Genomic DNA, 56,258 nt, shown 5'->3' on the forward strand with positions numbered 1-56,258 from the left:
TCGGCGAGGATGCGGTCGAACGGCACGCGGTCCCACCAAGGATTCGGTTGCGCCGCATCGCCTTGGAGGACGTCGGCCGACAGGCCCAGCCGGGACAGGTTGTCCGCGACCCGCTCGAGCCGCGCCGCGTCGACGTCGAGCGCGGTCAAGCTCACGTCGGCGCTCTCCAGGATGTGACCGGTCTTGCCGCCCGGCGCGGCGCAGGCGTCGAGCACGCGCTGGCCGGCGGCGAGTTCCAGCCGCGCCGCCGCCTGCTGCGCGCCCCAGTCCTGCACCGACACCCGGCCCTCCACAAAGCCCGGCAGCTCGCGCACATTGCACGGTTTGGCCAGCCGGACCGCGGTATCGTCGAGCGCCTCGGCGCTCACCCCTTGTTCGGCCAGGTGGGCGACGTAAGCCGCCGCGTCGCCGTGGCGGCGGTTGACGCGCAGCGTCATCGGCGGGTGGTTATTGTCGGCGGCGACGATGCCCGACCAGTCGGCCGGGTACGCCGCCTTCAGGCGCTCGATCCACCAGCGCGGATGATTGGTGCTGGCCTCCTGGTCGCGCTCCGACTCGGCGAGCAATGCGTCCTGCTGACGCTGGAAATTGCGCAGCACGCCGTTGACCAGACCCTTGAACTTGCCGTTGGCGAGCTTTTCGGCCTCGCGCACCGCGTTGTCGACCACCGCGTAGGCGGCGGCGCGGGTGTGCGCCAGCTGGTAGAGCGCGACCAACAGCAGCCGTTCGACCGCCGGTTCGGGCAAGGGCCGCGGCACCAGCTTGCGCAGCCAGAACTTCAGTTCGGCGAGACGCCGCACGCTGCCGTAGGCGATGTCCTGCAGCGCGCCGCGGTTGCTCGGCGACAAGTCGCCGGCGCGGCGGAAGGCGGCGTCGAGCGCCTCGGTCAGGGTGCGTCCCTCGTCGATGCGGCCGAGGATGTCGGCGGCCAGCGACTGAATGCTTGGCATGATGGTCTCGCTAGAAATGCGCCGGCCACAGTCCGCATGGCGCCGACTGTGGCCGGTGGTTCAAAAGGATCGGCCGCATCATAAGGCTAGAACCCGGCGCCTGACAAAGACAGCTGCACAGCACCGCTAAAAAAATCCCATGGCGGTGTTATGCCGCCTTGCCGTGCTCCTCGTACTGTCCGCAGCAGCACGCCTAGCGGCCGCTGCGCTGAATTTTTAGCGGCTCTTATCCGACGCCGCGCGCGATGTCCTGCAAGCGGGCGATCCGTTCGGCGGTTTCCGGGTGGGTGCGGAACAGGCCGGCCATGCCGCCGGCGCCGGACAGCGGGTTGATGATCATCATCTGCGCGGTTTCCGGGTGCGCCTCGGCGGCCGGCATCGCGATGCCCTGCGCGTAGTACTCGATCTTCTGCAAGGCACTGGCGAGCGCCAGCGGGTCGCCGGATATCGCCGCGCCGCCGCGGTCGGCCTCGAACTCGCGGGAGCGCGAGATCGCCATCTGGATCAGGCTGGCGGCGAGCGGCGCCAGCAGCGCCACCGCCAGCCGCGGCAACAGGCCGATAGGCTGGCCGTTCTCGTCGCGCCCGCCGAAGAACATCGCGAAGTTCGCCAGCGCCGAGATCGCGCCGGCCATCGTCGCCGACACGGTCGACAACAGGGTGTCGCGGTGCTGCACATGCGCCAGCTCGTGCGCCATCACGCCGCGCAGCTCACGGTAATCGAGCAGGCGCATGATGCCGGTGGTCGCCGCCACCGCGGCGTGCTGCGGGTCGCGGCCGGTGGCGAAGGCGTTCGGCTGCTCCTCGTGGATCACGTAGACGCGCGGCATCGGCAAGCCGGCGCGCTGCGCGAGCTCGGCGACCAGGCCGTAGAACTCCGGCGCCGACTGCGCGTCGACCGGCTGCGCGTTGTACATGCGCAACACCATCTGGTCGGAATTCCACCACGCCCAGACGTTCATCGCACCGCCGAACAGCAGTGCCAGCAGCATGCCGCTCTTACCGCCGATCATCCCGCCGATCACCATGAACAGCGCGACGATCGCCGCCATCAGCACGCTAGTCTTCAGCCAGTTATCCATCACGACTCATCCTTCCGATTGGCCCTGCCCCGCTACGGGCTGCCGAACACTCAAGCACCCAGCGTCTCGCCGCTCAGCGCCGGCCGGCCGGCGACGAAGTCGCGTGCCGCCAGCCGCTTGCCGCCGGCCGCCTGCAGCTCGGTGACGCGCACCGCGCCGCTGCCTGCGGCCACCACCAGCCCGTCACCGCCGGCCGCCAGCACCGTGCCCGGCGCTCCCTGCCCGTCCACCGCTTCGGCCAACCACAGCTTCAGCGGTTCGCCTCCAAGCGTGGTCACCGCACCCGGCACCGGGTTGAACGCGCGGATGCGCCGTGCCAGCTCCACCGCCGGCCGGCCCCAGTCGAGCTGCGCCTCGGCCTTGCTGAGCTTCTGCGCGTAGGTGACGCCGTCCTCCGGCTGCTTGACCGGACTCAGACTGTCGAGTTTCGCCAGCGTGTCGACGATCGCGGCGGCACCGGTTTCGGCCAACTTGTCGTGCAGGCTGGCGCCGGTCTCGTCGGCGGCGATCGCCACCGGGTGGATCGAGAGCATGTCGCCGGTGTCGAGGCCGACGTCCATCAGCATGATGGTGATGCCGGTCTCGGCGTCGCCCGCCTCGATCGCGCGCTGGATCGGCGCGGCGCCGCGCCAGCGGGGCAGCAAGGACGCATGAATGTTCAGGCAGCCGCGCGCCGGGATTTCCAGCACCGCGCGCGGCAGGATCAGCCCGTAGGCGGCCACCACCATCAGCTCGGCGCCGATCTCCGCGAGCATCGCCTGCGCCTCGTCGGTCTTCAGGGTCAGCGGCTGCTCGACGCGCAGGCCGTGCTCGAGCGCCAGCGCCTTCACCGGGCTGGGTTTGAGCTTCATGCCGCGGCCGGCCGGGCGGTCCGGCTGGGTCAGCACCAGCGCGATCTCGTGACCGGCGGCGAGCAGCGCGGCCATCGCCTGGGCGGCAAATTCGGGGGTGCCGGCAAAAATCAGCTTCATGGGGTCCCTTCAAAGAGCCGGGGGCAGCGCGCGGCATGCCCCCGGGGGTTCGGCCAAGTCGGACGCAGCGGCGACGCGCTAAGCGCCGCCCGCCCGACTCAGAGGTTGTTTCTCTCGTGCTTCTTCAGCTTGGTCTTGATGCGGTCCTGCTTGAGTTTCGACAGGTACTCGACGAACACCTTGCCGTTGAGGTGGTCGATCTCGTGCTGGATGCAGACCGCCAACAGGCCGTGCGCCTCCACTTCGAACGGCTGACCGTCGCGGCCCTGCGCGCGCACTTTGACGTGCTCGGCGCGGGTCACCTTGTCGTAGATGCCGGGCACCGACAGGCAACCTTCCTCGTAGACGATCTCACCGTCCTTCTCGACGATTTCCGGATTGACGAACGCGGTGAGCTCGTTGTGCTCCTCGGACAGGTCGATCACCACCACGCGCTCGTGCACATTGACCTGCGTCGCCGCCAGGCCGATGCCGCGCGCGGCGTACATGGTCTCGGCCATGTCGTCGATCAGCGTGCGGATACGCTCGTCCACCGCGGCGACCGGCTTGGCCACCTTGTGCAGGCGTTCATCGGGATATTGCAAAATGTTCAGCAGGGCCATGCGCCGTATCGCTCCAGTTGTTGTCGTTTGCCCCCAGGCACACCGATAATCATGATATTTGAATAATAAGACCATTCGGCCGGCGCCGCAGTCGTTCGGCGCTTGTCGTTTATATTGGGGCAGCTTTCGTGCACAAAAGTATTATAACGCTCCTTTTCGCGTTGATCCTCGCCGTACCGACGCCGATCTTCGCGCTGACGCCGCGCCCGGACGCGCCGACGCGCTACGTGGTGCAACGCGGCGACACGCTGTGGGGCATCGCCGGCCGCTACCTCGACCGCCCCTGGCAATGGCCGGCGCTGTGGCAGATGAACCGCCGCGACGTCGCCCGGCCGCACTGGATCTACCCCGGCGACGTGCTGCTGCTCGACCGCAGCGGCGGCCAGCCGCGTCTGAGCCTGGCCGAAACCAGCCGGCGCGAAGTACGGCTGAGCCCGCAGCTGCGCAGCCTTGAGAGCGACCCGCCGGTGCCGAGCCTCCCGGCGCGCCGGCTCGAACCGTTCCTGAAGCGGCCGCTGGTGATCGAGCAGGCCGAGTTCGAGCGCGCGCCGCGGCTGGTCGCCGGCCCCGAGGAGCGGGTGGTGCTGTCGCTCGGCGATGCCGCCTACGCGATGGGCGTCACCGCCACCGGCGACTACCAGGCCTACCGTCCGGGCCGGCCGCTGCTCGACCCGGACACCGGCCAACCGCTCGGCTACGAGGTCGCCTACGGCGGCGACCTGCGCGTACGCCGGCTCGATCAACCGGTGCAGACGCTGCAGGTGACGCGCAGCGTCGAGGAAATCCAGGTCGGCGACCGGCTGTTGGCCGCGCCGCGCGACTACTTCGTCAACTACGTGCCGCACCCGGTCGACGCGGGCTTTGCCGCCCGGATCGTCGCCTCGTACGGCGCCGGCGACGAGGTCGCGCAGCACGCCAGCGTGGTGCTCAACCGCGGCCGCGCCGACGGCGTCGAGCCGGGCCAGGTCGCGGTCGCCTACAAGCAGGGCCAGCCGGTCACGGTGAACGCCCCGGACCAGCGCCCGGTCACTGTGCGGCTGCCGACCGAAGCGGCCGGTACGCTGTTCGTCTACCGGGTGTTCGAACACGTCGCGTACGCGCTAGTGCTCGACAGCCACCGCCCGCTCACTATCGGCGACCCGGTCGGCGCGCCAACGGAGGATCGATGACCATCCCGCACGACTGGCTGAACCTGGCACTGACCCCCGGGGTCGGCCCGGTCGGCTTCCTGAAGCTGATCGAGGCGTTCGGCTCGGCGACCACCGCCTGCGGCGCCAGCCGCAACCAGCTCGAGCCGTTGATCGGCCGCGAGGCCGCCGACGCGCTGAAGAGCGACGCCGCCGCCGAGTCGGTCGCGGCCGCGCTCGCCTGGGCCGAGCAGCCCGGCTGCAGCCTGATGACCTTGCTCGATGACGACTACCCGCCCGCCTTGGCCGACAGTCACGGCCCGCCGCCCTTGCTGTTCCTGCGCGGCCGCCGCGACTTGCTGGCCCGGCCGATGCTGGCGGTGGTCGGCAGCCGCCATGCCACCCCGCAGGGCTGCCGCGACGCCGAGGCATTTGCCAGCGGGCTCGCCGCCGCCGGTTACACTATCGCCTCGGGTCTGGCCGCCGGCGTCGACGCCGCCGCGCACCGCGGCGCATTGGTCCATCCGGCCTGCACCGTGGCGGTGATCGGCACCGGCATCGACCGCATCTACCCGGCCGGCAACAAGGCGCTGGCGCAGCAGATCGCCGAACAGGGGCTGATCGTCTCCGAGTTCGCGCTCGGCATCCGCCCACTCGCCGGCAACTTCCCGCGCCGCAACCGCATCATCGCCGCCTTGTCGCGCGGCTGCCTGGTGGTCGAGGCGAGCGTCGATTCCGGCTCGCTGATCACTGCTCGGCTCGCCGCCGAGGCCGGCCGCGAGGTGCTGGCGATCCCCGGCTCGATCCACAACCCGCAGGCGCGCGGCTGCCACCGCTTGTTAAAGGATGGGGCGAAACTGGTCGAGACGGTGGACGACGTACTCGACGAGGTGGGACGACCGGCCGCGCCGGTAACGAAGCCGACGAGGCGAGCCGCCGTGGCGCCCGAACCGGAACACGCCGAGGAGACACCGCTATTGGCGGCGCTCGGCTTCGAGCCGGTCGACGCCGACACGCTCGCCGGGCGGCTCGGGTTGACGACCCAGCAGGTTTACGCGATGCTGCTTGAGCAGGAACTGGCCGGCCGCGTGGCGAGTCTACCCGGCAGCCGCTTCCAGCGCCTTGGCTGAAACCGGCCATCATTTCCCGCTGTGAGATTCAATGTTTGACGTATTAGTTTTCCTCCTCGAAGAGTACCAGGACCTCGAAACCTGCCCGGAGCGGGAGGCCCTGTCGCGCCATCTGTCGGCCGCCGGTTTCGAAGAAGAGGAAATCGACGATGCCCTCAACTGGCTCGACTCGCTGTCCGAACTCGGCGAAGAAGCCTTCGCCGGTGCCAACGAAGGCGCCAGCCTGCGCATCTACGCCGATGCCGAGATGAAGCGCCTGCCGACCGAGGTGCGCGGCCTGCTGCAGTTCCTCGAAGAAGAAGGCGGCCTGACCCCGGCGCAGCGCGAACTGACCATCGACCGCCTGTTGGCGCTGCCCGACGACGAGATCAGCGTCGAGGCGACCAAGCTGGTCGCGCTGATGGTGCTGTGGAGCCAGAAGGCCGAGCTGCCGTTCCTGCTCGGCGAGGACCTTTTGGCGGTGATCCACGGCGAGCCGACCATGCAGTAAGGGCCGCCAAGCCGAGCCCGCGACCGAACGATTGCAATATCTCGTTACGACCCCAAGCTTGCAGGGGGGCGGTGGCTGCTCTACCATCCCGCCCCATCTGGCGCTAAGTGCCAACGAACAACCCCCGACAAGAGCGCCGACTTGCGCTCTTGTTTTCTTTGACGGATACAGGATGTGTCAGCCTGCGCCACCCGCGCAGGTTCAATGGTGCACGCGGACATGCCTTCAAGCCTCTTGATTGTCGAATCGCCCTCCAAGGCGAAAACGCTGAAAAAATACTTGGGCGCGGACTTTGAAGTCCTCGCCTCCTACGGTCACGTGCGCGATCTGGTGCCGAAAAACGGCGCCGTCGATCCGGACAAAGACTTTGCGATGAAGTACCAGCTGATCGCGCGCAACAGCAAGCACGTCGACGCGATCGTCAGCGCGGTGCGCGAGGTCGACCATGTCTATCTCGCGACTGACCCGGACCGCGAAGGCGAGGCGATTTCCTGGCACCTGGTGCAGATCCTCAACGGCAAGAAGCTGTTGAAGGACAAGACCGCGCAGCGCGTGGTGTTCCACGAGATCACCAAGAACGCGGTGCTCGAGGCGATCCAGAACCCGCGCGAGATCGCGCAGGACCTGGTCGACGCCCAGCAGGCGCGCCGGGCGCTCGACTACCTGGTCGGCTTCAACCTGTCGCCGCTGCTGTGGAAGAAGATCCGTCGCGGCCTCTCCGCCGGTCGGGTGCAGAGCCCGGCACTGCGGCTGATCTGCGAGCGCGAGAACGAGATTCGCGCCTTCGTCGAGCAGGAATACTGGTCGGTGCACCTCGATAGCCACAAGAGCCGCACCAAGTTCTCGGCCAAGCTGACCCAGCTGGCCGGCAAGAAACTCGAGCAGTTCGACATCCCGAACGAGGCCGAGCAGGCCGCGGTGCTGGCCCGCCTGGCCGGCCAGAGCGCCACCGTCGCCGCGATCGAGAAGAAGAAAAAGACCCGCAACCCGGCCGCACCGTTCACTACCTCGACGCTGCAGCAGGAGGCCGTGCGCAAGCTCGGCATGACCACCGACCGGGCGATGCGCACCGCGCAGCAGCTCTACGAGGGTATCGACGTCGGCCAGGGCACGGTCGGCCTGATCACCTATATGCGTACCGACTCGGTGGCGCTGGCGGCCGAAGCGGTCACCGAGATCCGCCACTACATCGAGAACAAGTTCGAGCCGGCCTTCCTGCCCAAGAGCCCGGTCGCGTTCAAGAACAAGTCGAAGAACGCCCAGGAAGCGCACGAGGCGGTTCGGCCGACCTCGGTGTACCGCACGCCGGACGCGGTGAAGCCGTTCCTGACCTCCGACCAGTTCAAGCTCTACGAGATGATCTGGAAGCGCACGCTGGCCTGCCAGATGGCGCCGGCCAAGTTCGACACCACCGGCATCGACATCGCGGTCGGCGAGGCGATGTTCCGCGCCTCCGGCCAGGTACTGGTGTTCGCCGGCTTCCTGGCGGTGTACGAGGAAGACGTCGACGACGCCGAGGATGAGGATAGCGCCAAGCTGCCGGTGCTGGAGGAAGGCGAGACGCTGCCGGTCGACAAGCTGTACGGCGAGCAGCACTTCACCCAGCCGCCGCCGCGCTTCACCGAAGCGTCCTTGGTGAAGGCGCTGGAAGAGTTCGGCATCGGCCGTCCGTCGACCTACGCCAGCATCATCTCGACGCTGAAGGACCGCGAGTATGTCACGCTCGACAAGAAGCGCTTCGAGCCGACCGACACCGGCGAGATCGTCAACAAGTTCCTGACCGAGCACTTCGCCCAGTACGTCGACTACAACTTCACCGCCAAGCTGGAGAACCAGCTCGACGAGATCGCCAGCGGCCAGCGCCAGTGGGTGCCGGTGATGGACAGCTTCTGGAAGGGCTTCAAGAAGCAGATCACCGAGAAGGAAAGCATCTCGCGCGCCGAGGTGACCACCGAGAACCTCGACGAGGCGTGTCCGAAGTGCCAGAAGCCGCTGATGATCCGCTTCGGCCGACGCGGCCGCTTCATCGGCTGCTCGGGCTACCCGGAGTGCGACTACACCCGCGACATGAACGAGACCGCGGAGAGCGCCGCCGCGGCGGCCGAGGAGCCGACCGTGGTCGAGGGACGCGACTGCCCGGACTGCGGCGGCCAGCTGTTGATCAAGAAGGGCAAGTACGGCAAGTTCATCGGCTGCGCCAACTACCCGAAGTGCAAGCACATCGAGCCGTTGGAAAAGCCGAAGGACACCGGCGTAGTGTGCCCGGAGTGCAAGACCGGCCACCTGATCGAGCGCAAGAGCCGCTACGGCAAGCTGTTCTACAGCTGCAACACCTACCCGAAGTGCAAGTACGCCACCTGGAATCCGCCGGTGGCCGAACCGTGCCCGCAGTGCGGCTGGCCGATCCTGACGATCAAGACCACCAAGCGGCGCGGCACCGAGAAGGTGTGCCCGCAGAAGGAATGCGGCTACGCCGTGCAGATCGCCCCGCCGGAAGGCAAGGAAGAGGCCGCCCCGGAAAGCAGCGCCGAATAAGGCGCCCGGTACTCACCCTACCCGATCCGGTTTGCCAAGCCCTTGTTTTTATTCAGCAAGGCGAGACAGCGCCGCTATACTGGGTTCATGGGGAGTGGTTGGCCCCTAGATGAAGGGTCAGGGTGATCCTGACCAGTACGGCGCCACGACGGGCCGGAATGCCTTCTTAGGCATATCAAACGCCGCCGCAAGGCGGCGTTTGCTATGGGTGCTCACCAACGGCGTGCGGTGTCCCAGATGAAGATCAACAGTCAATACCTGTTCAGCGGCGCAGCGATTCTCGCCGTCATTTTCTTCGCCACAGCAGCGTGGCCGTTGTTGGCCGTGGTCTTGCTGGTGGTGTTTTGCGGTCTGGTGGTGGCCGACCGCGAACAGCTGGCGGCGATCGCACGTGATGCTGACGCCGCCGCGATGTTCGTCGCACGTCACGACCAGCCGTTGCTGTCGCTCGACCACTTTCGTGGCCACGAGCTGATCGGCTACCGGTCCGGCTACCCGGTGTACCGCACTCTGGCAGCACGCGGTTCGCGCTGGGGGCTGGTCGGGCAGGAGGACGAGGTAGGCGAAATGCCGCGCGACGCAATTCGGGTATTTCCCGGTTTCGTCTATCGTCGTCTGGACGATTGAACGCTAGAGCAATACGGCGTTCGGTCAACCACCTCTCCCCCGGCTGCGGCCGGGGGTATCATTTGTGCCCATCGGCGGGCTAGGCTGCAAGCTGCATACCGCTCGGAGCCCCGGCCATGGCCGACTTTGCCAGCTTCTACCGCTACTACCTCGGCGAGCACGCCAACCCGATCTGCCGCCGCCTGCACTTCGCCGGCAGCACGCTGGTGCTGCTGATCCTGCTCGGCGCGCTGATCAGCCGCCAGGGGGCGCTGCTGTGGCTGGCGCCCGTGGCCGGCTACGGCTGCGCCTGGATCGGCCATTTCTTCTTCGAGCACAACCGCCCGGCGACCTTCCGCCATCCGTGGCTGAGCCTGGCCGCCGACTGGGTGCTGTACGGACAGATGCTGCGCGGCCGGCACTGGCGCTGAGCGGAAGCTCTAAAAACCTGCTGCGCGGCACGGATGCTTCGTTGGGCGGTGCTCGAAATCCTCATGGACATCTAGTCCACTCCGGTTTCTGCACTCCGTCCGCCTCGCCTGCGTGCCGCTCACGACGGTTTTTAGAGCTTCCTTGAGGCGTTAACTCGATCAGTTCAGCGCTGCTAACAATCTCTAGCTTCAAGGCAACAGCACCAGCGCCCACATCGCCACCAGGTTCACCAGACCGAGCAGCTGTGCCGCGCTGCCCATGTCCTTGGCGCGCTTGGCGAGCGGGTGGCGCTCCAGCGAGGTATGGTCGACCGCCGCCTCGATCGCCGAGTTGAACAGCTCGATCACCAGCGTCGCCAACGAACTCGCCACCAGCAGCGCCCGCTCGGTGCGACTCGCGTCGATCACGAACGCCAGCGGGATCAGGATTGCCGCCAGCAACAGCAGCTGGCGAAACGCCGCCTCGTGGCGCAGCGCGGCGGCCAGGCCGTCGATCGAATAACCGAGAGCGTTGAGGAGGCGCTTCACGCCGCTCTTGCCCTTGAACGGGCTGGCGGGGTCGGGAGTGGTCATCGTAGGCGGGCTCGGGTCGACAGAGGCGGCGGCGCTCGCAACGACGAGCGATTCCGGACAAGGATAGGTCAGGGTGTTGGCATCGCCAGCATGCGGCGCTGCTTCGGCGCCGCCGCCAGCCATTCGAGCCGCTTATTCAGCGCCGGGCTGACCCAAGCGGTGCCGGCGCCGTCGACCAGCAGCACATACGGGGTGCCGAAGCGCGCCGCGTAGCGGCCGGCGCCGGCCGGGCCGGCGAAGTAGATCGGCTTGCTCGCCACGTCGGAGCGGGTGCCGGCCTCGAGGCCGGCCGGCATCAGCACGGTGACCGCCTGCAGCTTGCAGTCGGTGTCGCCGTCGCGCGGATCGACCAGGTGGCAGTGGCGGCGGCCTTGATCGATGAAGTAGCGCTGGTAATCGCCCGAGGTGCCGACCGCCTCGCCGTCGGCGAGCGTCAGCATCGCCATCGCCTCGTTCTTGCGCGGGTGCTGGATGCCGACCTTCCACGGCGTGCCGTCCGGCTTCTTGCCGAGCGCGATCACATTGCCGCCGATATTGACCAAGGCCGAGCTAACGCCGGCCTGCTTGAGCTCCTGGCGCGCCCGATCGAGCGCCCAGCCCTTGGCGTAGCCGCCGAAGTCGAGCGCGAGGTCGCGGTTGTGGCTGGTGAGCAAGCCATCCTTGATGGTCAGGTCGGCGAGGCTCGGCCGGCTGTCGACGAGCTGGGCAAGCTCCGCCGGGTTCGGCGTCACCGGTACGAAGCTGTCGGCGTGAAAGCCCCATAGCGCGACCAACTTGCCGATGCCGGGCGCGAATAGCCCGTCCGACCAGGATTCGAAGCGGGCGCCGTCGCGGATCAACCCGGCGAGCTCCGCGTCGATGCGCACCGGCTGGCCGGCGCCGATCGCGTGATTGACCCGCGCCAACTCGCTGTCCGGCCGCCACGGGTGCAGCCTGACCTGCAGCCGGTCGAGATCGGCCAGCACGGTGCGCACCGCGTGCTCGGCCTGCTCTTCGGGCAGGCCGGCGACGGTCACCTCGACCCGGGTGCCGAACACGTACGCTTCCTGCTTGTACGGCGGCGGCGTCGCGCCGCAACCGGCCAGCAGCACCAGCGCGGCCAAGCAAGTTGGCCGAAACCGGCTCAGCCCTTGCCGCACGCGGCTTCCAGCGCGTCGATGAAGATCGCCGCCACCGGGGTGTCGCTCTGCTCCATGATTTCGCGGAAGCAGGTCGGGCTGGTGACGTTGACCTCGGTGAGGTAGTCGCCGATCACGTCGAGGCCGGCGAACAGGATGCCGCGCCGCACCAGCTCCGGGCCGAGCGCCTCGGCGATCTCGCGGTCGCGCGCCGAGATCGGCTGCGCCACCCCGGTGCCGCCGGCGGCGAGGTTGCCGCGCGTCTCGCCGGCCTTCGGGATCCGTGCCAGGCAGTAGTCGACCGGCTTGCCGGCGATCACGATCACCCGCTTGTCGCCCTGCTTGATCTCGGGGATGTAGCGCTGCGCCATCACGGTGCGCGCACCGCGACGGCTGATCGTTTCGAGGATCACCGCCAGGTTGGCGTCCTGCGGGGTGACGCGGAAGATACTGTCGCCGCCCATGCTGTCGAGCGGCTTCAGGATCACGTCCTGGTGCAGGCGGATAAAGACACGGATCTTGTTGGTATCCGGCGACACCAGCGTCGGCGCGACATAGTCGGGGAACTGCAGGATCGCGAGCTTCTCGTTGAAGTCGCGCATCGCCTGGCCGCTGTTGAACACCCGGGCGCCCTGCTGTTCGGCCATCGTCAACAGCTGGGTGGCGTACAGGTACTCGAGGTCGAACGGCGGGTCCTTGCGCATCAGCACCGCGTCGAAGGCGGACAGCGGCAGCCGTTCGACCTCGCCGAGCTTGTACCAGTGTTTCTGGTCACCTGAATGCTCGCCGGTCAGCGTCAGCTTGACGGTGTCGGCCAGCACCCGGCCGCCCTCGACCGCGACGTTGCGCGCCTCGCAGAACGCCAAGGCATGGCCGCGCCGGGCGGCCTCTTCCATCATGGCGAAGGTGGTGTCTTTGTAGATCTTGAAGTGATCGAGCGGGTCGGCAATGAACAGGATGCGCATGGCGATCTCCGGGGCGCGACAGGCGCCCCCGCAACGGGAAAGAGGTTGGCCGAACGCCTGCGGGTCCGGCCCCGGCAATCAGGCGTCGGCGTCCGGGTCGGTCGCCTCGAGTTCGAGCGACGCCGCCAGCAGCGCCAGCCGCGCGATCACGCCATAGGCGTAGAAGCGGTTCGGCGGGCAGTCCGGCGTGCCCTTCCTGTCCGGCAGGCAGGGCGACTCGAAGCTCAGCGGCACGAAGTGCATGCCCGGCGCGTTGAGGTTCTCGTCGATGCCGCGGCCGGTGTGGACGCGGTAGAAGCCGCCGATCACGAAGCGGTCGAGCATGTACACCACCGGTTCGGCGACCGCCTCGTTGACGGTTTCGAAGGTGTAGACGCCTTCCTGGACGATCACCTCGGAGACCTCCAGGCCCTCCTTGACCACCGCCATCTTGTTGCGCGCCTTACGGTTCAGGCCGATCAGCTCCTCGCCCGACTTCACGCTCATCACGCCCATGCCGTAGGTGCCGGCGTCGGCCTTGACGATGACGAACGCTTCCTGCTCGATGCCGTACTCGGCGTACTTGGCGCGGATCTTGGCGAGCATCTCGTCGACCGCGCGCGCCATCTCTTCCTCGCCCTGACGCGACTGGAAGTCGAGACCGGACACCCGGGTGAAGTAGGGGTTGATCAGCCACGGGTCGATCGACAACAGCTGCGCGAATTCGGCGGCGACCTTGTCGTAGGCGGCGAAGTGGTTGGTCTTGCGGCGCACCGCCCAGCCGGCGTGCAGCGGCGGCAGCACGTTCTGCTCCAGCCCTTGCAGCGGCTCCGGGATGCCGGCCGACAGGTCGTTGTTGAGCAGCACCATGCACGGGCTGAAGCCATCTTCCAGCTTGATCCGGTTGCCGGCGCGGACGATAGGCTCGAGCGTGACGCTATCGCCGTGCGCGGTGGCAAAGCTGGTCGGCTCGGTGATTTCCGGGTTCAAGGTGCCGAGGCGAACTTTCAGGCCGGCCTGCTCGAGGATGTGCACCAGCGAGGCGACGTTCTGCAGATAATAGGTGTTGCGGGTGTGGTTTTCCGGGATCAGCAGGATGTTCTTCGCTTCCGGACAGACCTTCTCCACCGCGCTCATCGCCGCCTGTACCGCCAGCGGGGTGAAGTCGGTGTTGAGGTTGTTGAACCCACCGGGGAACAGATTCATGTCGACCGGCGCCAGCTTGAAACCGCTGTTGCGCAGGTCCACCGAGCCGTAGAACGGCGTGGTGTGGGCGTGCCACTGGCTGCGGAACCAGTGCTCGATGTTCGGCTGGGCAGCCAGGATGCGGCGTTCCAGCTCCAGGAGCGGTCCCTTCAGCGCGGTGGCCAGGTGCGGTACAGGCATGATTCCCCCGATTCATGTTGTGCGATCGAATCGTCTAATGGTGGGGCCTGGCCCGGCGATCTTCAACCCTGTGATTATGACGGGCGCCAAGGTTGGCCGAAACTCTTCCCGCTCAGCCGGGCCAGGCTTCGCCGTACGCCTGTTCGTACAGGCCGGCGATCTTGTCCCAGTCGAAGAAGTGGTTCTGCGGGCCTTGGCTGGCGACTTTCACCGCGCCGATCACGTTGGCGAGCCGGCCGGTCACCTGCCAGTCGAGGCCGTGCTTCAGGCCGTACAACAGGCCGGCGCGGTAGGCGTCGCCGCAGCCGGACGGGTCGACCGGCTTGTCGCTCATCTGTGCGCGCGGGATCCGGTGCACGCTGTCACCGGCATAGATCTCCGAGCCGTGGCTGCCGCGGGTGACGATCAGCGCGTCGACCTTGCGGCGCAGCGCCTCGATCGACAGGCCGGCGCGCTCGCGCATCAGCTCGCTCTCGTAGTCGTTCAGCACCACGTAGGTGGCCAGTTCGACCAACTGGTTCAATTCGTCGCGGCTGAACAGCGGCAGCTCCTGGCCCGGGTCGAAGATGAACGGCACGCCCATCTCGGCGAGCTCCCGGCAATGCTGCAGGCAGCCGGCACGGCCGGACGGCGCGACGATGGCGATCTCGATCGGCTCGGCGACGTCGCTCATGTGGTTGAGGGTGGCCTGCTCGAACGCACCGGGGTGGAACGCCATCAGCTGGTTGCCGTCGCAGTCGCTGATGATGAAGCACTGCGCGGTGAACTGGCCGGCCACGGTGGTGATGTGGTCGTCGCGCAAGCCGAGTCGCGTCAGGTGTGCGCGGTAGGGTGCGAAGTCCTCGCCGACGGTGGCCATCACCAGCGGCGATTCGCCGAGCATCGCCAGGTTGTAAGCGATATTGCCCGAGCAGCCGCCGAACTCGCGGCGCATCGACGGCACCAGGAAGGTGGTGGAAATCTTGTGCAACTGGTCGGGTAAGATCTGGGAGTCGAAGCGGTTGTTGAACGACAGCAGGGTGTCGTAAGCCAGCGACCCGCAAACTAGAATGGCCATGCGTACTCCGGGCGGACAGGACATCGGAAAAAAGCCGGCAAGTCTACCATGCCATTACAGCATGGCCCATCGCCAAACCCAAGCAAGTGCCTAATCGATAAGGGAAATCCGTGAACAAGACATTTTTCGCCGCCGCGGCCACGCGACGCCGCCTGCTGACGGGGCTGATCGCGCTGGGCCTGAGCCTGCTCGCCCCGCTCGCCAGCGCCGCGCCCGAGCTCGCCAGCAGCCGCTTCACCGACCTCGCCAGCGGCAAGCCGATCGGCATCGAGGCGACCCGCGGTAAGGTGACCGTGGTCAATTTCTGGGCCACCTGGTGCGCGCCGTGCCGTGAGGAGATGCCGATGCTCGCCAACGTCGGCCGGCAGCTGGCCGGCCGCGGCGTCGTAGTGGTCGGCATCGCGCTCGACAATAAGGTCGAGGTCAACAACTTCCGCAAGATGTTCCAGATCGACTACCCGATCTGGCTCGGCGACGCCGACACCGTCAACGTGATGCGCAGCCTCGGCAACCCGTCCGGCGGCCTGCCGTTCACCGTGGTGCTCGACCGCAGCGGCAAGCCGGTCGCGCGCCTGCTCGGCAAGCTGACCGAGCAGACGCTGCGCCAGGCAGTCGAGCCGCGGTTGTGAACTGGCTGCTGCCGTTGACGCTGCCGCTCGGTGCCAGCCTGTGGCTCGCGCTGTTCGGCCAACACTGGCTGGTGCTGGCCGGCTACGCGCTGTTCAGCCTGATCACCCTGCTGACCTACGCCCACGACAAGCGCCGCGCGATGCACGGCGGGTGGCGGGTGCCGGAGGCGACGTTGCACCTGCTGGAGCTGGCCGGCGGCTGGCCCGGCGCGCTCGCCGGCCAGCGCTGGCTACGCCACAAGACGCAGAAGCGCTCGTTCCGGGCGGTGTTCTGGTCGATCGTGCTGACGCACTGGCTGGCGTGGGGGCTGTGGCTGTGGTGGCGATCGGTACCGCGGCAGGGTTAGACGCCGCCAACGTTGACCGAAGCCGGCCATCCGCCATGAAAAACGCCACCGCTAACGGTGGCGTTGTGTTTTCCCGATTGGCCGGTTCGGCCAACGTGCCAGTATTTAAATCGCCAACGCCAGCCGCGTGCCCTGGTCGATCGCGCGCTTGGCGTCGAGCTCGACCGCGACGTCGGCGCCGCCGATCCGGTGCACGGTCTTGCCGAGCGCGGTCAGCGGCGCTTCCAGCTCGCGCAGCGGTTCCTGGCCGGCGCACAGCACCACGTTGTCGACCGGCAGCACCAACTCCTCGCCCTTGATCGTCACGTGCAGGCCGGCGTCGTCGATCCGGTTGTAGCTGACGCCGCCGAGCATCTCGACGCCCTTCATCTTCAGGCTCTGGCGGTGGATCCAGCCGGTGGTCTTGCCGAGGCCCTCGCCCGGCTTGCTGTTCTTACGCTGCAGCAGCCACACCTGGCGCGCGCTCGGCACCGGTTGCGGCCGGGTGACGCCGCCCGGCTGCGCGTAGCTCATGTCGACGCCCCACTCGCGCATGAATTCCTCGGTAAGCAGCGACGGCGAGTCGCCCTCTTGGGTCAGGAACTCGGCGGTGTCGAAGCCGATGCCGCCGGCGCCGATGATCGCCACCTTCGCCCCGACCGGCTTGCCGTGCCTCAACACGTCGAGGTAGCTGAGCACCTTCGGGTGGTCGATGCCGTCGATCGCCGGGGTGCGCGGCTTGATGCCGCTGGCGAGCACCACCTCGTCGAAGCCGGCTAGGGCGTCAGCGTCGACCCGCTCTCCGAGCCGCAGCGTCACGCCGGTCAGTTCGAGGCGGCGACGGAAGTAGCGCAGCGTCTCGTAGAACTCTTCCTTGCCGGGGATCTTCTTCGCCACGTTGAACTGGCCGCCGATCTCGGCGGCAGCGTCGAACAGCGTCACCGCGTGGCCGCGTTCGGCGGCGGTGGTGGCGAACGCCAGGCCCGCCGGGCCGGCGCCGACCACGGCGATGCGCTTGGCGACGCCGGTCGGCGTCAGCGCCAGCTCGGTCTCGCGGCAGGCGTAGGGGTTGACCAGGCAGGAGGTCAGCTTGCCCTGGAAGATGTGGTCGAGGCAGGCCTGGTTACAGCCGATACAGGTGTTGATCTCGTCGGCACGACCTTGCTCGGCCTTCAGCACGAACGCCGGGTCGGCCAGAAACGGCCGCGCCATCGACACCATGTCGGCGCAGCCGTCGGCCAGCACGCGCTCGGCCACCGCCGGGTCGTTGATGCGGTTGGTGGTGATCAGCGGGATGGCCACCTCGCCCTTCAGCCGGCGGGTCACCCAGGCGAAGCCGGCGCGCGGCACCATGGTGGCGATGGTCGGGATGCGCGCCTCGTGCCAGCCGATGCCGGTGTTGATGATGGTGGCGCCGGCCTTCTCGACCTCCTTGGCCAGCGCCACCACCTCGTCCCAGCTGCTGCCGTCGTGCACCAGATCGAGCATCGACAGCCGGTAGATGATGATGAATTCGGCGCCGACCGCGGCGCGCACCGCGCGCAGCACCTCGAGCGGGAAGCGGATGCGGTTCTCGAAGCTGCCGCCCCAGTCGTCGCTGCGCTTATTGGTGTGGCGCACGATGAACTGGTTGAGCAGATAGCCTTCCGAGCCCATCACCTCGACGCCGTCGTAGCCGGCCTGCTGCGCGAGCCTGGCACAGCGGGCGAAGTCGGCGATGGTGCGCCGGATGTCGTCCTCGCTCATCTCGCGCGGCCGGTAGAAGTTGACCGGCGCGATCAGCGGCGACGGCGCGACCAGCCCTTCCTGGTAGCTGTAACGGCCGGTGTGCAGGATCTGCATCGCGATCTTGCCGCCGGCCGCGTGCACCGCGTCGGTGACCAGGCGGTGGTGCGGCACCTCGGTTTCGTCGACCAGCACCGACGCGCCATCGGCCACCCGGCCCTCCTCGTTCGGGCCGACCCCGCCGGTGACGATCAGGCCGACGCCGCCGCGGGCGCGCTCGGCGTAGAACGCCGCCATCTTCTCGAAACCGTGCGGCGCCTCTTCCAGGCCGGTATGCATCGAGCCCATCAGCACGCGGTTCTTCAGGGTGGTGAAGCCCAGGTCGAGCGGGGCGAGCAGGTGCGGGTAAGCGATCATTGTGGTTCCTCGTGGTCGCGCAAGCGCTTGTTTTGTTATGGTAGATTGCTGTCCGACGACGATACTTACTAGTTAGTAAGGTGTCAACGGCATGAGACCGACCGGGAACGCCGTGCCGTCGGAAGCGGTCGCTTAACCACACCGACGCAATGCGTCGTTTACACTGTTTGCACCACGCAAGCCTTTCAACCCGGCCGGCTAGCCGGCCGTCCGTTCCAAGGAGATTCCCGTTTTGCCGACCACAGACACCCTCAACAGCTTTCTCAACCGGCTGAGCGACAACGTTGTTGCCAGCACGCTGGGCATCGGCGGCAACCTGGTATTGGCCCTGTTGATCGTCTGGCTCGGCTGGAAGATCAGCCGCCGTGTCGAGAGGACGCTCGACCGTACCCTAGCCACTTCGACCAAGGTCGACGACACGCTCAAACCGCTGCTCAAGAGCCTGGCGAGCTGGGCGCTGAAGATCGTCGCGCTGGCGCTGGCCTTGTCGCAGCTCGGCGTGCAGATGGCGACGATCGCCGCGATGCTCGGCGCCGCCGGCCTGGCGGTGGGTCTCGCGCTGCAGGGCACGCTGCAGAACATCGCCGCCGGCATCATGCTGGTGCTGCTGCGGCCGTTCAAAGTGGGCGAATACATCGAGTGCGGCGCGATCCAGGGCACCGTGCACGAGATCGCGCTGTTCAACACGCTGATAGAGCGCTTCGACGGCATCTACCAGTACGTGCCGAACAGCCAGCTGTGGTCGGGCACCATCCTCAACTACAGCCGCAACGACCAGCGCCGCCTCGACGTGCCGGTGAAGATCGACTTCCGCGCCGATGCGCAGCACGCGGCCCGGCTGCTCGACGCCTTCATCCGCCAGCATCCGCAGACCTTGGCCGAACCGGCGCCGCGGGTGATGGTGCTCGACATCAACGACGCGTTCACCACGCTGAATATCCGCGCCTGGGCCCGCAACGACGGTTACTGGGATTTCCGTTGGGACGTGTACGCGCGAGTGCGCCCGCTGCTCGAAGACGCCGGCATCGCGCTGGCGGTGCCGAGCTACAATGTGTTCGCGCAGGACGGGCAGCAAGTCCCAACCGAGCAGCCGCTGGCCGTTCCGAAGCGCGAGACGGTGTAAGCACGCCCACAACGACAAAGCCCGCCAAAAGGCGGGCTTTTTGCATGCTGGCGCGGCGTTCAGGCCGCCGCCGCGCCGGCCGGTGCCATCAGATGGCGGTCGAGCCAGGCCAGCAGGTCGCGCTCGAACTCGTCGCGGCGCGTGTCGTTGTGCATCTCGTGGCGGCCGCCCGGGTAGACGGTCATCGTCACGTCGGTAAGCCCCGCCGCGCGGTAGCGGCGCCGCAGCTGGCCGAGACCGAAGCGGCCCAGGCTGACCGGGTCGCGACTACCGGCCAACAGCCACACCGGACAGGCGGTGTTGAAGCCCTGGCCACGCGCCTCGACCTCTTCCAGCGCGACGATGCCGCCGAACAGGTCGCGCCACAGCCCGGCGCTGACGTCGAAGCCGCACAGCGGGTCGGCACGGTAGGCGTCCACCTCGTGCGGGTCGGGCGACAGCCAGTCGAAGCCGGTGCGCGCCGGGAAGAAGCCCAGGTTGAAGCTGCCGAACACCAGCCGCGCCAGCAGCCGGCTCGGCGTCGCCGCTCCGTGGCGGCGGACCTGCCAGGCGGCGACGCCGCCGAGCAGCTTGGCCAGCCAGCGCTGCCGGTAGCCGGTGGCCGACAGCACCAGGCCCGACAGCCGCGCGCCATAAGCGGCGAAGAACGCCCGGGCGATGAAGCTGCCCATGCTGTGGCCGAACAGCAAGAGCGGCAGGCCGGGGTGCCGCTCGGCCGCCCATTCCTGCACCACCCGCAGATCGTCGATCACGCGGGCCCAGCCGTCCGCGTCGGCGTAATGGCCGCGCACCGCCGGCGCCACGCCGTGGCCGCGGTGGTCGTGCGCCACCACCAGGTAGCCGGCGCCGGACAAGCGGGTCGCCAGCCGGTGGTAGCGCGCCGCGTACTCGCTCATGCCGTGCGAGATCAGCAGCAGCGCACGCGGCGGCCCGGCCGGCGACCACAGGCAGACGGCGATAGCCGCGCCGTCGGCGGCGGTCAGGGAAAAGGTCTGCATCGGCACAGCGCTCCACATCGGGGATGACTGGGGCATTTAGCCACGCCGCCAGCAAAAACGCCACGGCAAGCCGTGGCGTAGAAGGTTGGCCGAAGCCGCCGTACCTGGCGCTGTCAACGCGTCCCCTTGGCTAGGCGCGATGGCGGTGTTAGAGCCGGAAGAACTGCACGCTCTGCCCCAGCCCGGTCGCCACGCCGGCGATCTTCTGGCTGTTCTCGTCGATGTTCTGCATCGCCGCGGTGGTTTCCTCGGCCATCTGCGCCATCTTCTCCATATTGCGGGCGATGTCGGTACTGGCGGCCTTCTGCTCTTCCACCGACGCGGCGATGTTGTCGATGTCCTGGCCCGACTCGCTGACGCTGACGTCCGAGGCACTGAACAGCTCGGCCACCGAGCGCACCACGCCGCGGCTGGTTTCCAGCGAGGCCAGGCCCTGCTGCACCACCGCGTCGAGCGCCACCGACTTCACGCCGAGCTGCTGGTTGACGGTGTCGATCTCGGACGCCGAGCTCGACGACTTTTCGGCCAACTTGCGCACCTCGTCGGCCACCACCGCGAAGCCGCGGCCCTGTTCGCCGGCACGCGCCGCCTCGATCGCCGCGTTCAGCGCCAACAGATTGGTCTGGTCGGCGATGTCGCGCACCTCGCGGGTCATGCTGCTGATCGACTGGGTGCTCTGCACGAAGTCCTTCACCGCGCCGGCCAGGTTCTGGATCACCGCCTGCATCTGCTCCATCTCGGCCTGTAGCTGGGCGACGCTGCGGCTGCCGTCACGGCTGCTCTGCAGGTTGCCGGAGGCCTTCTGGCGCAGTTCGTCGGCCGCGTCGGCGACGCTGGCGATGCTCACCGTCAGCTGTTCGACCGCCGCCGCCGAGGCGCTGGCGGCCGACGCCTGGTGGATGCTGGCGCCGAGCACCTGGCCGGACGAGGACGTCAGCGCGTCGACCATCCGGCGCGACTCGTCGACCCCTTCGCGCACCAGCCGCACCGTCTTGCCGAGGTTGGCCACCATCCGTTGCAGCGCGCGCTGCAGCTGGCCGACCTCGTCGTCGCCGTCGACCTCGATCTGCGCGTTCAGCTGGCCGGACGCCACCGCGTCGGCCACCTCGACCGCGTCGGCGAGCGGACCGGTGATCGAGCGGGTGATCGCCACCGCCAGCAGCACGCCGATCAAGAGCGAGGCGGCACTCAGCGTCGCGATCAGTGTCTCGGCGAAGGCGATCTTCTGCGCGCCCTGCTGGGCGTCGTCCGCGTTCGAGGCGAACTCGGCCTCGAGGAAGGCCTTCAGCGTGCCCGCCAGCGCGTAATTGTCCGACGACAGCTCCGCGCCGATCAGGGTGCGCGCCTCGTTGATCTGCCCCCCCTCGTACAGCTGCACCACGCGGGCGAACTGCTTGTCGAGTGCGACGCGATTGGCCTCCAGCTGGGTGAGCAGCGTGCGCTCCTTGTCGATGCCGTCCGCCCCGTTGACCAGCGCCTTGAGCTTGTCGAACTCGGCACCGTACGCCTGGCGGCTCTCGCTCAGGCGCGCCTTGTTGGACGCGCGCTGCGCGTCGTCCTCGGCGAACACATAGTCGCCAGCGGCGCGGAACTCGGTCATCGTCGCGGTCTGCATCCGCGACAGGGCCTGGATGTTGGGGTTGGTGACCTGGGTGATGGTGCGGAACTTGTTGGCCAGACCGCTCATTTCCAGCCAGGCACCGGCCCCGATCGCCAGCATCAACACCAACAGGGCGGCAAACGCCAACGACAGGCGCTTGCCGATCGACATGCGCCGAAACAGACTGTTCATATTCACCCCCGAGTGCTTGAAGCCGATTAGGTTTTTTTAAATTCGGTGCTGATTATTGGAGATAAACCAGACCGCAACAAGCATTTGACATGAATTTTTGAGTCAGGTCGTCCCGCCGTCGTCGCGGCGGTGCCGGGCGAAGCGGCGCAGCGCCGCCGCCAGCGCCGGATCGCTCAAGGATTCGGCGGCCGATTCGAGCGCGGCAATGCCCTCGGCACCGACCGTCAGCCGGTTGTAGCGTGGCGGCGTTAAGCTAGGCAGCACCACCCGCACCCGTACCGTACGCGCCACATATCCCGCCTTGGCCAGCGCCGGCAGCAGCCCCGGCGCCATCAGCCGCAGCCGTGCCGCCACCGCGCCGTTGTCGGCGAACAGCACCAGCTCGCCGTCGCGGATCCGCACCGCGCGGCAATGCTCGGCCAGGTTGGCCGGCGCCAGCTTCTTGAAGCTGCGGTCGAGCGCCATCAGCGCCTGCGCCTGTTCGGTCAGACGGGCAAGCTGGCTGTCCTTGCGGACGATGTCGGCGGGGGTACGGCTGGCTCTCATGCGGGCACTCGCGGGCGGATCGGGACGAGCATTGTAGCGCGGCCGCGCCGGTCGGCCGGTGGTGCGCCAAGCGCCACCGACGAGCGGGACGTGCGGCCAATGCGACGGCCGGCGGCGAAATCTGGCGCCTGCGCTTGTGGAATCGCCAACATGCCCCCATCCGGGGGGGCAACGATGTGCTAAACTTTTGACCATTTTTTGGCTTTTGGCCTGGACAAATCCGAATGATTTCGACGCTACTCAAGAAAGTGTTCGGCAGCCGCAACGACCGGTTGCTGAAGCAATACCGCCAGACCGTGGCGCGTATCAATGGCCTGGAAGACGCGATGCAGGCGCTTTCCGACGAGGCGCTGGCCGGCAAGACCGCCGAATTCAAGGACCGTCTGGCCAAGGGCGAAACGCTCGACGCGCTGCTGCCCGAAGCGTTCGCGGTGTGCCGCGAAGCCGGCCGCCGCGTGCTCGGCATGCGCCACTTCGACGTGCAGCTGATCGGCGGCATGGTGCTGCACGACAACAAGATTGCCGAGATGCGCACCGGTGAAGGCAAGACGCTGGTCGCCACGCTGCCGGTGTACCTGAACGCGCTGACCGGCAAGGGCGCGCACGTGGTGACGGTGAACGACTACCTGGCCAGCCGCGACGCCGGCATCATGGCCAAGCTGTACAACTTCCTCGGCCTGTCGGTCGGCGTGAACCTGTCGCAGATGCCGCACGACGAGAAGCAGGACGCCTACGCCGCCGACATCACCTACGGCACCAACAACGAATTCGGCTTCGACTACCTGCGCGACAACATGGTGTTCTCGAGCGACGAGAAGGTGCAGCGCCCGCTCGCGTTCGCGGTGGTCGACGAGGTGGACTCGATCCTGATCGACGAGGCGCGCACCCCGCTGATCATCTCCGGCCCGGCCGAAGACAATATCGACATGTACCGCCAGATGAACGCGGTGCCGCCGCTGTTGAAACGCCAGGAAACCGAAGAAGGCGAAGGCGACTACTGGGTCGACGAGAAGGCGCACAGCGTGCTGTTGTCCGAGACCGGTCACGAGCACTGCGAACAGATCCTGGCCCAGATGGGCCTCTTGGTCGACGGCGACAGCCTGTACTCGGCCGCCAACATCACGCTGATGCACCACCTGATGGCCGCGCTGCGCGCACACGCGCTGTACCACAAGGACCAGCACTACGTGGTGCAGGACGGCGAGGTGATCATCGTCGACGAATTCACCGGCCGCCTGATGGCCGGCCGCCGCTGGAGCGAAGGCCTGCACCAGGCGGTCGAGGCCAAGGAAGGCGTCGAGATCAACCGCGAGAACCAGACGCTCGCGTCGATCACCTTCCAGAACTACTTCCGCCTGTACGGCAAGCTGTCGGGCATGACCGGTACCGCCGACACCGAGGCGTACGAATTCCAGGAGATCTACGGCCTCGAGACCGTGGTGATCCCGACCAACCGGCCGATGATCCGCGACGACTCGCACGACAAGGTGTACCGCACCGCCCGCGAAAAGTACGACGCGCTGCTCGCCGACATCAGGGACTGCTTTGATCGCGGCCAACCGGCGCTAGTCGGCACCACCAGCATCGAGAACTCCGAACTGGTCGCCGAGCTGTTGCGCCGCGCCAAGCTGCCGCACAACGTGCTGAACGCCAAGGAGCACGCGCGTGAAGCCGACATCGTGGTGCAGGCCGGTCGCCCGGGGGTGATCACCGTCGCCACCAATATGGCCGGCCGTGGTACCGACATCGTGCTCGGCGGCAACCCGGCGCCGGAAATCAAGGCGGTGGAAGCCGACGACTCGCTGACCGACGCCGAGAAGCAGACCCGCGTCGACGAGATCAAGACCGAATGGCAGCAGCGCCACAACGCGGTGCTCGCCGCCGGCGGCCTGCACATCGTCGGCACCGAACGCCACGAATCGCGCCGGATCGACAACCAGCTGCGCGGCCGTTCCGGCCGTCAGGGCGACCCAGGTTCGAGCCGCTTCTACCTCAGCCTGGAAGACCCGCTGCTGCGCATCTTCGCGTCGGACCGCGTCGCCGCGATCATGGACCGGCTGAAGATGCCGGAGGGCGAGGCGATCGAGCACCCGTGGGTCTCGCGTTCGATTGAGAACGCGCAGCGCAAGGTCGAAGGCCGCAACTTCGACATCCGCAAGCAGCTGCTCGAGTACGACGACGTCGCCAACGACCAGCGCAAGGTGATCTACCAGCAGCGCAACGAGATCCTCGAGACCGACGACGTGTCCGACATCGTCGCCAATATGCGCGAGGGCGTGCTCAGCGACCTGGTCGATCAGTACATTCCGCCAGAGTCGATGGAAGAGCAGTGGGACCTGCCGGGCCTGGAAAAGACGCTGGAAGCCGAATACCAACTGAACGCGCTGGTGACCGCCTGGATGCAGGCCGAACCGAACCTCGACACCGAGGAGATTCGCCAGCGCATCCTCAAGTTGGCCGAAGAACAGTACGGCGCCAAGGTGGCGTTCGCCGGCGACGGCGTGATGCAGCAGTTTGAGCGCAGCCTGGTGCTGCAGATGCTCGACACCCACTGGCGCGAGCACCTGGCGGCGATGGACCACCTGCGCCAGGGCATCCACCTGCGCGGCTACGCGCAGAAGAACCCGAAGCAGGAGTACAAGCGCGAGGCGTTCGAACTGTTCGCGGCGATGCTCGAGCGCATCAAGAAGAGCGTGGTCAACGTACTGATGACGGTGGAAGTGCGCACCCAGGACGACCTCGAAGCGGTCGAGCCGCACGTGCCGAGCGAGCTGCAGCTGATGCACGCCGACGCCGCGAGCGGCTTCAGCGGCGGTGGCGTCGCCGACGAGGAAGACAACCCGTACAGCCCGGAAGTGCTGGCGGCACAGGGCCTGCGCATCGGCCGCAACGACCCGTGCCCGTGCGGCAGCGGCCAGAAGTACAAGCAGTGCCACGGCCGCCTCGCCTGATCCGGCCTTAGGCACCACGACACAGGGCCTCCCGCGGGAGGCCCTGTTCTTTTGTCCGGCGCCCACCCCTCCCGCCCCGTCGCAAAATACCCTTGTCATGCAATCGCTTGGCCGATTACGACGACTCACCCGCCGGGCCGCCCCGCATCGCCGCCCTGCCGCTAGCCCGCCGGCTCTGGTACTCTTGGGCGATCAGCCACCTCTTCCGCAAGCCGGCATGACCGCAACCCCGAACCTGCTCTACCTCGCCTCCGGCAGCCCGCGCCGCCGCGAACTCCTGGAACAACTCGGCGTCAATCTGGAACGCATCCACGCCGACATCGACGAATCGGTGCTGCCCGGCGAAGACGCCATCGCCTACACCGAACGCCTCGCCATCGCCAAGGCGGCCGCCGGCTGGCAGGTGGTCGCCGTGAGCGGCCTGCCGAGCCGGCCGCTGTTGTCGGCCGACACCACCGTGACGCTCGACGGCGAAATCTTCGGCAAGCCGGCCGACGCCGCCGACGCGCGCCGCATGCTGCAGGCCTTCTCCGGCCGCGAGCACCAAGTGGTCACCGCGGTGGCGCTACGCCAGGACGACAGGGTCAAGCTCGCCACCTCGGTGACCACGGTACGCTTCAAGCCGCTCACCGACGCCGAGATCGAGCGCTACGTCGCCAGCGGCGAGCCGTTCGACAAGGCCGGCGGCTACGGCATCCAGGGCCGCGCCGGGGTGTTCGTCGAACACATCGACGGCAGCTTCACCGGCGTGGTCGGCCTGCCGCTCTTCGAAACCGCTCAACTGTTGGCCGAATACGGCCTGATTCTGCCCTGAGGGGATAGCCATGCTGCACCAACCGATTCCCCTGCCCCGTGACCTGCCGCGCCCGCGTGAGCAGATTCTGGTCAACATCACCCCACAGGAAACCCGTGTCGCGGTGCTGGAAGACAGCGTCGTGCAGGAATTGCACGTCGAGCGCGCCGCCAGCCGCGGCATCGTCGGCAACATCTATCTGGGTCAGGTGAAGCGCGTGCTGCCCGGCATGCAGTCGGCGTTCATCGAGATCGGCCTGGAGCGCGCCGCCTTCCTGCACATCGCCGACGTGCTCGAGCAGCGCCAGCACCCGACCGAGCCGCAGCGCATCGAACGGATGCTGTTCGAGGGCCAGACCGTGCTGGTCCAGGTGATCAAGGACCCGATCGGCACCAAGGGCGCGCGACTGTCGACGCAGATCAGCCTGGCAGGCCGCTTCCTGGTGCACCTGCCGCAGGACGAACACATCGGCATCTCGCAGAAAATCGAGCACGAGGTCGACCGGCTGTCGCTGAAGAGCCGGCTGGAAAAGCTGCTGCCGGACGACAGCCCGCACGGCTACATCATCCGCACCAGCGCCGAGACCTCGACCGACGCCGAGCTCGAGGCCGACGTCACCTACCTGTCCAAGCTGTGGACCGACATCCAGAGCCGCTCCAAGACCAGCCCGGCGCAGACGCTGCTGTACCAGGACCTGGCGCTGTCCTTGCGGGTGCTGCGCGACATGGTCAGCGACAGCACGCTCTCGGTGGTGGTCGACTCGACCGAGAACTACGGCAAGATGGTCGAGTTCGCCGAGCAGTATGTCACCCAGGCGGTCGCCAAGATCGAGCGCTACAGCGGCGAGCGGCCGCTGTTCGAGCTGCACGGCATCGAGGCCGAGATCGACAAGGCGCTGGCGCGCCGCGTCAACCTGAAGTACGGCGGCTACCTGATCATCGACCAGACCGAGGCGATGACCACGATCGACGTCAACACCGGCGGCTTCGTCGGCACCCGCAACTTCGACGAAACGATCTACAAGACCAACCTCGAGGCGACCTACGCGATCGCGCGGCAACTACGGCTGCGGAATCTGGGCGGCATCATCATCGTCGACTTCATCGACATGGATAACGAGGAGCACCGCACCCAGGTGCTGTCGGAGCTCGCCAAGACGCTGGCGCGCGACCGCACCCGGGTGACGCTGAACGGCTTCACCAGCCTGGGTCTGGTCGAGATCACCCGCAAGCGCACCCGCGAGAGCCTGGCGCACGTGCTGTGCGAACCCTGCCCGACCTGCCAGGGCCGCGGCGAGATCAAGACCGCGCAGACGGTGTGCTACGAGGTACAGCGCGAGATCGTCCGCGAGGCGCGCAAATTCGACGCGAAGAGCTTCCGCATCCTGGCCGCGCAGCCGGTGATCGACATGTTCCTCGACGAGGAATCGCAATCCTTAGCGATGCTGATCGACTTCATCGGCAAGCCGATCTCGCTGTCGGTGGAGAGCACGTACACCCAGGAGCAGTTCGACGTCGTGCTGATATAAACGCGCCGTGCCGCCTTCCGGCCCCTGCCGCAACGCAGGGGCCGTTGTTTTTGCCGCGCCCGCCCATTCGGCCAACTAATGCCCATGGCATGTCAGAGGCGCGCAATAATACAATGAAATGATTCTGCGCGTGACCATCCACTCGCGCGCTGCCTGGAGTTTGCAATGATCGATGCCAACGCCGACCCGATGTGGGAGGCGATCCTGTCCGAAACCGCGGCCGCCGCCGAGGCCGAGCCGCTATTGGCGAGCTTCCTGCACATGACCGTGCTGCGCCACAGCCGATTCGAAGACGTGCTCGCCTTCCACCTGTCGAGCAAGCTCGCCAGCCCAACGATGGATGCGCGCGCGCTGATGGAGCTGTTCCGCGAGGCGCTCGACGCCGACTGCAGCATCAGTCGCGCCGCGCGCGCCGACATCCAGGCCTGTTACGACCGCGACCCGGCCTGCGACGCGTATTCGATGCCGCTCCTGTACTTCAAGGGCTTCCACGCGATCCAGAGCCAGCGCGTCACCCACTGGCTGTGGAAGCAGGGCCGCCAGACGCTGGCCTACTTCCTGCAGAACCGCATCTCCGAGGTGATGGGTGCCGACATCCACCCGGCGGCGCAGATCGGCGAGGGGGTGATGCTCGACCACGGCACCGGCGTGGTGGTCGGCGAGACCGCGGTGATCGGCAACAATGTGTCGATGCTGCAGGGCGTCACGCTCGGCGGCACCGGCAAGGAACACGGCGACCGCCACCCGAAGATCGCCGACGGCGTGCTGATCGGCGCCAACGCCAGCATCCTCGGCAACATCCAGGTCGGCCAGGGCGCCAAGATCGGTGCCGGCAGCGTGGTGCTGGAAGACGTGCCGCCGCACACCACCGTGGTCGGCGTGCCGGCGCGCGAAGTCGGCCGCCCGGACGAGGACATGCCGGCGCTCGGCATGGACCAGCGGATCTGAGCGCTGCGGCGATCTGACCAGGTTGGCCGAAGCGACCGCGTTGCCCCATCCCGACTAGGAGTCCCCATGCAGGTCCGTGTCGTCGATTACCGCGCCGCCGAGGCGGCCGAGCAGTTCACCCGTTCGCTGCACGAGACCGGCTTCGCCGTGCTGGTGAACCACCCGATCCCGCAGGACTTAGTCGAGGCGATCTACGCCGACTGGTTGCGCTTCTTCGACAGCGCTGACAGATACGACTTCGCCTTCTCGGTCGATACCCAGGACGGCTACTTTTCCAGCCAGGTGTCGGAGACCGCCAAGGGTCACCGGCAGAAGGACCTCAAGGAATACTTCCACGTCTACCCATGGGGACGAATCCCGCCGGCGCTGAAGGAGCAGGCGCTGTCCTACTACGCGCTCGCGGGCGAGCTGGCGGCAGAACTGCTCGGCTGGGTCGAGCGCTACACCCCGGTCGAGATCGCCGCGCATTACCGCGAGCCCTTGTCCGGCATGATCGCCGACAGCCGCCAGACGCTGCTGCGGGTGCTGCGCTACCCGCCGCTCGTGGGCGACGAGCCGGCCGGCGCGTTGCGCGCCGCGCCGCACGAGGACATCAATCTGTTGACCCTGCTGCCGGCCGCCAACGAGCCGGGGCTACAGGTGCTGGCACGCGACGGCCAGTGGCTCGACGTGCCGTGCGACTTCGGCATGCTGATCGTCAATATCGGCGACATGCTGCAGGAGGCGTCTCAGGGTTACTACCCATCGACCACCCACCGAGTGGTCAACCCACAGGGCGAGGCCGCGACCAAGAGCCGCATCTCGCTGCCACTGTTCCTGCACCCGCGCCCCGAGGTGCAACTGTCCGAGCGCTACAGCGCCGGCAGTTATCTGGCCGAGCGGCTGCGCGAGCTGGGCGTCAAGCCCTGAACCCGTCAGCGCCACAATCCGAGCCGCCAACGCGCGGCCCTCACAAAGTCGCCTTCCACCGGTAGCCGGCCGGCGACCGCCGGGCCGGTCGGGCAGCCGACACCTGCGCGCGTGGCTATGCTCACGGCAGCCCTGCCTGCCACCGGCCCGGCACGCCCCCGGCAGGCCCCGTCCGCCGTGCCGCAGGAGCTGTCCGATGCTCTACCTCGTCAGCTGGACCATCCACACCGATCACCGCAACGCCGCGATCAAGCGTTTCCTCGGCAACGCCGCCCAGCCACCGGACGGGGTGACGCTGCTCGGCCGCTGGCACGCGGTCGGGCCGCTCACCGGCGTCGCACTGGCCGAGACCGACGACGCCCAGGCGCTGTTCCACTGGTTCATGCAGTGGAGCGATCTGATGAGTTTCGACGTGGCGCCGGCATTGACCGACGAGCAGCTCGGCCAGGCGCTGCAGGTGAGCCAGTCGCACTGGTGGCAGCATGAATGAAGCCGGCCGCGGCTGATCGTTCAGCATCGGCAGCCGCCTGCGGGACGCTACCGATGCCCACGCGCTGCCTTTCTCGCTCATACTGGCATGACCAGTTAGACCAGTGTAAATTGCAAGATGCAAGATGGTTAGCTATACATAGCACCGGTGCCCTGCTGCACCGCACCAGACCCACCCTCGCAAGGAACACCGCATGAACGAACCCGCGCCACTCGGACGCGGCCTGCGCCTGACCGGCGACGACCCGGCGGCCTGGCCGCTGTGGGTGCTCGCCGCCGTCGTACTCGGCGCCTGGCAGGCCGGCGCACGCTGGCCGCTCGGCGTGCCCGGCTACCAGGGCATGGTGACGATGGCGATCTTGATCGTGATGCTGCGTCGCCGCGACGGCCGGTTCAGCGCCACGCTGCTCGCCAGCGGCGGCCTGCTGTTCGCCGGCCTGCTCGGCGCGCCGCTGAGCCTCAACAAGGTGCTCGCGCAGCTCAGCATGGCACTGCTGCTCGACCTCGGCGCCAGCCGCTCACGGCGTGCCTGGCAATGGGCGCTGCTCGCTGCGCTCGCGTTCGCGCTGCGGCCGCTGCTGCGCTGGTGGCTCCTGCCCTATACCGGCGGCCAGTGGGGCGCCGAGCCGCTGTGGCGGGTGGTCGGCTGGCACGCGGTGTTCGGCCTGGCCGGCGGCGCGCTCGGCGCGCTGTTGTTGCGCCGGCCGCGGCGCTGACGGGCTGCTCGGTAGCCCGCGCAACGGCAGCACGAGGCTCGCGGCCGGTTCATCACAGGCTCTAGTGTAGAATCGTCCGATGGATACTCTGCACGCCCCTAACGATACCCTGCTCGCCGGTCTCAACCCGGAGCAACTGACCGCCGTCACCTGGCCGGCCAAGAGCGCGCTGGTGCTCGCCGGCGCCGGCAGCGGCAAGACCCGGGTACTGACCACCCGCATCGCCTGGCTGATCCAGACCGGCCAGGTCAACCCGAGCGGCCTACTCGCCGTCACCTTCACCAACAAGGCGGCGCGCGAGATGCAGACCCGGCTGGCCAGCCTGGTCGCGGTCAATGTGCGCACGATGTGGATCGGCACCTTCCACGGCCTGTGCAACCGCTTCCTGCGCACCCACTGGCGCGACGCCGGCCTGCCGCAGACCTTCCAGATCCTCGACTCGGCCGACCAACAGTCGGCGATCAAGCGGCTGTTGAAGGCGCTCGACGTCTCCGACGAGAAATTCCCACCGAAGGCGGTGCAGGGCTTCATCAATGGCCAGAAGGAAGCCGGCGTGCGCGCCGACGCGCTGTCGGCGCACGACCCGTACACCAAGAAACTGATCGAGCTGTACGCCGCCTACGACGCCCAGTGCCACCGCGAAGGCGTCGCCGACTTCGCCGAGCTGCTGCTGCGCAGCTACGAGGTGCTGGCGGCCAATAGGGCGTTGGCCGAACACTACCGCGCCCGCTTCCGTCACATCCTGGTCGACGAGTTCCAGGACACCAACCGGCTGCAATACGCCTGGCTGAAGCTGTTGGCCGGGGCCGACAACGCGCTGTTCGCGGTCGGCGACGACGACCAGAGCATCTACGCCTTCCGCGGCGCCGAGGTCGGCAATATGCGCTCGCTGATGCACGACTACGGCATCGCCGCGCCGATCCGGCTCGAACAGAACTACCGCTCGGCCGGCAACATCCTCAACGCGGCCAACGCGGTGATCGAGCAGAACGACGGCCGGCTCGGCAAGAACCTGTGGACCGACGCCGGCGAGGGTGAAACGCTGCGCCTCTACGAGGCGTACTCGGACGGCGAGGAAGCCGAATTCATCGTCGACGAGGTACGCGCGCTCAAACGCGAGGGGCTGAACCTCGCCGATATCGCGGTGCTGTATCGCAGCAACGCCCAGTCGCGCATCCTCGAGCATGTGCTGGTGCAGGCCGGCCTGTCCTACCGCATCTACGGCGGGCTGCGCTTCTTCGAACGCCAGGAGATCAAGCACGCGCTCGCCTACCTGCGCCTCTTGGTCAACCCGGACGACGACAACGCGCTCTTGCGGATCGTCAACGTGCCGGCGCGCGGCATCGGCGCGCGCAGCGTCGAGGGCCTGCTCGCCGCCAGCCGCGACCAGGGCGTGACGCTGTGGCAGGCCGCCTGCGGCTCGGGCACCGGCAACAAGAAGCTCGGCGCCTTCGTGCTCTTGATCGACCGGCTGCGCGAACGCGCCGCCGGGCTGAACCTGGCCGAAGCGATCAGCCTGGTGATCGACGACTCGGGCCTGCGCGCGATGTACCAGGACGACAAGAAGGATGGCGAAGAACGCCTCGCCAACCTCGACGAGCTGATCAACGCCGCCGCCGGCTACTTCCCGGACGACCCGGACAACGCGCTGGTCGAGTTCCTGACCGCCGCCGCGCTGGAAGCGGGCGAGCACCAGGCCGAGGCCGGCGCCGACGCGCTGCAGCTGATGACGGTGCACGCCGCCAAGGGGCTGGAATTCGACGCGGTGTTCGTGTCCGGGCTGGAAGAAGGGCTGTTCCCGCACGAGAACAGCCTGGCCGACAGTAAGGGCCTGCAGGAGGAGCGCCGGCTGATGTACGTGGCGATGACCCGCGCCCGTCAACGGCTGTACCTCAGTTGTGCGCAGCAGCGGATGCTGCACGGCCGCTCCAGCTACCCGATCCGCTCGCGCTTCGTCGACGAGGTGCCGAGCGAGCTGGTCAAGGTCCTGTCGGCGCGCGCCAAGTCGGCGCCGGCCGTCCACCAGCGCGCGCCGTGGCTCGATGCGCCGCTGACCGCCGACAACGCCGCCGCCACCCGCCGTTCGGCCGACTCCAGCGGCTATCGGATCGGCCAATCGGTCGAACACGCCAAGTTCGGACTTGGCGTTGTCATTAATGCTGAAGGCGCTGGGGACGATATAAGATTACAAATCAATTTTGCCGAACACGGGGTGAAGTGGCTCGACCTGCGCTACGCCAAGCTGACCCCGGCCTAACCCGATGATTTTTCAGCCCCTCTGACGATGAGCGATCTTTCCCTCACCACCCTCTCCAACGTGACGGCGTCCGGCCGTGCGGCCCCCGCCCGTCGCCAGGAGAGCAACCCCTACAAGCGGCGACGCATCCTGGTGATCGACAACGTACCGGACATGCAGCGCTCGCTGGGAATGACGCTGACCTCGTTCGGGGCGGAGAAGATCGACTACTCCGGCCGGCCGGCCGACGCGCTGTCCAAGCTCGCCAAGTTCGATATCGACGTGGTGCTGTGCGACTACGACCTGGGCAACGGCTGCGACGGCCTCAACCTGCTCGACGAGGCGCGCGAGCGCAACCTGATCAAACCGTCCTGCGTGTTCATCCTGCTGACCGGCGAGCGCCGCGCGCCGCGGGTCACCTCGGCGGCCGAACTCGCCCCCGACGACTACCTGCTCAAGCCGTTCACCGGCGAACTGCTGCGCCAGCGGCTGGAGCGGGCGATCCAGCGCCGCGCCGCGTTCCGGGTGCTCGACGAGGTGATCATGCGCCACGACTACCTGGTGGCGATCGAGATCTGCAAGCGCCAGGTCGCCGAGCGCAGCCCGTTCACGCTCGAATTCATGAAGCTGCGCGGCACGCTGGCGCTGAAGATCGGCGATTTTGCCGGCGCCAAGGCGCTCTACATGGACGCGCTGCGGATCAAGCCCTTGCCGTGGATCAAACTAGGTCTTGCAAAAGCGTTGCTCGGCTTGAAGGAATACGACGAAGCACGTCTATTATTTGAGGAGGTCCTCGCCGATAATGACCAAGTGATCGAGGCGTACGACGGGCTGGCGCGGTTGCAGCAGCTGAATCACCAGCTCAAGGCCGCGCAGCAAAGCCTGGCGAAGGCGGTGGCGCTGTCGCCGATGCTGGTGCAGCGCCAGCAGCAGTTGGCCGAAGTGGCGCTGCTCAACGACGACCTGGAAGCCGCCGAGGCGGCCAGTCGCGAAACGCTCGATCTGGCCCGCCACTCGTGGCGGCGCGCGCCCGGGCAGTACGCGCTCGCCGCTCGGGTGCAGCTGGCCCGCGGCGACGAGGCAGCGGCGGCGCGCACCGTCGACCAGCTGCGCCGCGACCTGCGCGACGATGCGGCGGCGGCGTGGATGGCCAGCGTGATCGACAGCCAGATCCAGCTGAAGCTCGGTCATCAGGACAGCGCCGAGCGGCTGCTCGACGAGGCCGATGCGGCGTTTGCCGAGCTCGCCCGCGAGCTGCCGCCCGAGGCGCAGATGGAATACGCGCGCGCCTGTCACGCTCAGGGTCGCCGCGAACAGGGCGAGACGGTGCTGCGCGAACTGGTGCGCAACCACCACGACGACGAGACCCTGCTCGAACGGGTCGGCTCGCTGTTCAACGCGATCGGCGAGGACGAGCAGGGCCGCCAGCTGATCAGCGAAAGCGTGCAGGCGGTGATAGAACTGAATAACCAGGCGGTGGCCGAAGCGAAGGCCGGCCGCTTCGAGGCGGCGATCGAGCAGTTCCTGCGCGCCGCCGACGAGCTGCCGGACAACCTGCAGGTCAAGCTCAACCTGGTCAACGCCACGCTGACGCTGGTGCATCGTCAGGGTTGGCACGAAGAGTATATGCGTCGCGCCCACGACATCATGCTCGCGGTGCGCGATATGGCACCGACCGACGGCAAGTTCCAGAAGCTGCTGGTCACCTGGCGACGGCTGGTCGAAAAACTGGGCAAACCGCAATGGGCACTCTGAACGCGCTTTCCATCTTGATCCTCGACGATGAACCGTTGGCGCGCGAGCGGCTGCGGGCGCTGCTGTCCGACTGCGGCACCGAGCCGGTGGCCGAGTTCGGCGAGGCCAGCTCGGCGCTGGACTGGCTCAGCCACCACCCGGTCGACGTCGCGCTGGTCGACATCCGCCTGCCCGGCATGTCCGGCATGGAGTTCGCCCGCCAGCTGAGCGAGCGCTGTCCCTCGCCACCGGCGCTGATCTTCACGACCGCGCTGGACACTCACGCGGTCGACGCCTTCGAGCTCGCGGCCACCGACTACCTGTTGAAACCGGTACGGCTGGAGCGCTTGCGCACCGCGCTGGAACGCGCCGCCGGCCGCCGCCCGGTCAGCGGCAGGCGCTTCACCCAGTTCACCGTGCGTAGCCGCGACCGGGTTCAGCTGGTGCCGCTGGAGCAGGCGCGCTACCTGAAGGCCGAGCTCAAGTACGTGACCTTGGTCACCGCCAACGGCCAGGAATTCCTGCTCGACGACTCGCTGATCAAGCTCGAGGAAGACCTCGGCCCGGCGGCGCTGCGCATCCACCGCAACTGCCTGGTGATGCGCCACGCCATCGTCAGCGTCGAACGGATCGGCACGCCGCCGGACGACCACTGGGCGGTGCAGCTGGTCGACGTGGCCGAACGGCTGCCGGTCAGCCGCCGCCAGCTCGCCGCACTGCGCGCCGCGGTCGGCCGCTGAGTCCTCCCCCAGCCCTTTCAAGCGCTCTGAGCCTCATTCGGACAGCCCCGTCTCCGGCCCCGTACCGTATTCCCACAAAAGCTTGGCCGAACCCAACGCTTCGGCCAAGTTTTTTGCCAGCCACCGCCTCGCTCAGCGCAGATTCACCGCCTCGAAGTTGACCCGGCCGTCGGCGCTGACCACGTAGCCGGTCACGTTCTTGCGCCAGGCGGCGTAGGCGTTCGGGTACGCCAGCGGGATCAGCGGCAGTTGTCGGGCCAGCATCGCCTGCGCGTCGCGGTACAGCGCGGCGCGGCGGCCGACCCGCTGTTCCGCCTTCGCGCTGGCCAAGAGGGCGTCGTAGCTCGGCTCGCACCAGCGCGAAAAGTTGACCTGGTTGATGCCGCCGCAGCCCATCATGCCGAGGAAGGTGGCCGGGTCGGCGCTGCCGCCGGTGCCGAGCACCATCGCCCCCTGGTAAGCGCCGGAGCGGCCCGCCTTCAGGTATTCGCCCCAGCCGAGGTTCTTGATCTCGGTCTTCACGCCGAGCTTGGCCCAGTCGGCCTGGATCAGCTCGGCGGCGAGCCTGCCGTTCGGCTGGGTCAGCCGGGCCACCGGCATCGCCCACAACTCCATCTGGAAGCCGTCGCCGTAACCGGCCTCGGCGAGCAAGGCCTTGGCGCGCGTCAGGTCCTGCTTGAACGGCTTCAGCGCCGCGTTGTACGCCCAGGCGGTCGGCGGAACCAGGCCGCCGGCCGGCCGCGCCGCGTCGCGGTAGACCTGCTTGAGCAGGGTATCGCGGTCGATCGCCAGCGCCAGCGCCTGGCGCACCCGCACGTCCTTCAGCGGCGCGACCTTCTCCAGATTCAGATTCAGGTAGCCGACCGCCAGCGCCGGCGTGCTCTTCACCACCACGTCGGGATTGTTCTGCAGGCTGGCGAGGTCGGCCGGCTTGGGCTGGCTGATCAGCTGGCATTCGTTGCGCGCCAGCTTCTGCACCCGCACCGTCGCGTCAGGGGTGATCGCGAACACCAGCGCGTCGAGCTTGGGTCTGCCGCGAAAGTAATCGGGGTTGGCCGAATAGCGGATCGCGCTGTCCTTCTGGTAGCGCTGGAAGATGAACGGCCCGGTGCCGATCGGCTTCTGGTTGAGCTCGGCACCTCGCCCGGCGGCGAGCAGTTGCTGCGCGTACTCGGTCGAATGAATCGACGCGAACGGCCAGGCCAGATCGCCGAGGAAGCTGGTATCGCCCTGTTTCAGCGTGATCCTCACCGTCAGCGGGCCGAGCTTCTCGATCTTGTCGACGTTGCCGTCGAAGCTCGACATGCCGGCCTGCGGGAACACCGACGGCAGCACCGCGCGCAGCGGGTGCTTGGGGTCGATGAAGCGCGACAGGCTGAACACCACGTCGTCGGCGTTGAGCGGCCGGCTCGGCGTGAACGCGGCGCTGCGCTGGAACTTCACATTCGGGCGCAGCGTGAAGGTGTACTCGCGCGCGTCGGCCGAGATCGTCCAGCCGGCGGCCAGGTCGGCCACCACCTGGTTGCCGCCGCGCTCGATGCGCACCAGCCGGTTGAACACCGTTTCGGCGCTGGCGTCGTGGCTGTCGGCGCTGGCGTACAGCGCCGGGTCGAAGCCCTCGGGCGCGGCGGCCGAGCAGTACACCAGCGTGCCGGCGGCGAGCGCCGGCATCGCGGCAAGGCTGCCGGCCAAGGCCAGCATGAACGGTTTCAAGGGCAATCGGGTCATGCAGGCTCCTGGCGGGAAAGACGTAGCAGACAGGCCAGGCCGGAAACGACAACACCCCGGCTAGCGGGGCGTTGTGATGACATCGTTCGGCCAACCGAATCGATATTTAATCAGATTACATAGTCCTGCGCCGCGTCTTTCAGGAACACCGCGACCTTCTTCGGCGTGACGTAGACGGTATCGCCGAGCATCAGGCCGAGCTCGCGATAGCGCTCCTTGCTCAGCGCCGCCTCGATGCTGTCGCCGGTATCGACGCGCGCCAGCTCGACCCGGACCACCGGGCCGACCGCGTGGATATGTTCGACGGTGCCGGCCGCCAGCGCGCCGTCGGCGACGCGCGACACGTCCAGGTCGTGCGGCCGCACGTAGGCGACCGCCTCGTCGCTCTTGCCGGCGTGGTGCTGGCCGAGGCTGTGCGCGTAGTCGCCGATGGTCAGGCTGCCGCCGTCGACGCGGCCGTGGAACAGGTTCACGTCGCCGAGGAACTGGGTGACGAAGGGGGTCGCCGGCGCCTCGTAGATGTCGTCCGGGCGGCCGACCTGCTCGATGTGGCCGTGGTCCATCACCACCACCCGGTCGGACACCTCGAGCGCCTCTTCCTGGTCGTGGGTGACGAACACGCTGGTGATGTGGATCTCGTCGTGCAGCTCGCGCAGCCAGCGGCGCAGGTCCTTGCGCACCTTGGCGTCGAGCGCGCCGAACGGCTCGTCGAGCAGCAGCACCTTAGGCTCGACCGCCAGGCTACGCGCCAGCGCGATCCGCTGGCGCTGGCCGCCGGACAGCTGGGCGGGGAAGGCGTCGGCCAGCCAGTCGAGCTGCACCAGCTTCAAGAGCTTCATCACCCGCTCGCGGATTTCCTCCTTGCTCGGCCGTTCGCGGCGCGACTTCACCGACAGGCCGAACGCGACGTTGTCGAACACCGTCATGTGGCGGAACAGCGCGTAGTGCTGGAACACGAAGCCGACCTGGCGCTCCGACACGTGGGTATTGGTCGCGTCCTCGCCGGCGAACAGCACCTGGCCGGCGTCCGGCTGCTCGAGGCCGGCGATGATGCGCAACAGCGTGGTCTTGCCGCAGCCGGACGGGCCGAGCAGCGCCAAGAGTTCGCCCGAGGCGATGGTCAGGTTGACGTTGTCCAGCGCCACGAAGTCGCCGAAGGTCTTGCGGATATTGCGGATGTCGATGCTCATCACGGTCACCTAATCAATGCGTCGGGGCCAGACGGGCCGCCAGCGTGCGTTCCTTGGCGCCTTCGCGCTGGCGCTCGATGCGCCACTCGACGAGGGTCTTCACCAGCAGGGTCACCAGCGCCAGCAGCGCCAGGATCGACGCGCAGGCAAACGCGCCGACGAAGTTGTACTCGTTGTAGAGGATCTCGACGTGCAGCGGGATGGTGTTGGTCTCGCCGCGGATGTGGCCGGACACCACGCTGACCGCGCCGAACTCGCCCATCGCCCGGGCGTTGGTCAGGATCACGCCGTATAAGAGGCCCCACTTGATGTTCGGGATGGTCACCTTCCAGAAGGTCTGCCAGCCGGAGGCGCCGAGTACCATCGCCGCCTGCTCCTCGTCCTGGCCCTGTGCCTGCATCAGCGGAATCAGCTCGCGGGCGACGAACGGGAAGGTGACGAACACGGTCGCGAGCACGATGCCCGGCACCGCGAACATGATCTTGATGTCGTGTGCCGACAGCCACGGGCCGAGCCAACCGTTGGCGCCGAACAGCAGCATGTACATCAGGCCGGCGACCACCGGCGACACCGAGAACGGCAGGTCGATGAAAGTGGTGAACAGGCTCTTGCCGCGGAACTCGAAGCGCGCGATCGCCCACGCCGCCGCCACGCCGAACACCACGTTCAAGGGCACCGCGATCGCCGCGGTGATCAGGGTCAGCTTGATCGCCGACCACGCCTCCGGTTCGACCAGGGCGGTCAGGTACAGCTCCCAGCCCTTGGACAGCGCTTCCCAGAACACCGCGACCAGCGGCACCAAGAGGAACAGCGCGACGAAGGCGAGCGCGACCGTGATCAGCGCGATGCGCACCCAGCGCGCTTCGGTGGTCAGCGGACGGTTAAGGTTGGCCGAAGACATGGTTTTCTCCCGGGCTTAGCGGCCGCCGCCGTGGCGGCGACTCGCCCACCACTGGATGGCGTTGATGGCAAACAACAGCACGAAGGACAGAACGAGCATCACCGCCGCCACCGCGGTCGCGCCCAGGTAGTCGTACTGATCGAGCTTGGAAATGATGATCAAGGGCGCGATCTCGGACACCAGCGGAATGTTGCCGGCGATGAAGATCACCGAGCCGAACTCGCCGGTGGCACGGGCGAACGCCATCGTCGAACCGGTGATCAGCGCCGGCAGCACCGCCGGGAAGATCACCCGGCGGAAGATCTGGCCACGGCTGGCGCCGAGGCAGGTGGCCGCCTCCTCGAGCTCCTTCTCCAGGTCCTCCAGCACCGGCTGCACGGTGCGCACCACGAACGGCAGGCCGATGAACACCAGCGCGATCACGATGCCGAGCGGCGTGAACGCGACCTTCAGCCCCAGCGGCACCAGGTACTGGCCGAGCCAGCCGTTCGGCGCGTACAGCGTGGTCAAGGCGATGCCGGCCACCGCGGTCGGCAGCGCGAACGGCAGGTCGATCAGCGCGTCGATGAAGCGCTTGCCCGGGAACGGGTAGCGCACCAGCACCCAGGCGAGCAGGAAGCCGAACACCGCGTTGATCAGCGCGGCGATCGCCGACGCGCCGAACGACAGCTTCAGCGACGCGATAACCCGCTCGGCGGTGACGGTGGCGACGAACGCCGGCCAGCCCATCTTGGTGGTCATCAGCACCAGCGCGGCGAACGGCAACAGCACGATCAGCGACAGCCAGACCACGCTGATGCCGAACGACAGGCCGAAGCCGGGCAGCACGCTATGTTGTCGGTTCAACAGACTCATCGGGATTCATTCCTCAGCAACAGACAGCCAATCTAAAGAGTCGCTAACAAAACTCAGCGAAGCGGTCCCGGCTAGGCGCGCTGCCGCAGACAGTACAAGGAGTACGGCAAGGCAGCGCAACAACGCCGGGAGAGTTTTGTTAGCGACTCTCAGCCGGCGCCCGGTCATTTCTTCAGATAGATCTGATCGAACACGCCGCCGTCGGCGAAGTGCTTCTTGGACACCGCGGCCCAGTCGCCGAAGGCGCTCTCGACGGTGAACACCTTCACCGGCGGGAACTGCGCCGCGTACTTGGCGGCCACTTTCGGGTCCTGCGGGCGCAGGTAGTTCTTCGCGGCGATTTCCTGGCCTTCCGGGCTCCACAGGTACTTCAGGTAGTCCTCGGCCTGCTTGCGGGTGCCCTTCTTGTCGACCACCTTGTCGACCACCGCGACCGGGTTTTCGGCCGACACCGACAGTTTCGGGTACACCAGCTCGAAGCTGCCGCGGCCGAATTCGCGCGAGATCATTTCCGCCTCGTTTTCGAACGTGATCAGCACGTCGCCGATCTGGCGCTGCATGAAGGTGGTGGTGGCGGCGCGGCCGCCGGTGTCGAGCACCGGCACGTTCTTGAACAGCTTGGTGACGTAGTCGCGCGCGCGCGCCTCGTTGCCGCCCGGCTGCTTCAGCGTTGCGCCCCAGGCGGCGAGGTAGGCGTAGCGGCCGTTGCCCGAGGTCTTCGGGTTGGCGATGATCACTTGCACGCCCGGCTTCACCAGGTCGGCCCAGTCGTGCACGTTCTTCGGGTTGCCCTTGCGCACCAGGAACACCGTGGTCGAGGTGAACGGCACGCTGTGGTTCGGCAGCCGCTTCGCCCAGTCCTTCGGCAGCAGGTTGCCGCGCTCGGCCAATAGGTCGATGTCGGTCGACTGGTTCATCGTGATCACGTCGGCCGGCAGGCCGTTGACCACCGACAGCGCCTGCTTCGAGGAGCCGCCGTGCGACTGCTGGATCGTCACCGTCTCGCCGGTCTTGGCCTTGTAGGCCTTCTGGAACACCGGGTTGTAGTCCTTGTAGAAGTCGCGCATCACGTCGTAGGACACGTTCAGCAGCGTCACGTCGGCCAGCACCGGGGTGGACAGGCCGAGCGCAACGAGCGCGGTCAGGACAAAACGAGACGTCATGGCGATACCTCTGGGACGGATGGACATTGCTGCCGACTATACTCATTTGTCTTTATGTCCAGAAATACTATTCGGCACTACCTTTATGCGTTTTCGGGATATGCCACCCGGGAGCCTGCCATGGACCTTTTGGGCCGCCGACACGGTCCCGCTCAGGTCCATGGCAGGCTCCCAGCTAAATCGGGTATGCTTTTCGCCCGCACGAGCCGTTATCGACGCCGCTGGACCGCCGGCGGCGCCGATAACGCCTTTTGCAGGATTGCTTGATGACCACGCTTGCCACCCACCCGCTTCGTCGCGCGCTGAACGACGAGGCGCACGCCCGCCCGCCCGCCGCGATCGCCTCGCCGGCGCGGGTCTCCTCGCTCACCGTGCTGTTCGAAAAGGACGACTCCGGCCAGCGCGAGGCGATCGCCCGCCTGGCCGAGAGCCTCGGCATCGCCCCGCCGGAGCCCGGCACCTCGCACTTTGCCGGCCAGGCCGGCGAGCTCGCTATCCGCTGGTCGCTGCACACCGAGTTCGCCCGCTACACGCTGACCTTGCCCGACGTCGGCCCGCTGCCGTTCGTCGACACCGCCTTCGCCGAGCTGCCGGACGCCTGGCTGGACAGCCTGCCCGGCACGGTGATGGTGGCGCTGCACGCGGTGGTGCTGCCGGCGAGCGAGGAGCAGCCGGTGCACGACATCGCGCAGCGCTGGTTCGGCGGCCGCGAGCTGCTCGGCGCCGAGATCGGCGACGGCAACGGCGCCGCGTACACCGACCTGCGCCTGCACCCCGACCCGCGGCTGCCGGAGGGCTTCTCGCGCTTCGTGATCGTCGACCGCAAGATGGGCCCGAACCAGACCGGCCGGATGCTGCAACGGCTGTTCGAGGTCGAGACCTACCGGATGCTGGCGCTGTTGGCGCTGCCGATCGCCAAGCAGCAGATGCGCGAGATCAACGAGCTCGGCGGCAAGCTGCGCCGCGCCACCGAGCGGATGAGCGAGCAGCCCGACCAGGACGACGACCTGTTGGCCGAGCTGACCGAGCTGGCGGCGCGCGCCGAACGGCTGGTCGGCGAGCACCAGTACCGCTTCTCGGCCAGCCGCGCCTACTACCAGCTGGTCGCGCAGCGGATCGCCGAACTGCGCGAGCGCCGCATCCCCGGCCTGCAGCCGTTCCGCGAATTCATGGAGCGGCGGCTGTCGCCGGCGATGGCCACCTGCGAGACCGCGCTCGGTCGCCAGGACCGGCTGATCGAGCGGATCCAGCGCACCACCGCGCTGCTGCGCACCCGGGTCGAGGTGGTGCACGAACAGCAGAACCGCGCCTTGCTCGCCAGCATGGACCGGCGTGCCGAGCTGCAGCTGCGCCTGCAGGAAACCGTCGAAGGGCTGTCGGTCGGCGTGCTGACCTACTACGTGGTCAGCCTGAGCGGCTACCTCTTCAAGGCGCTGCACGCCGGCGGCGTGCACGTCAATCCGGAGCTCGCCACCGGCATCGCGATCGTGCCGGTCGCGCTCGGGGTGTGGCTGGCGGTACAGCGCGCCAAGCAGTTCCTCGGCCACTAGGCGTCACTAACAAAACGAAGTTTCTGCGAAGCTAAAATCCTCCCTGCGTTGTTGCGCTGCCTTGCCGTACTACTTGTACTGTCTACGGCAGCGCGGCGAGCCGAACCGCTTCGCTGAATTTTGTTAGCGACGCTAGACCACCCAATCCCGCAAGCAACCCGCCCGCCCCGGCGGGTTTTTGTCGCTGCGACAAGCCCGCGTTACACTCACCCGTTTGGTATATAAGCCCTGCATTTCGGATACCCATGAATCGTCTCGTCCGCCTGTTTTTCCTGTCATTGCTCCTGCTGCTGCCGATGCTGTGCCGCGCCCAGGAGGCCGCCGCCGCGCCGGCCACCGACCCGGCCCCGCGCACGCTGGAAGTCGCCAACCGCAAGGTGTTCGAATTCCGCGCCAAGATGTTCGAGACCAGCCCCGAGGAGCGCGCGCAGCGTGCCCGCGACCGGATCGCCAACCTGTCGGCCGACGACCTGTTGGCACCGGTGTTCGCGCAGCCGGTGGCGTTCGGCGCCAAGCAGGGCGTGGCGATGGTGCTGAAGGCGCAGACGCTGTTCGTGGTCTACCAGGACGACCTCGACCCGGTCGAGGCGCCGCCGTTGGCCGAAGAGGCCAAACGGGTCCAACAGCGGCTGACCGAGGCGCTGCGCGCCCGTCACGAGCAGGGCAGCGCGCGGCGCCTGGCGATCGGCAGCGCGCTGGCGGCCGGTGCCACGCTCGTCTACCTCGCCGCGGCGATCCTGTTCGCTCGCGGCCAGCGCCGCCTGTCCGCCCGGGTGCGGCGGCTGCTCAGCGAACAGGAGCAGGGCAAGCTTAGCTGGCGCTGGCTGCTGTTGACCGTCGAACGCTACGGGGTGACGCTGACCAGCCTGTTTGCGCAGTTCGCCTTCGTCTACCTGTGGCTGACCTTCGTGCTGCAGCAGTTCCCGTACACCCGGCCATGGGGGCTGAAGCTCGGCCAGTCGCTGACCAATCTGCTCTTGCAGTTCGCCAGCAGCATCCTCGATGCGATGCCGGGGCTGATCACCATCGGCCTGATCCTGCTGTTGACCCGGCTGGCGGTGCGCAGCCTCGACTTCGTGTTCGACGCGGTGGAAAGCGGCCGGCTGACGCTGCCCGGCCTCCACCCGGAAACGGTCGGCGCCACCCGCCGCCTGCTGGTGGTGGTGCTATGGCTGTTCGCGCTGATCATCGCCTACCCCTACCTGCCCGGCTCGAATTCGGACGCGTTCAAGGGGGTCAGCGTGTTCTTCGGCCTGATGGTCACGCTCGGTTCGGCCGGCATCGTCAACCAGGCGATGAGCGGACTGGTGCTGGTCTACGCCCGGGCGCTGAAGCCGGGCGACTGGGTGCAGGTCGGCGACGTCGAGGGCTACGTGCTGGAGTTGGGCGCCTTGTCGACCAAGTTGGTCAACCGGCTGAAGCAGGAGGTGACGCTGCCCAATTCGGTGGTGATCGGCGGCAAGATCGTCAACAGCAGCCGGCTGGCGCAGGACTGCGGCCTGCCGCTGACCACCAAGCTTACGATCGGCTACGACACGCCGTGGCGCCAGGTCGAGGCGATGCTGGAACTGGCCGCGCGGCGCACCGAGGGCCTGCGCAGCGAGCCGCCGGCGCAGGTCAACCAGCTGAGCCTGCAGGACTTCTACATCGAGTACGAGCTCTTGGTCAGGTTGGCCGAAGGCATGGTGCGCGCCGAGGTGCTGACCGCGCTGCACGGCCATATCGTCGACGTGTTCAACGAGTTCGGCGTGCAGATCATGTCGCCGCACTTCGTGGAGCAGCCGCAGCAGAACGTGGTGGTGGCGAAGGAACAGTGGCACGCCGCGCCGGCGAACAAGTGAGAACCTGCTCACGATCTGCTGCACTCGGGTGATCCTGCGTTGAAATGCCGCTCAAAATGCTCATGTACTCCATGTACATTCCGCTTTTTCGCGCCATTTCGCCTTGGCTGACCCTTCGTTCGCGAGATCGTGAACAGGTTCTGAGACGGGCTCAGGCGGCCGGGAACACCACGCTGACCCGCAAGCCCTGCCCGCCCGGGCCGTCGTCGAGCCGCACCGTCGCGTCGCTGACCTGCGCGATCTCGTGCACGATCGACAGGCCCAGACCGCTGCCCTCCGCCCCGCTGCCGAGCACCCGGTAGAAGCGCTCGAACACCTTGCCGCGCTCCTCGCGGGCGATGCCGGGGCCGTCGTCCTCGACCTCCAGGCAGACCGCGCCGTCGCGATGGCCGACGCGCACCGTCACCACACCGCCCGCCTGGGTGTAGCGCACCGCGTTGTCGACCAGATTGGCAACCAGCTCGTGCAAGAGGCGCGGGCCGAGCGCCACCGGCGCCTCATCGGTCTCTTGCTCGAGGCCGAGGTCGATCGCCTTGGCTTCGGCCAACGTCGCCCAGGTCTCGAGCACCTCACGCACCGTCTGAGCCAGGTCGTGCGTCGCCATGATGCCCGGCACGCTGCCGCGGCTCTCGGCCATCGCCAGCGTCAGCAGCTGGTTGACCAGACGGGTGTTGTCGCGCACCCCGGCCTCGATCGCGTGCAGCACCTCGTCCTTCACCGCGGGGTCGGTCGCGCGCAGGCCGTAGTTGACCTGGGTGGCGAGCAGCGCGAGCGGGGTACGCAGCTGATGCGCCGAGTTGGCGATGAAGCGGCCGCGCGCGGCGATCTGGTGGTCGAGGCGGCCGGCGTAGTCGTTCATCGCGTCCACCAGCGGGCGCAGCTCGTGCGGCACCTCGTCCAGCGGCAGCGGTTCGAGCGAACCGGGGGTGCGCTGCTCGACCTTGGCGCGCAGCCGGCGGATCGGCCCGAGGCCGTGCGTCAGCCCGACCCACACCAGCGCCCCCGCCAACAGTAGCAGCAGCGCCTGCTGCTGCGCCAAGTGCTCCCACAGCTGGTCGGACAACACGTGGCGCGCCCGCCCGGTCTCCGCGACCTCGATCAAGAGCGGCCCCTCGGGTCGGCCGAACAAGGGCAGCGACAGCGCGACCACCCGCACCGGCAGCCCGCGGAACTGCGCGTCGAAGTAGACCGGCTCGTCGCCGTGCGGCAAGACCTTCGGCGGCGGCAGCTCCGGGTAGCCGAGCAGCAGCCGGCCGGCACGGGTCTGCACCCGGTAGAACACCCTGTCCTGCACACGCGACTGGAACAGCTCCAACGCCGCCGGCGGCACATACGCCTGCGACAGGTCGTCCTCGCGGTTCATCTGTTCGGCGATGATCCGCGCCGCGCCGAGCAGCAGCCGGTCGTGCACCACCTGCGCGGTGTCCAGGCCATCGCGGTACGCGAACCACACCTGCACGCCGATCAGCAAGGCCAGCGGCAGCAGCAGCCAGGTCATCAGGCGACCGCGCAGGCTGTAGCAGCGTCTATTTGCCATACACGGTCCGCAGCATGTAACCGAGCCCGCGCAGCGTGAACACGCCGACGTCTTCGCCTTCGAGCTTCTTGCGCAGCCGGTAGATATAGACCTCGATCGCCTCCAGCGTCACGCTGTCGTCCATGTCGAACAGGCTATCGGCCAGCCGGCTCTTGCTGATGGTGCGGCCGGGCTCGCGGATCAGCGTCTCGAGCAGCGCGTGCTCGCGCGGGGTCAGCGCCAGCGCGCGGCCGGCCAGGGTGAACTGGCGGCTGTTGCTGTCGAACAGCAGCGAGCCGCATTGCAGCACCGGGTTGCGCTGGCCGCTGGCACGCCTGAGCAGCGCACGCACCCGCGCCTCGAGCTCGCTGACTTCGAAGGGCTTGACCAGATAGTCGTCGGCGCCGTCGTTGAGCCCTTCCACCCGCTTCTGCACCCGGCCGTCGGCGGTCAGGATCAGCACCGCGACGTTGTCGCCGCGGCTGCGCAAGCGCTTGAGCACCTCGCGGCCGCCGAGCTTGGGCAGGTCCATGTCCAGCACCACCAGCGCATAGCTCTGCGTACACAGCAGATGATCGGCGGCGGCGCCGTCGTAGACGCAGTCGATGCTGTAGTTGTCGTCGCGCAAGGTGCGCGCCAGCCACTCGGAGAGCGGCCGATTGTCTTCGACGAGCAGGATGCGCAAGGGTCGAAATCCCGGAAAGTGGCTATTTGAGATAAGCGTCGCGGGCAAACCCCAGCGAAGCGATCCCGGCTAGGCACCCTGCCGCAGACAGTACATGTAGTACGGCAAGGCAGGGCAACAACGCCGGGAGGGGTTTGTTCGCGACGCTAAAAACCCGGCGGCTTTCGGCCGACCGGGTGCATTGCCTTCATCGAGCCAGGCCGTATCAGTGGCCGCCGTCACCGAACTGCGGCGGCCGCCACTTGACCAGGCGCTTCTCGAGCGAGGTCAGCAGGAACTCGGCGAGCAGCGCCACCACCGCCAGCACGATCATCGCGGCGAACACCCCGGCGGCGTTGAACGAGCCCTGCGCCACCGAGATCAACAGGCCGATGCCCTGGCGCGAGCCGAGGAACTCGCCGACCACCGCGCCGACCAGCGCGAAGCCGAAGCTCACGTGCAGGCTGGCGAGGATCCAGCTCATCGCGCTGGGGATCACCACCGCGGTGGTGACCTGGCGGCGCGATGCGCCGAGGATCTGCGCGTTGGCGATCAGGTAGCGGTCGGCCTCGCGCACGCCCTGGAAGGCGTTGGCGAACACCACGAAGAACACCATCACCACCGCCAGCGCCACCTTGGAGCCCATGCCGAGGCCGAAGGCGATCACGAACACCGATCCTAGCACCACCCGCGGCACCGAGTTGGCGATCTTGATGTAGAGGCTGAACACGTCGGCGAGCAGCTTGTTGCGGCCGAGCGCGATGCCGCAGATCACGCCGAGCACCGAGCCGATCAGAAAGCCGAGCGTGGTCTCCTCCAGCGTCACCAGCACCTGTTGCCAGAGCGGTCCCTGCGCGGTGCCCTCGACGCTCCAGGTGACGATCTGCGCCAGGATCTGCGTGGGCATCGAGAAGAAGAACGGGTCGATTAAGCCCAGCCGTGCGGCCAGCTCCCAGCCGCCCAGCGTCACCACCAGCACCGCCAGGCGCAGGGCTATCACCAGCCTGCCGCGTTGGCGCAGCCGCTGCTGGGCGAGCCTCTCGAGCTCGCTGAGTTGATCCGGCACGCCGCGCGGGGCGGCACCGGACTTGATTGCGGTCGTTTCCATCACGGTCTCCGTCAAATGTGCACTTCGTCTTTCAGGTCTTCCCAGATCTGCCGGGACAGCTCGAGAAAGCGCGGCGAGTAGCGGATTTCCGAGGTGACGCGCGGGCGCGGCAGGTCGATCTCGACCACCCGCTTCACCGTGGCCGGCCCCTTGGTCAGCACGAACACCCGGTCGGCCAGCGCGATCGCCTCCTCCAGGTCGTGCGTGACGAACACCACCGACGCGCCGTTGTCGCGCCACAGCGACAACAGCTCGTCCTGCATCAGGGTGCGGGTCTGCACGTCCAGCGCCGAGAACGGCTCGTCCATCAACAGGATTTCCGGCTCGTTGATGAAGGTCTGCGCCAGCGCCACGCGCTTGCGCATGCCGCCGGACAACTGATGCGGGTAGTGGTGTTCGAAGCCGGCGAGACCGACTCGGCGCACCCAGTCGCGCGCCTTGGCGAGCGCGTCGCTGCGCGCCATGCCGCGAAACAGCGGCCCGGCGGCAACGTTCTCAAGCACGCTCTTCCACGGGAATACCGCGTCGTTCTGGAACACGAAGCCGATGCGCGGGTCGATGTCGGTGACCGGCTCGCCCCAGATCCGCACCTCGCCGTCCGACGGCTTGGCGAGGCCGGTGATCAGCGACAGCGTGGTCGACTTGCCGCAGCCGGTCGGCCCGACCACCGCGCAGAATTCGCCGCGCTTTACCGTCATGTTGAAATCGCGCAGCGCCATGATCGCCTTGCCCTCGGGGCTGACGAAACGGCGGCTGACGCGGATGAGTTCGATCGCCGGCGAAGCGGCGTCGCGTGTGTTTTGCATGGATTCCCCCTCGGGACATCCGCCGGGCCCGGGCCGGCAACGACCCGGGCCGCGACGGTTTACTTGGCGGCGTCGACGAAGGCGGTGGTGTAGGTCTTAGACAGGTCGATGCTCTTGCCGGCCAAGGCCTTGTCGAAGGTCGACAGCACCTTGAGCACGGTGGCCGGGCCGGACGCCGGCATGCGGCCATCCGGGGTGTACATCACCTTGCCGCCAGCCAGCGCCTTCACGTACATGTCCTTGTCGCCGGCGTAGTAGTCCTTGGGCATCTTGGCGGCGATCTCGGCGGCGCTGTGGGTCTGGATCCACTTCAGCGTCTTCACCATCGCGTTGGCGAGCTTCTGCGTCTCCGCCTTGTGCTTCTCGACCCACGAGGTCTGCATATACAGGCAAGACGACGGGTACAGGCCGCCCAGCACCTTCTGCGTATCGCTCGGCGAGCGCATGTCGACCAGCACCTTGGCCTCGTTGGTCTTGAGCAAGCGCGAGATGGTCGGCTCGGTGGTCATGCCGCCGTCGATCTTGCCCTGCTGAAGCGCGGCGATGAAGGTATTGCCGGCGCCGACCGGCACCGAGGTGAACTCGCCGAGCTTCACGCCGTGCGAGACCGCCAGGTACTGGGTCAGGAAGTTGGTCGACGAGCCGAGCCCGGTGACGCCCAGGCTCTTGCCCTTGAAGTGGGCCGCCGACTTGATCTGGCCGGCCTTGCGGCTGTCGATCAACAGCACCTCGCCCGGCGCCTGCAACAACTGCACCACCGACTCCACCGCCTTGCCCTTGGCCTGCAGGTCGATGGTGTGGTCGTAGAAGCCCACCACCCCCTGCACCGAACCGGACAGCAGCTCGTTTTCCGCCTCGACGCCGGCCGGCTCGGTCAAGAGGTCGACGTTGAGCCCCTGCTCCTTGAAGTAGCCCAGTTGCTCGGTCAGCTTCACCGGCAGATAGATCTGCTTCTCGATCCCGCCGATCATCAGGGTGATCTTGCCGTCGTCGGCGAAGGCCGGGTGCGCCAGGCCGGCCAGACAGGTCGCGGCCAGCACGCTGCCAATTACCGTTTTTTTCATGTCTCTTCTCCTTTGTATGGACTGATTATTTAATCTGCTGACGCGGCTCAGCGCCGTGCCGGCCTTGCCGGTGCGTCCTAGGCCGGCAGGGATGGAACGATGTTACGGCGGGCTAGCTGACAGTTTCCTGACGACCACAGCAAATTTGATCGGCGCGCAACAAGGCGTCCGGAAATGACACGGCGGGCCCGGCGCCCGCTCTTTCATTCGTTCACCTAACTGTCATGTTGCCGTCACCCCTCTGCAACGGCGTCTGCCTAGACTCGCTGCGTTCATTACCGCAATGTGTCGGAGTCGCCCCACCATGTCGCCAGAACTTCCGGCCCCGTCCGCCGGCGCCCAACAGCTCGCCGGTCACCTGCTGCAACGGCCACCCACCGTCCAGCCGGACAACAGCAACTACGATGTACTGAACCTATTCAGCGAAGACCTCGCGCTCGCCAACCTGCCGGTGGTCGACGCCGGCCGGCCGGTCGGCATCATCAACCGCAATACCTTCATGAGCCAGCTGGCTCGGCCGTTCCACCGCGAGATCTTCGGCCGCAAGGCGTGCACCGCGTTCATGAACGCCGCGCCCTTGACCGTCGACTTCCACACCCCGCTCACCGAGCTGTCGTACCAGGTGCTGTCGGCCGGCGAGGCGGTGCTGTCGGACGGCTTCCTGATCACCCGCGACGGCGAATACGCCGGCCTCGGCCAGGGCCTGCAGCTGGTGCAAGCACTGGCCGACCAGCAGGCCGAGAAGCACCGCCAGATGATGGAGAGCATCCACTACGCCAGCGTGATCCAGCAGTCGTTCCTGCAGAGCTCGCGGCGCGAGATGGCCGCGGCACTGTCCGACTACAGCATGGTCTGGCAGCCGCGCGACGTGGTCGGCGGCGACTACTACTACTTCGTGCGCCGCCCGCACGGCTTCTTCGTGGCGGTGATCGACTGCACCGGCCACGGCGTGCCCGGCGCGTTCATGACGCTGATCATGGCGTCGGCGCTCAAGCAGGTGCTGACCACCCACGACCTGAACGACCCGGCCGAGCTGCTCGGCGCGATCAACCGCCAGGTGAAGGAATCGCTCGGCCAGTTGGCCGAACACGAGCAGGACGACGAGGAGTTCGAGCTGCGCTCGGACGACGGCATGGACTGCGCGTTCTGCTGGTTCGACCACGACAGCCGCACCCTCACCTACGCCGGCGCCAAGACCCCGCTGTTCCTGCTGCGCCCGGGCGAGGAGGAGATCTCCGGCGTCGACGGCAACAAGAAGGGCGTCGGCTACGTCGGCACCCCGCTCGACTACGCCTGGGACAACCAGACCATCGCGCTGCCGCCGGGCAGCCGGCTCTACATCACCACCGACGGCATCATCGACCAGATCGGCGGCGCCAAGCGCATCGCCTTCGGCAAGAAACGCTTCAAGGCCGCGCTGCTGTCGCGCCGCGACGCGCCGATGGCCGAGCAGCAGCGTGAGCTGTTGGCCCGCTTCGCCGACTGGCAGGGCGAGCACTCGCGCCGCGACGACGTCAGCCTGTTTGCCGTACACCTGCCTTGAGAACTGCCATGGGATTGACCGCTTTTCACCGTTTCCAGGACCTCGCCCGCGAGGAAAACGTGGTGTTCTACTACACCGGTTACTTCTCGCAGTCGGTGGTGTCCGCGATGGGCGACGCGCTGCGCCAGCGCCTCAACAGCTCAGATGCGACCAACGTGACCCGCCGCAAGCTGTTCTCGGTGTTCGTCGAGATGGCGCAGAACGTCGTCCACTATTCGGCCGACCCGCTGTCCGCTGACCAAGGCGACAACGACGAGCTGCGCCGCGGCGCGCTGTGGGTCGGCGAGAAGGGCGACCACTTCTACGTGGTCTGCGCCAACCCGATCGCCCGCGACGCGCAGCCGAAATTGCTCGCTAAGCTAGAGCCGCTGCGCAGCATGACGCTCGACGAGATCAAGCAGCGCTACAAGGAAAAACTGCGCAGCGAAGGCGAAGCCGGCAGCAAGGGCGCCGGCCTCGGCTTCCTGACCGTGGCGCGCGACGCGTCCGAGCCGATCGAGTTCGACTTCGTCGACGAGCCCGGCAGCGCCACCACCCTGTTCTATCTGAAAGCCACCCTCTGACCATGCAGAACGTCTATCTAGCCCCCACCTCCGCCACCCCCGAAGTCGACTTCCGCTTCGACACCCACAGCCTGTCGCTGAAGGGCGAGAGCTACCCGGAGAACGCGCAGGCCTTCTACGGCCCGCTGCTCGACGCGGTGGACGCCTACCTCGCCGGCTGCCGCGGCGCCAACATCCAGATTGGCGTGCAGCTGGCCTACTTCAACAGCTCCAGCACCAAGCTGTTGATGAGCCTGTTCGAACAGTTCAACCAGGCGGCGCTGGCCGGCAACCACGTGGTGGTCAACTGGTTCCACGATGAAGAGGACGACACCATCCTCGAGTTCGGCGAGGAGATCGCCGAGGACTATCCGGCGCTGGAGCTGATGACCCAGGCGCTGGTCTAGAACCAGTCCTCAAAGTGTAGCGAGCGGGCGTCAGCTCGGGGCGGCCGGAGCGCAGGAACCGGAATGTACATGGAGTACATGAGGATTCCGAGCACCGCCCAACCCGAGATCACGCTCGCGCAGTAACTTTGAGGACTGGTTCTAAGCCGGCTTCGGCCAACCCGGTCCTGGCCCCAGGGTTGGCCGAACGCCCGCTGTCCGACAATATAAAATCGGTCATGCCAACGGCGTGACACCCTGCCGCTGCACGATCGCTCGACGAGCCGGCACGGCTGGTCGCGCTGCGACGAATCGTTTACTCTTGACGGTATCACCCTGTTTTGCCGGAAGAATCACGATGAACGTCCACGACTATATGCATACGGTCGGCAAGGCGGCGCGTGCCGCCAGCCGCGCCATCGCCCGCGCCGACACCAACCAGAAGAACCAGGCGCTCAACGCCATCGCCGACGCGATCGAGCGCGACAGCGCCAAGCTGATCGCAGCCAATGCGCTCGACCTCGGCACGGCGCGCCAGCACGGCCTGGAACCGGCACTGGTCGATCGCCTGGCCATCTCCGCTGAGACGGTGCGCTCCATGGCCGAGGGCCTGCGCCAGATCGCCGCGCTGCCCGACCCGGTCGGCGAGATGGACGGCTTCACCTACCGCCCGTCCGGCATCCAGCTGGGCAAGATGCGCGTGCCGCTCGGCGTGGTTGGCATCATCTACGAATCGCGCCCGAACGTGACCGCCGACGCCGCCGGCCTGTGTCTGAAGTCGGGCAACGCCGCGATCCTGCGCGGCGGCTCGGAGGCGTTCCACAGCAACCAGGCGATCGCCGCCTGCGTGCACGAGGGCCTCGCCGCCGCCGGCCTGCCGGCCGGCGTGATGCAGATCCTCGAGACCACCGACCGCGCCGCGGTAACCGAGCTGGTCACCATGCCCGAGTTCGTCGACGTGATCGTGCCGCGCGGCGGCAAGGGCCTGATCGAACGCATCAGCCGCGAGTCGCGCGTGCCGGTGATCAAGCACCTGCACGGCAACTGCCATGTCTACATCGACGAGCGCGCCGACCTGGACAAGGCGTTTGCCATCGCGCTGAACGCCAAGACGCACCGCTACGGCACCTGCAACACCATGGAGAGCCTGCTGGTACACGAGGCGGTCGCCGGCGCGATCCTGCCGCGCCTCGCCGAGGCGTACTGGCAGAAAGGCGTCGAGCTGCGCGGCTGCGAGCGCACCCGCGCGATCCTCGGCGCGAAGGTAGTCCCCGCCACGTCGGACGACTGGGAAACCGAATACCTCGCGCCGATCCTGGCGGTGAAGGTGGTGAACGACCTCGACGCCGCGATCGAGCACATCAACGAGCACGGCAGCCACCACACCGACGCGATCGTCACCGAGGACTACTCGCGCGCGCGCCGCTTCCTGCGCGAGGTCGACTCGGCGAGCGTGATGGTCAACGCCAGCACCCGCTTCGCCGACGGCTTCGAGTACGGCCTCGGTGCCGAGATCGGTATCTCGACCGACAAGATCCACGCGCGCGGCCCGGTCGGCCTGGAAGGGCTGACCAGCCAGAAGTGGGTGGTGCTCGGCGACGGGCAGATCCGCCAGTAAGCACTTCGGCCAAGCTTGTTACAGCCCCGCGATCGCGGGGCTTTTTGTCACTGGAGGCGGTGGGGCGACGATTGCGCGCACCGCCCTGCCCACCGCTCTGGGCATGGCGTTCTGCCTGCTCGGGATGCTGACCGGTTCGGCCAACGTCGCGAAGGTCGAGGAAGGGATGGGCTTTGTGCCGGCTCGCGCTAAACGGCCCCGGACCGTGTCGCCCGCCGAGTGCGATACACTAGGGCGGATGAACTTCAGTCCCTTCCGCGCCGCGTGCGCTCCGCCGAGCCAATCATGAGCCGACGGCGGCGCCCCCTCCCCGTGTCTCTGCTGTTCAGCGAGTTGCGCCGCGGCGCGCTGCCGACGCCGCTGCGCTGGGGGCTGACCGGCCTGATCGTGCTCGCCCAGCTGGCGACGCTGCTCGGCCACCTGCACTTCCTGCCAAGCTTGGCCGAGCCGTTCGCCTCGCCGCTGTCGGCGCTGGCCGAAGCCGGCGTCTACCTGATGGTGGTGCTGATGCTGGTGGCGGTCCAGCCGCTCTATTTCCTGCCGTACACCTACAGCCTGTTGATGCTCGGCCTCGGCGTCTGGCTGGAGGCGGCGCTGATCGACGTGCTCGACGAGGCGCTGGTCCAGCCGCGCTGGCTGTCGGCGGCGGGCGAGGACCTGCTCAGGCTGTTCGGCCTGTTGCTGGTCACGCTCGGGGTGTTCAGGCTAGCGCGCCAGCTGCGCGGCCAGATGAGCCGGCTGCACGAGCTGGCGACGCTCGACGAGCTGACCGGCCTGTCCAACCGCCGCCACCTCTTGTCGCTGGCGCAGCGCTGGCTGCAGCCGGGCGGCCGCGGGCTGACGCTGGTGCTGTTCGACATCGACCATTTCAAACAGGTGAACGACCAGTTCGGCCACTCGGTCGGCGACCGCACGCTGCAGGAGGTGGTGCGGCTGGTCGGCGCGGGCCTGCCCGCCGAGGCGGTGCTCGGGCGGCTCGGCGGCGAGGAGTTCGCGATCCTGCTGCCCGGGCGCGATCCGCAGCCGGGCTATACCCTGGCCGAACAACGCCGCGCCGCGCTGGCCGCCGCGACCACCGCCGCCGGCACCGTCACCGCCAGCTTCGGCGTGGCGAGCCAGCGCCCCGGCGAGACCACCTTCGACGCGCTGATGCACCGCGCCGACGAGGCGCTCTACGCCGCTAAGGACGCCGGCCGCAACCGGGTCTGCCTCGCCGCGGCGCACTGACCATTCCATGCTAAATGGTTGATCTTACAGGCGCGGCTTGTAAGCCGGTGCCGATTCGGGAAAGATGGGCGGCTTCGACCTTTCCAGCCGATGGCCGTTTTATGCGCTTTTCCCTGTTCCGCCCGGCGCGCCTGATCGCCGCCTTGTGCACCGCCGCGCTGTTGGCCGGCTGCGCCCATACCCAGACCGGCGGCACCGCGCCGACCGCCCAGCCGGCGGATAATGCCTCCCCGCCGAAGACCCGCCCGAAACGCGACAGCGCACCGGTTGCCCGCGAGACCCCGCACGGCCCGGTAAGCCGGGTGGCCGCCTGCATCGTCAACAACCTGCACGCCTGGAAGATTCCCGACGAGTTCATCAAGCACGATGTCTACCCGAACGGCGAGGAGTCGGTGATGCTGATCAACCCGGCCAGCGGCCGCACCGGCATCACCGTCGACTTGACGCCGAACGGCGAGAACACCGACGCCGAGCTGTACGAAAACGGCATGGTGGTGTCGAACAAGTGGCGCGAGCTGGCGCGGCGCTGCGCCGACAGCGACGGTGCCGCCGCGCCGGTCAGCCTGCGCCCGGGCGGCAGCGGCCAGTCGGCGGCGAGCAGCGCCCGGCACTCGACCAGCAAGAAGAAGGGCAGGTCGCACGCCACCAGCAAGAAATCGACCAAGAAGAAGAAAAAGACCCGCTAGCAGCCGGTCTTCGCTGGACAAAAGGTTGGCCGAACGCGCCATGGCGTGCGTTCGGCCAACCTTTTTTGTGCGTGGTGAATCGGCGCCTACAACGCCCGCTGCATGCCGACCGCCCCCGGGCCGTAGCTCGCCAGCTTGGCCGCCGGCAGCGGGTAGGCACGGTAGCCATGGCGCGACCAGAAGTCGGCGGCGTCCTGCACCGCGACCAGCCGGGTATAGCGCAGCCGGCGCTGGCGCGCCTCGTGCATCACCGCGTCGATCAGCCGCGG

The 56,258-nt window shown here is 67.5% G+C and carries 51 protein-coding genes and 1 other RNA gene (2 of these 52 only partly in view); 27 read left to right on the forward strand and 25 right to left on the reverse strand.

The window, feature by feature from the left end:
* The 4 genes from rsmB to def form a co-directional block, all read right to left on the reverse strand.
* On the reverse strand, positions 1–950 hold the 5' portion of the coding sequence (gene rsmB / locus ACZ2IA_RS00295) for a 16S rRNA (cytosine(967)-C(5))-methyltransferase RsmB (protein ID WP_470290553.1). The gene continues 301 nt to the left of window position 1, outside the view; 950 of the gene's 1,251 nt are visible here — the first part of the coding sequence; its start codon is at positions 948–950; the stop codon falls past the left edge of the window.
* 226 nt (positions 951–1,176) lie between these two features.
* Complete coding sequence (gene htpX, locus ACZ2IA_RS00300) at positions 1,177–2,031, reverse strand: zinc metalloprotease HtpX (RefSeq protein ID WP_470290554.1); 855 nt, start codon at positions 2,029–2,031, stop codon at positions 1,177–1,179.
* A gap of 50 nt (positions 2,032–2,081) precedes the next feature.
* Positions 2,082–3,002 carry a methionyl-tRNA formyltransferase gene (gene fmt / locus ACZ2IA_RS00305; RefSeq protein WP_470290555.1) on the reverse strand — a complete coding sequence of 307 codons (921 nt, stop codon included), beginning with the start codon at positions 3,000–3,002 and terminating at the stop codon, positions 2,082–2,084.
* Positions 3,003–3,100: 98 nt separating this feature from the next.
* On the reverse strand, positions 3,101–3,604 hold the full coding sequence (def, locus tag ACZ2IA_RS00310) for a peptide deformylase (protein ID WP_470290556.1): 504 nt from the start codon (positions 3,602–3,604) through the stop codon (positions 3,101–3,103).
* A 128-nt stretch (positions 3,605–3,732) separates the two neighbouring features.
* Here def and ACZ2IA_RS00315 point away from each other — a divergent pair, with 128 nt between their 5' ends.
* From ACZ2IA_RS00315 to ACZ2IA_RS00340, 6 genes are all read left to right on the forward strand, one after another.
* Positions 3,733–4,773: a LysM peptidoglycan-binding domain-containing protein gene (locus tag ACZ2IA_RS00315; RefSeq protein ID WP_470290557.1), complete on the forward strand. Its 1,041-nt coding sequence runs from the start codon at positions 3,733–3,735 to the stop codon at positions 4,771–4,773.
* Positions 4,770–5,861: a DNA-processing protein DprA gene (gene dprA, locus ACZ2IA_RS00320; protein WP_470290558.1), complete on the forward strand. Its 1,092-nt coding sequence runs from the start codon at positions 4,770–4,772 to the stop codon at positions 5,859–5,861. The genes ACZ2IA_RS00315 and dprA overlap by 4 nt, the downstream gene beginning before the upstream one ends.
* Positions 5,862–5,892: 31 nt before the next feature.
* Entirely contained in the window at positions 5,893–6,351 is a 459-nt protein-coding gene (locus ACZ2IA_RS00325) for a Smg family protein (RefSeq protein WP_470290559.1), read from the forward strand.
* A gap of 219 nt (positions 6,352–6,570) precedes the next feature.
* Positions 6,571–8,886, forward strand: coding sequence for a type I DNA topoisomerase (gene topA, locus ACZ2IA_RS00330; RefSeq protein ID WP_470290560.1), 2,316 nt, complete (start codon positions 6,571–6,573; stop codon positions 8,884–8,886).
* 237 nt (positions 8,887–9,123) lie between these two features.
* On the forward strand, positions 9,124–9,513 hold the full coding sequence (locus ACZ2IA_RS00335) for a hypothetical protein (protein ID WP_470290561.1): 390 nt from the start codon (positions 9,124–9,126) through the stop codon (positions 9,511–9,513).
* Between the two features lie 116 nt (positions 9,514–9,629).
* On the forward strand, positions 9,630–9,923 hold the full coding sequence (locus ACZ2IA_RS00340; protein ID WP_470290562.1) for an Mpo1-like protein: 294 nt from the start codon (positions 9,630–9,632) through the stop codon (positions 9,921–9,923).
* Positions 9,924–10,112: 189 nt separating this feature from the next.
* On the opposite strand, the gene ACZ2IA_RS00345 is transcribed toward ACZ2IA_RS00340, so the two are convergent.
* From ACZ2IA_RS00345 to ACZ2IA_RS00365, 5 genes are all read right to left on the reverse strand, one after another.
* Positions 10,113–10,496: a diacylglycerol kinase gene (locus ACZ2IA_RS00345; protein WP_470290563.1), complete on the reverse strand. Its 384-nt coding sequence runs from the start codon at positions 10,494–10,496 to the stop codon at positions 10,113–10,115.
* Positions 10,497–10,564: 68 nt separating this feature from the next.
* Positions 10,565–11,635, reverse strand: coding sequence for an FAD:protein FMN transferase (locus tag ACZ2IA_RS00350; RefSeq protein WP_470290564.1), 1,071 nt, complete (start codon positions 11,633–11,635; stop codon positions 10,565–10,567).
* The gene (gshB, locus tag ACZ2IA_RS00355) at positions 11,620–12,579 is read right to left on the reverse strand and encodes a glutathione synthase (RefSeq protein ID WP_470290565.1); all 960 of its coding nucleotides are present in this window, start codon (positions 12,577–12,579) and stop codon (positions 11,620–11,622) included. Before gshB ends, ACZ2IA_RS00350 begins: the two co-directional genes overlap by 16 nt.
* Before the next feature lie 78 nt (positions 12,580–12,657).
* Positions 12,658–13,944 (reverse strand): glutamate--cysteine ligase, encoded by a 1,287-nt coding sequence (gene gshA, locus ACZ2IA_RS00360; protein ID WP_470290566.1) that lies wholly within the window; start codon positions 13,942–13,944, stop codon positions 12,658–12,660.
* Positions 13,945–14,056: 112 nt separating this feature from the next.
* The gene (locus ACZ2IA_RS00365) at positions 14,057–15,001 is read right to left on the reverse strand and encodes a carbohydrate kinase family protein (RefSeq protein ID WP_470290567.1); all 945 of its coding nucleotides are present in this window, start codon (positions 14,999–15,001) and stop codon (positions 14,057–14,059) included.
* 110 nt (positions 15,002–15,111) lie between these two features.
* On the opposite strand from ACZ2IA_RS00365, the gene ACZ2IA_RS00370 reads away from it, so the two are divergent.
* Together ACZ2IA_RS00370 and ACZ2IA_RS00375 are read left to right on the forward strand one after the other, a co-directional pair.
* Positions 15,112–15,630 carry a TlpA family protein disulfide reductase gene (locus ACZ2IA_RS00370; protein WP_470290568.1) on the forward strand — a complete coding sequence of 173 codons (519 nt, stop codon included), beginning with the start codon at positions 15,112–15,114 and terminating at the stop codon, positions 15,628–15,630.
* Entirely contained in the window at positions 15,627–15,977 is a 351-nt protein-coding gene (locus ACZ2IA_RS00375; protein ID WP_470290569.1) for a DUF1294 domain-containing protein, read from the forward strand. Before ACZ2IA_RS00370 ends, ACZ2IA_RS00375 begins: the two co-directional genes overlap by 4 nt.
* A 105-nt stretch (positions 15,978–16,082) precedes the next feature.
* Here the strand turns inward: ACZ2IA_RS00375 and ACZ2IA_RS00380 are convergent, their stop codons facing one another.
* Positions 16,083–18,098: an oxidoreductase gene (locus tag ACZ2IA_RS00380; RefSeq protein ID WP_470290570.1), complete on the reverse strand. Its 2,016-nt coding sequence runs from the start codon at positions 18,096–18,098 to the stop codon at positions 16,083–16,085.
* 232 nt (positions 18,099–18,330) lie between these two features.
* On the opposite strand from ACZ2IA_RS00380, the gene ACZ2IA_RS00385 reads away from it, so the two are divergent.
* Positions 18,331–19,221, forward strand: coding sequence for a mechanosensitive ion channel family protein (locus tag ACZ2IA_RS00385; RefSeq protein ID WP_470290571.1), 891 nt, complete (start codon positions 18,331–18,333; stop codon positions 19,219–19,221).
* 59 nt (positions 19,222–19,280) lie between these two features.
* Here the strand turns inward: ACZ2IA_RS00385 and ACZ2IA_RS00390 are convergent, their stop codons facing one another.
* The 3 genes from ACZ2IA_RS00390 to ACZ2IA_RS00400 all read right to left on the reverse strand — a co-directional run bounded on the left by ACZ2IA_RS00390 (position 19,281) and on the right by ACZ2IA_RS00400 (position 22,557).
* Entirely contained in the window at positions 19,281–20,219 is a 939-nt protein-coding gene (locus ACZ2IA_RS00390; RefSeq protein WP_470290572.1) for an alpha/beta hydrolase, read from the reverse strand.
* Positions 20,220–20,367: 148 nt separating this feature from the next.
* Positions 20,368–22,011, reverse strand: a complete 1,644-nt coding sequence (locus ACZ2IA_RS00395) for a methyl-accepting chemotaxis protein (RefSeq protein WP_470290573.1) — start codon at positions 22,009–22,011, stop codon at positions 20,368–20,370.
* 102 nt (positions 22,012–22,113) lie between these two features.
* Complete coding sequence (locus ACZ2IA_RS00400) at positions 22,114–22,557, reverse strand: DciA family protein (RefSeq protein ID WP_470290574.1); 444 nt, start codon at positions 22,555–22,557, stop codon at positions 22,114–22,116.
* A 224-nt stretch (positions 22,558–22,781) separates the two neighbouring features.
* Between ACZ2IA_RS00400 and secA the strand changes: the two genes are divergently transcribed.
* The 10 genes from secA to ACZ2IA_RS00450 all read left to right on the forward strand — a co-directional run bounded on the left by secA (position 22,782) and on the right by ACZ2IA_RS00450 (position 35,601).
* Positions 22,782–25,508, forward strand: a complete 2,727-nt coding sequence (secA, locus tag ACZ2IA_RS00405) for a preprotein translocase subunit SecA (protein ID WP_470290575.1) — start codon at positions 22,782–22,784, stop codon at positions 25,506–25,508.
* A 217-nt stretch (positions 25,509–25,725) separates the two neighbouring features.
* Positions 25,726–26,322 carry a Maf family protein gene (locus ACZ2IA_RS00410; RefSeq protein ID WP_470290576.1) on the forward strand — a complete coding sequence of 199 codons (597 nt, stop codon included), beginning with the start codon at positions 25,726–25,728 and terminating at the stop codon, positions 26,320–26,322.
* Positions 26,323–26,332: 10 nt separating this feature from the next.
* Positions 26,333–27,829, forward strand: coding sequence for a ribonuclease G (gene rng / locus ACZ2IA_RS00415; RefSeq protein WP_470290577.1), 1,497 nt, complete (start codon positions 26,333–26,335; stop codon positions 27,827–27,829).
* A gap of 165 nt (positions 27,830–27,994) precedes the next feature.
* Positions 27,995–28,777, forward strand: coding sequence for a serine O-acetyltransferase (cysE, locus tag ACZ2IA_RS00420; RefSeq protein WP_470290578.1), 783 nt, complete (start codon positions 27,995–27,997; stop codon positions 28,775–28,777).
* A gap of 66 nt (positions 28,778–28,843) precedes the next feature.
* Complete coding sequence (locus ACZ2IA_RS00425) at positions 28,844–29,686, forward strand: isopenicillin N synthase family dioxygenase (RefSeq protein WP_470290579.1); 843 nt, start codon at positions 28,844–28,846, stop codon at positions 29,684–29,686.
* 196 nt (positions 29,687–29,882) lie between these two features.
* Complete coding sequence (locus ACZ2IA_RS00430; RefSeq protein ID WP_470290580.1) at positions 29,883–30,176, forward strand: DUF3303 domain-containing protein; 294 nt, start codon at positions 29,883–29,885, stop codon at positions 30,174–30,176.
* Positions 30,177–30,369: 193 nt separating this feature from the next.
* Positions 30,370–30,891 carry a hypothetical protein gene (locus ACZ2IA_RS00435; RefSeq protein ID WP_470290581.1) on the forward strand — a complete coding sequence of 174 codons (522 nt, stop codon included), beginning with the start codon at positions 30,370–30,372 and terminating at the stop codon, positions 30,889–30,891.
* Positions 30,892–30,970: 79 nt separating this feature from the next.
* Entirely contained in the window at positions 30,971–33,148 is a 2,178-nt protein-coding gene (locus ACZ2IA_RS00440; RefSeq protein ID WP_470290582.1) for a UvrD-helicase domain-containing protein, read from the forward strand.
* Positions 33,149–33,175: 27 nt separating this feature from the next.
* Positions 33,176–34,882, forward strand: a complete 1,707-nt coding sequence (locus ACZ2IA_RS00445) for a response regulator (protein WP_470290583.1) — start codon at positions 33,176–33,178, stop codon at positions 34,880–34,882.
* Entirely contained in the window at positions 34,870–35,601 is a 732-nt protein-coding gene (locus ACZ2IA_RS00450; RefSeq protein ID WP_470290584.1) for a LytR/AlgR family response regulator transcription factor, read from the forward strand. The genes ACZ2IA_RS00445 and ACZ2IA_RS00450 overlap by 13 nt, the downstream gene beginning before the upstream one ends.
* A gap of 132 nt (positions 35,602–35,733) precedes the next feature.
* Here the strand turns inward: ACZ2IA_RS00450 and ACZ2IA_RS00455 are convergent, their stop codons facing one another.
* The 5 genes from ACZ2IA_RS00455 to ACZ2IA_RS00475 all read right to left on the reverse strand — a co-directional run bounded on the left by ACZ2IA_RS00455 (position 35,734) and on the right by ACZ2IA_RS00475 (position 41,438).
* Entirely contained in the window at positions 35,734–37,329 is a 1,596-nt protein-coding gene (locus ACZ2IA_RS00455) for an ABC transporter substrate-binding protein (RefSeq protein WP_470290585.1), read from the reverse strand.
* 110 nt (positions 37,330–37,439) lie between these two features.
* Positions 37,440–38,519: a sulfate/molybdate ABC transporter ATP-binding protein gene (locus tag ACZ2IA_RS00460; RefSeq protein WP_470290586.1), complete on the reverse strand. Its 1,080-nt coding sequence runs from the start codon at positions 38,517–38,519 to the stop codon at positions 37,440–37,442.
* Between the two features lie 13 nt (positions 38,520–38,532).
* Complete coding sequence (gene cysW, locus ACZ2IA_RS00465) at positions 38,533–39,420, reverse strand: sulfate ABC transporter permease subunit CysW (RefSeq protein ID WP_470290587.1); 888 nt, start codon at positions 39,418–39,420, stop codon at positions 38,533–38,535.
* Positions 39,421–39,435: 15 nt separating this feature from the next.
* A complete protein-coding gene (gene cysT, locus ACZ2IA_RS00470; protein WP_470290588.1) occupies positions 39,436–40,275 on the reverse strand; it encodes a sulfate ABC transporter permease subunit CysT in 840 nt (279 codons plus the stop codon).
* A 164-nt stretch (positions 40,276–40,439) separates the two neighbouring features.
* Positions 40,440–41,438, reverse strand: coding sequence for a sulfate ABC transporter substrate-binding protein (locus ACZ2IA_RS00475; protein WP_470290589.1), 999 nt, complete (start codon positions 41,436–41,438; stop codon positions 40,440–40,442).
* Positions 41,439–41,704: 266 nt separating this feature from the next.
* Between ACZ2IA_RS00475 and ACZ2IA_RS00480 the strand changes: the two genes are divergently transcribed.
* Together ACZ2IA_RS00480 and ACZ2IA_RS00485 are read left to right on the forward strand one after the other, a co-directional pair.
* On the forward strand, positions 41,705–42,988 hold the full coding sequence (locus tag ACZ2IA_RS00480; RefSeq protein WP_470290590.1) for a DUF3422 family protein: 1,284 nt from the start codon (positions 41,705–41,707) through the stop codon (positions 42,986–42,988).
* 245 nt (positions 42,989–43,233) lie between these two features.
* Positions 43,234–44,829 (forward strand): mechanosensitive ion channel family protein, encoded by a 1,596-nt coding sequence (locus tag ACZ2IA_RS00485; protein WP_470290591.1) that lies wholly within the window; start codon positions 43,234–43,236, stop codon positions 44,827–44,829.
* Between the two features lie 151 nt (positions 44,830–44,980).
* Here the strand turns inward: ACZ2IA_RS00485 and ACZ2IA_RS00490 are convergent, their stop codons facing one another.
* The 5 genes from ACZ2IA_RS00490 to ACZ2IA_RS00510 form a co-directional block, all read right to left on the reverse strand.
* Positions 44,981–46,366 carry a sensor histidine kinase gene (locus ACZ2IA_RS00490; RefSeq protein ID WP_470290592.1) on the reverse strand — a complete coding sequence of 462 codons (1,386 nt, stop codon included), beginning with the start codon at positions 46,364–46,366 and terminating at the stop codon, positions 44,981–44,983.
* Positions 46,356–47,030: a response regulator gene (locus ACZ2IA_RS00495; protein WP_470290593.1), complete on the reverse strand. Its 675-nt coding sequence runs from the start codon at positions 47,028–47,030 to the stop codon at positions 46,356–46,358. The genes ACZ2IA_RS00490 and ACZ2IA_RS00495 overlap by 11 nt, the downstream gene beginning before the upstream one ends.
* A 205-nt stretch (positions 47,031–47,235) precedes the next feature.
* Complete coding sequence (locus ACZ2IA_RS00500) at positions 47,236–48,117, reverse strand: ABC transporter permease (protein WP_470290594.1); 882 nt, start codon at positions 48,115–48,117, stop codon at positions 47,236–47,238.
* An 11-nt stretch (positions 48,118–48,128) separates the two neighbouring features.
* Positions 48,129–48,923 (reverse strand): ABC transporter ATP-binding protein, encoded by a 795-nt coding sequence (locus tag ACZ2IA_RS00505; RefSeq protein WP_470290595.1) that lies wholly within the window; start codon positions 48,921–48,923, stop codon positions 48,129–48,131.
* A gap of 59 nt (positions 48,924–48,982) precedes the next feature.
* Entirely contained in the window at positions 48,983–49,987 is a 1,005-nt protein-coding gene (locus tag ACZ2IA_RS00510; RefSeq protein WP_470290596.1) for an ABC transporter substrate-binding protein, read from the reverse strand.
* Positions 49,988–50,291: 304 nt separating this feature from the next.
* Between ACZ2IA_RS00510 and ACZ2IA_RS00515 the strand changes: the two genes are divergently transcribed.
* The 3 genes from ACZ2IA_RS00515 to ACZ2IA_RS00525 are packed head-to-tail and all read left to right on the forward strand — an operon-like array spanning position 50,292 to position 52,479.
* Positions 50,292–51,530, forward strand: a complete 1,239-nt coding sequence (locus ACZ2IA_RS00515) for a PP2C family protein-serine/threonine phosphatase (protein WP_470290597.1) — start codon at positions 50,292–50,294, stop codon at positions 51,528–51,530.
* Positions 51,531–51,538: 8 nt separating this feature from the next.
* Positions 51,539–52,093 (forward strand): SiaB family protein kinase, encoded by a 555-nt coding sequence (locus ACZ2IA_RS00520; protein WP_470290598.1) that lies wholly within the window; start codon positions 51,539–51,541, stop codon positions 52,091–52,093.
* Between the two features lie 2 nt (positions 52,094–52,095).
* Positions 52,096–52,479, forward strand: a complete 384-nt coding sequence (locus ACZ2IA_RS00525) for a DUF1987 domain-containing protein (RefSeq protein WP_470290599.1) — start codon at positions 52,096–52,098, stop codon at positions 52,477–52,479.
* 4 nt (positions 52,480–52,483) lie between these two features.
* On the opposite strand, the gene ACZ2IA_RS00530 is transcribed toward ACZ2IA_RS00525, so the two are convergent.
* Positions 52,484–52,559: non-coding RNA, sX9 sRNA (locus ACZ2IA_RS00530), on the reverse strand.
* A 257-nt stretch (positions 52,560–52,816) separates the two neighbouring features.
* On the opposite strand from ACZ2IA_RS00530, the gene ACZ2IA_RS00535 reads away from it, so the two are divergent.
* The 3 genes from ACZ2IA_RS00535 (at position 52,817) to ACZ2IA_RS00545 (ending at position 55,989) form a co-directional block, all read left to right on the forward strand.
* Positions 52,817–54,076 (forward strand): glutamate-5-semialdehyde dehydrogenase, encoded by a 1,260-nt coding sequence (locus ACZ2IA_RS00535; RefSeq protein WP_470290600.1) that lies wholly within the window; start codon positions 52,817–52,819, stop codon positions 54,074–54,076.
* Between the two features lie 312 nt (positions 54,077–54,388).
* Positions 54,389–55,303 (forward strand): GGDEF domain-containing protein, encoded by a 915-nt coding sequence (locus tag ACZ2IA_RS00540; protein ID WP_470290601.1) that lies wholly within the window; start codon positions 54,389–54,391, stop codon positions 55,301–55,303.
* Positions 55,304–55,404: 101 nt separating this feature from the next.
* Positions 55,405–55,989: a hypothetical protein gene (locus ACZ2IA_RS00545; RefSeq protein WP_470290602.1), complete on the forward strand. Its 585-nt coding sequence runs from the start codon at positions 55,405–55,407 to the stop codon at positions 55,987–55,989.
* Between the two features lie 86 nt (positions 55,990–56,075).
* Here the strand turns inward: ACZ2IA_RS00545 and ACZ2IA_RS00550 are convergent, their stop codons facing one another.
* Positions 56,076–56,258: the 3' portion of a GNAT family N-acetyltransferase gene (locus tag ACZ2IA_RS00550; RefSeq protein WP_470290603.1), read on the reverse strand. Its footprint extends 288 nt past the window's final position; the window shows 183 of its 471 coding nt (coding positions 289–471); its start codon lies beyond the right edge, outside the window; its stop codon occupies positions 56,076–56,078.

The organism is Crenobacter sp. CS_VA4 (genome assembly GCF_055597485.1).

Coding starts and splice junctions, on each gene's coding strand:
- ACZ2IA_RS00430 (WP_470290580.1), top strand. CDS start 29,883: ATGCTCTACCTCGTCAGCTGGACCATCCACACCGATCACCGCAACGCC.
- cysW (WP_470290587.1), bottom strand. CDS start 39,420: ATGTCTTCGGCCAACCTTAACCGTCCGCTGACCACCGAAGCGCGCTGG.
- ACZ2IA_RS00520 (WP_470290598.1), top strand. CDS start 51,539: ATGGGATTGACCGCTTTTCACCGTTTCCAGGACCTCGCCCGCGAGGAA.
- ACZ2IA_RS00425 (WP_470290579.1), top strand. CDS start 28,844: ATGCAGGTCCGTGTCGTCGATTACCGCGCCGCCGAGGCGGCCGAGCAG.
- htpX (WP_470290554.1), bottom strand. CDS start 2,031: ATGGATAACTGGCTGAAGACTAGCGTGCTGATGGCGGCGATCGTCGCG.
- ACZ2IA_RS00345 (WP_470290563.1), bottom strand. CDS start 10,496: ATGACCACTCCCGACCCCGCCAGCCCGTTCAAGGGCAAGAGCGGCGTG.
- ACZ2IA_RS00340 (WP_470290562.1), top strand. CDS start 9,630: ATGGCCGACTTTGCCAGCTTCTACCGCTACTACCTCGGCGAGCACGCC.
- ACZ2IA_RS00440 (WP_470290582.1), top strand. CDS start 30,971: ATGGATACTCTGCACGCCCCTAACGATACCCTGCTCGCCGGTCTCAAC.
- topA (WP_470290560.1), top strand. CDS start 6,571: ATGCCTTCAAGCCTCTTGATTGTCGAATCGCCCTCCAAGGCGAAAACG.
- ACZ2IA_RS00410 (WP_470290576.1), top strand. CDS start 25,726: ATGACCGCAACCCCGAACCTGCTCTACCTCGCCTCCGGCAGCCCGCGC.
- dprA (WP_470290558.1), top strand. CDS start 4,770: ATGACCATCCCGCACGACTGGCTGAACCTGGCACTGACCCCCGGGGTC.
- ACZ2IA_RS00455 (WP_470290585.1), bottom strand. CDS start 37,329: ATGACCCGATTGCCCTTGAAACCGTTCATGCTGGCCTTGGCCGGCAGC.
- ACZ2IA_RS00400 (WP_470290574.1), bottom strand. CDS start 22,557: ATGAGAGCCAGCCGTACCCCCGCCGACATCGTCCGCAAGGACAGCCAG.
- ACZ2IA_RS00515 (WP_470290597.1), top strand. CDS start 50,292: ATGTCGCCAGAACTTCCGGCCCCGTCCGCCGGCGCCCAACAGCTCGCC.
- ACZ2IA_RS00325 (WP_470290559.1), top strand. CDS start 5,893: ATGTTTGACGTATTAGTTTTCCTCCTCGAAGAGTACCAGGACCTCGAA.
- def (WP_470290556.1), bottom strand. CDS start 3,604: ATGGCCCTGCTGAACATTTTGCAATATCCCGATGAACGCCTGCACAAG.
- fmt (WP_470290555.1), bottom strand. CDS start 3,002: ATGAAGCTGATTTTTGCCGGCACCCCCGAATTTGCCGCCCAGGCGATG.
- ACZ2IA_RS00480 (WP_470290590.1), top strand. CDS start 41,705: ATGACCACGCTTGCCACCCACCCGCTTCGTCGCGCGCTGAACGACGAG.
- ACZ2IA_RS00535 (WP_470290600.1), top strand. CDS start 52,817: ATGAACGTCCACGACTATATGCATACGGTCGGCAAGGCGGCGCGTGCC.
- ACZ2IA_RS00365 (WP_470290567.1), bottom strand. CDS start 15,001: ATGGCCATTCTAGTTTGCGGGTCGCTGGCTTACGACACCCTGCTGTCG.
- ACZ2IA_RS00450 (WP_470290584.1), top strand. CDS start 34,870: ATGGGCACTCTGAACGCGCTTTCCATCTTGATCCTCGACGATGAACCG.
- rng (WP_470290577.1), top strand. CDS start 26,333: ATGCTGCACCAACCGATTCCCCTGCCCCGTGACCTGCCGCGCCCGCGT.
- ACZ2IA_RS00335 (WP_470290561.1), top strand. CDS start 9,124: ATGAAGATCAACAGTCAATACCTGTTCAGCGGCGCAGCGATTCTCGCC.
- ACZ2IA_RS00395 (WP_470290573.1), bottom strand. CDS start 22,011: ATGAACAGTCTGTTTCGGCGCATGTCGATCGGCAAGCGCCTGTCGTTG.
- cysT (WP_470290588.1), bottom strand. CDS start 40,275: ATGAGTCTGTTGAACCGACAACATAGCGTGCTGCCCGGCTTCGGCCTG.
- cysE (WP_470290578.1), top strand. CDS start 27,995: ATGATCGATGCCAACGCCGACCCGATGTGGGAGGCGATCCTGTCCGAA.
- ACZ2IA_RS00460 (WP_470290586.1), bottom strand. CDS start 38,519: ATGAGCATCGACATCCGCAATATCCGCAAGACCTTCGGCGACTTCGTG.
- ACZ2IA_RS00380 (WP_470290570.1), bottom strand. CDS start 18,098: ATGATCGCTTACCCGCACCTGCTCGCCCCGCTCGACCTGGGCTTCACC.
- ACZ2IA_RS00475 (WP_470290589.1), bottom strand. CDS start 41,438: ATGACGTCTCGTTTTGTCCTGACCGCGCTCGTTGCGCTCGGCCTGTCC.
- ACZ2IA_RS00505 (WP_470290595.1), bottom strand. CDS start 48,923: ATGCAAAACACACGCGACGCCGCTTCGCCGGCGATCGAACTCATCCGC.
- ACZ2IA_RS00525 (WP_470290599.1), top strand. CDS start 52,096: ATGCAGAACGTCTATCTAGCCCCCACCTCCGCCACCCCCGAAGTCGAC.
- ACZ2IA_RS00490 (WP_470290592.1), bottom strand. CDS start 46,366: ATGGCAAATAGACGCTGCTACAGCCTGCGCGGTCGCCTGATGACCTGG.
- gshA (WP_470290566.1), bottom strand. CDS start 13,944: ATGCCTGTACCGCACCTGGCCACCGCGCTGAAGGGACCGCTCCTGGAG.
- ACZ2IA_RS00390 (WP_470290572.1), bottom strand. CDS start 20,219: ATGCAGACCTTTTCCCTGACCGCCGCCGACGGCGCGGCTATCGCCGTC.
- secA (WP_470290575.1), top strand. CDS start 22,782: ATGATTTCGACGCTACTCAAGAAAGTGTTCGGCAGCCGCAACGACCGG.
- ACZ2IA_RS00500 (WP_470290594.1), bottom strand. CDS start 48,117: ATGGAAACGACCGCAATCAAGTCCGGTGCCGCCCCGCGCGGCGTGCCG.
- gshB (WP_470290565.1), bottom strand. CDS start 12,579: ATGCGCATCCTGTTCATTGCCGACCCGCTCGATCACTTCAAGATCTAC.
- ACZ2IA_RS00510 (WP_470290596.1), bottom strand. CDS start 49,987: ATGAAAAAAACGGTAATTGGCAGCGTGCTGGCCGCGACCTGTCTGGCC.
- ACZ2IA_RS00485 (WP_470290591.1), top strand. CDS start 43,234: ATGAATCGTCTCGTCCGCCTGTTTTTCCTGTCATTGCTCCTGCTGCTG.
- ACZ2IA_RS00435 (WP_470290581.1), top strand. CDS start 30,370: ATGAACGAACCCGCGCCACTCGGACGCGGCCTGCGCCTGACCGGCGAC.
- ACZ2IA_RS00445 (WP_470290583.1), top strand. CDS start 33,176: ATGAGCGATCTTTCCCTCACCACCCTCTCCAACGTGACGGCGTCCGGC.
- ACZ2IA_RS00545 (WP_470290602.1), top strand. CDS start 55,405: ATGCGCTTTTCCCTGTTCCGCCCGGCGCGCCTGATCGCCGCCTTGTGC.